The sequence below is a fragment of the Pseudarthrobacter sp. NPDC058119 genome (genome assembly GCF_042884655.1).
Taxonomy (GTDB): Bacteria; Actinomycetota; Actinomycetes; order Actinomycetales; family Micrococcaceae; genus Arthrobacter.
In genome coordinates this window covers 993430-1051100 of record NZ_JBHVTN010000001.1, presented here as the reverse complement: position 1 = coordinate 1051100, position 57671 = coordinate 993430, and the positions used below count along the sequence as shown (strand labels likewise).

The 57671-nt window shown below is 66.2% G+C and carries 50 protein-coding genes and 1 tRNA gene (2 of these 51 only partly in view); 27 read left to right on the top strand and 24 right to left on the bottom strand.

All coding sequences use genetic code 11. The features are described 5' to 3' along the window. Positions 1–496, top strand: the 3' portion of a protein-coding gene (locus ACFVTD_RS04970) for a phosphoribosylaminoimidazolesuccinocarboxamide synthase (protein WP_387558861.1). It extends 443 nt beyond the left edge of the window; 496 of the gene's 939 nt are visible here — the last part of the coding sequence; the start codon falls outside the window, past its left edge; its stop codon occupies positions 494–496. A 54-nt stretch (positions 497–550) separates the two neighbouring features. On the opposite strand, the gene ACFVTD_RS04965 is transcribed toward ACFVTD_RS04970, so the two are convergent. Then, positions 551–1816, bottom strand: coding sequence for a helix-turn-helix domain-containing protein (locus ACFVTD_RS04965; RefSeq protein WP_387558858.1), 1266 nt, complete (start codon positions 1814–1816; stop codon positions 551–553). A 129-nt stretch (positions 1817–1945) separates the two neighbouring features. Here ACFVTD_RS04965 and ACFVTD_RS04960 point away from each other — a divergent pair, with 129 nt between their 5' ends. Beyond that, on the top strand, positions 1946–2161 hold the full coding sequence (locus ACFVTD_RS04960) for a hypothetical protein (RefSeq protein ID WP_387558856.1): 216 nt from the start codon (positions 1946–1948) through the stop codon (positions 2159–2161). Positions 2162–2299: 138 nt separating this feature from the next. Here ACFVTD_RS04960 and ACFVTD_RS04955 read toward each other — a convergent pair. From ACFVTD_RS04955 to ACFVTD_RS04935, 5 genes are all read right to left on the bottom strand, one after another. Beyond that, positions 2300–2376 (bottom strand) — tRNA-Pro (locus tag ACFVTD_RS04955). 84 nt (positions 2377–2460) lie between these two features. Then, the gene (locus ACFVTD_RS04950) at positions 2461–4287 is read right to left on the bottom strand and encodes an ABC transporter ATP-binding protein (RefSeq protein ID WP_387558853.1); all 1827 of its coding nucleotides are present in this window, start codon (positions 4285–4287) and stop codon (positions 2461–2463) included. Then, complete coding sequence (locus ACFVTD_RS04945; protein WP_387558851.1) at positions 4284–6092, bottom strand: ABC transporter ATP-binding protein; 1809 nt, start codon at positions 6090–6092, stop codon at positions 4284–4286. Before ACFVTD_RS04945 ends, ACFVTD_RS04950 begins: the two co-directional genes overlap by 4 nt. Positions 6093–6285: 193 nt before the next feature. Then, positions 6286–7230 carry a metallophosphoesterase gene (locus ACFVTD_RS04940; protein WP_387558848.1) on the bottom strand — a complete coding sequence of 315 codons (945 nt, stop codon included), beginning with the start codon at positions 7228–7230 and terminating at the stop codon, positions 6286–6288. A gap of 9 nt (positions 7231–7239) precedes the next feature. Next, positions 7240–9552 (bottom strand): transglycosylase domain-containing protein, encoded by a 2313-nt coding sequence (locus tag ACFVTD_RS04935; protein WP_387558845.1) that lies wholly within the window; start codon positions 9550–9552, stop codon positions 7240–7242. A 37-nt stretch (positions 9553–9589) separates the two neighbouring features. Here ACFVTD_RS04935 and ACFVTD_RS04930 point away from each other — a divergent pair, with 37 nt between their 5' ends. The 8 genes from ACFVTD_RS04930 to ACFVTD_RS04895 all read left to right on the top strand — a co-directional run bounded on the left by ACFVTD_RS04930 (position 9590) and on the right by ACFVTD_RS04895 (position 17325). After that, positions 9590–9745 (top strand): DUF4177 domain-containing protein, encoded by a 156-nt coding sequence (locus ACFVTD_RS04930; RefSeq protein ID WP_009359196.1) that lies wholly within the window; start codon positions 9590–9592, stop codon positions 9743–9745. A 1-nt stretch (position 9746) separates the two neighbouring features. After that, entirely contained in the window at positions 9747–10280 is a 534-nt protein-coding gene (locus tag ACFVTD_RS04925) for a RidA family protein (RefSeq protein ID WP_387558842.1), read from the top strand. Positions 10281–10295: 15 nt separating this feature from the next. Next, a complete protein-coding gene (locus tag ACFVTD_RS04920; protein WP_387558839.1) occupies positions 10296–11207 on the top strand; it encodes an NUDIX hydrolase in 912 nt (303 codons plus the stop codon). A gap of 63 nt (positions 11208–11270) precedes the next feature. Next, complete coding sequence (locus tag ACFVTD_RS04915) at positions 11271–12272, top strand: LacI family DNA-binding transcriptional regulator (protein WP_387558836.1); 1002 nt, start codon at positions 11271–11273, stop codon at positions 12270–12272. Positions 12273–12487: 215 nt separating this feature from the next. Beyond that, complete coding sequence (locus tag ACFVTD_RS04910; RefSeq protein WP_387558833.1) at positions 12488–13822, top strand: extracellular solute-binding protein; 1335 nt, start codon at positions 12488–12490, stop codon at positions 13820–13822. A gap of 25 nt (positions 13823–13847) precedes the next feature. Then, a complete protein-coding gene (locus ACFVTD_RS04905; protein WP_387558830.1) occupies positions 13848–14831 on the top strand; it encodes a carbohydrate ABC transporter permease in 984 nt (327 codons plus the stop codon). Positions 14832–14833: 2 nt separating this feature from the next. Then, positions 14834–15730: a carbohydrate ABC transporter permease gene (locus ACFVTD_RS04900; protein WP_387558827.1), complete on the top strand. Its 897-nt coding sequence runs from the start codon at positions 14834–14836 to the stop codon at positions 15728–15730. Positions 15731–15786: 56 nt separating this feature from the next. Further along, positions 15787–17325, top strand: coding sequence for an alpha-N-arabinofuranosidase (locus ACFVTD_RS04895; RefSeq protein ID WP_387558824.1), 1539 nt, complete (start codon positions 15787–15789; stop codon positions 17323–17325). Positions 17326–17383: 58 nt separating this feature from the next. Here the strand turns inward: ACFVTD_RS04895 and ACFVTD_RS04890 are convergent, their stop codons facing one another. Continuing rightward, positions 17384–18061, bottom strand: coding sequence for a Crp/Fnr family transcriptional regulator (locus ACFVTD_RS04890; RefSeq protein ID WP_011775987.1), 678 nt, complete (start codon positions 18059–18061; stop codon positions 17384–17386). 196 nt (positions 18062–18257) lie between these two features. On the opposite strand from ACFVTD_RS04890, the gene ACFVTD_RS04885 reads away from it, so the two are divergent. Then, positions 18258–19442, top strand: a complete 1185-nt coding sequence (locus tag ACFVTD_RS04885) for a MarP family serine protease (RefSeq protein ID WP_387558821.1) — start codon at positions 18258–18260, stop codon at positions 19440–19442. 10 nt (positions 19443–19452) lie between these two features. Here the strand turns inward: ACFVTD_RS04885 and aroQ are convergent, their stop codons facing one another. From aroQ to ACFVTD_RS04860, 5 genes are all read right to left on the bottom strand, one after another. After that, positions 19453–19917, bottom strand: a complete 465-nt coding sequence (gene aroQ, locus ACFVTD_RS04880; RefSeq protein WP_387558818.1) for a type II 3-dehydroquinate dehydratase — start codon at positions 19915–19917, stop codon at positions 19453–19455. Between the two features lie 67 nt (positions 19918–19984). Next, entirely contained in the window at positions 19985–22192 is a 2208-nt protein-coding gene (locus tag ACFVTD_RS04875) for an alpha-galactosidase (protein ID WP_387558993.1), read from the bottom strand. Positions 22193–22330: 138 nt separating this feature from the next. Further along, positions 22331–23674, bottom strand: a complete 1344-nt coding sequence (locus tag ACFVTD_RS04870; RefSeq protein ID WP_387558815.1) for an ABC transporter substrate-binding protein — start codon at positions 23672–23674, stop codon at positions 22331–22333. Between the two features lie 71 nt (positions 23675–23745). Continuing rightward, the gene (locus tag ACFVTD_RS04865) at positions 23746–24669 is read right to left on the bottom strand and encodes a carbohydrate ABC transporter permease (RefSeq protein WP_387558812.1); all 924 of its coding nucleotides are present in this window, start codon (positions 24667–24669) and stop codon (positions 23746–23748) included. Between the two features lie 9 nt (positions 24670–24678). Continuing rightward, positions 24679–25611: a carbohydrate ABC transporter permease gene (locus ACFVTD_RS04860; RefSeq protein WP_387558809.1), complete on the bottom strand. Its 933-nt coding sequence runs from the start codon at positions 25609–25611 to the stop codon at positions 24679–24681. 182 nt (positions 25612–25793) lie between these two features. On the opposite strand from ACFVTD_RS04860, the gene ACFVTD_RS04855 reads away from it, so the two are divergent. Beyond that, positions 25794–26999, top strand: a complete 1206-nt coding sequence (locus ACFVTD_RS04855; protein ID WP_387558806.1) for a Gfo/Idh/MocA family protein — start codon at positions 25794–25796, stop codon at positions 26997–26999. A gap of 10 nt (positions 27000–27009) precedes the next feature. After that, complete coding sequence (locus ACFVTD_RS04850) at positions 27010–28032, top strand: LacI family DNA-binding transcriptional regulator (RefSeq protein ID WP_387558803.1); 1023 nt, start codon at positions 27010–27012, stop codon at positions 28030–28032. Between the two features lie 84 nt (positions 28033–28116). On the opposite strand, the gene ACFVTD_RS04845 is transcribed toward ACFVTD_RS04850, so the two are convergent. The 4 genes from ACFVTD_RS04845 to ACFVTD_RS04830 form a co-directional block, all read right to left on the bottom strand. Next, the gene (locus ACFVTD_RS04845; protein ID WP_387558800.1) at positions 28117–29445 is read right to left on the bottom strand and encodes an ABC transporter substrate-binding protein; all 1329 of its coding nucleotides are present in this window, start codon (positions 29443–29445) and stop codon (positions 28117–28119) included. A 75-nt stretch (positions 29446–29520) separates the two neighbouring features. Then, positions 29521–30354 carry a carbohydrate ABC transporter permease gene (locus ACFVTD_RS04840; RefSeq protein ID WP_387558991.1) on the bottom strand — a complete coding sequence of 278 codons (834 nt, stop codon included), beginning with the start codon at positions 30352–30354 and terminating at the stop codon, positions 29521–29523. 77 nt (positions 30355–30431) lie between these two features. Then, the gene (locus ACFVTD_RS04835) at positions 30432–31367 is read right to left on the bottom strand and encodes a carbohydrate ABC transporter permease (protein ID WP_387558797.1); all 936 of its coding nucleotides are present in this window, start codon (positions 31365–31367) and stop codon (positions 30432–30434) included. Beyond that, positions 31354–33417, bottom strand: coding sequence for a beta-galactosidase (locus ACFVTD_RS04830; protein ID WP_387558794.1), 2064 nt, complete (start codon positions 33415–33417; stop codon positions 31354–31356). Before ACFVTD_RS04830 ends, ACFVTD_RS04835 begins: the two co-directional genes overlap by 14 nt. Before the next feature lie 212 nt (positions 33418–33629). Here ACFVTD_RS04830 and ACFVTD_RS04825 point away from each other — a divergent pair, with 212 nt between their 5' ends. Further along, positions 33630–34646: a LacI family DNA-binding transcriptional regulator gene (locus ACFVTD_RS04825; RefSeq protein WP_387558791.1), complete on the top strand. Its 1017-nt coding sequence runs from the start codon at positions 33630–33632 to the stop codon at positions 34644–34646. A gap of 5 nt (positions 34647–34651) precedes the next feature. Here ACFVTD_RS04825 and ACFVTD_RS04820 read toward each other — a convergent pair whose 3' ends face one another. Both ACFVTD_RS04820 and acs read right to left on the bottom strand, forming a co-directional pair. Next, on the bottom strand, positions 34652–35413 hold the full coding sequence (locus tag ACFVTD_RS04820) for a DeoR/GlpR family DNA-binding transcription regulator (protein WP_387558788.1): 762 nt from the start codon (positions 35411–35413) through the stop codon (positions 34652–34654). A gap of 95 nt (positions 35414–35508) precedes the next feature. Continuing rightward, entirely contained in the window at positions 35509–37527 is a 2019-nt protein-coding gene (gene acs, locus ACFVTD_RS04815; protein ID WP_387558785.1) for an acetate--CoA ligase, read from the bottom strand. A gap of 407 nt (positions 37528–37934) precedes the next feature. Between acs and ACFVTD_RS04810 the strand changes: the two genes are divergently transcribed. Genes ACFVTD_RS04810 through ACFVTD_RS04800 form a run of 3 tightly spaced genes read left to right on the top strand, consistent with a single transcriptional unit; the run spans position 37935 to position 40878 of the window. Further along, positions 37935–39365, top strand: coding sequence for a hypothetical protein (locus ACFVTD_RS04810; RefSeq protein ID WP_387558782.1), 1431 nt, complete (start codon positions 37935–37937; stop codon positions 39363–39365). A 44-nt stretch (positions 39366–39409) separates the two neighbouring features. Beyond that, positions 39410–40204: an endonuclease III gene (gene nth / locus ACFVTD_RS04805; protein ID WP_387558988.1), complete on the top strand. Its 795-nt coding sequence runs from the start codon at positions 39410–39412 to the stop codon at positions 40202–40204. Beyond that, complete coding sequence (locus ACFVTD_RS04800; protein WP_387558779.1) at positions 40201–40878, top strand: NUDIX hydrolase; 678 nt, start codon at positions 40201–40203, stop codon at positions 40876–40878. The genes nth and ACFVTD_RS04800 overlap by 4 nt, the downstream gene beginning before the upstream one ends. 8 nt (positions 40879–40886) lie before the next feature. Here ACFVTD_RS04800 and ACFVTD_RS04795 read toward each other — a convergent pair whose 3' ends face one another. Continuing rightward, positions 40887–41069 (bottom strand): YegP family protein, encoded by a 183-nt coding sequence (locus tag ACFVTD_RS04795; RefSeq protein ID WP_387558776.1) that lies wholly within the window; start codon positions 41067–41069, stop codon positions 40887–40889. A 160-nt stretch (positions 41070–41229) separates the two neighbouring features. Then, on the bottom strand, positions 41230–42966 hold the full coding sequence (locus ACFVTD_RS04790; protein WP_387558773.1) for a bifunctional 3'-5' exonuclease/DNA polymerase: 1737 nt from the start codon (positions 42964–42966) through the stop codon (positions 41230–41232). Positions 42967–43253: 287 nt separating this feature from the next. Between ACFVTD_RS04790 and ssd the strand changes: the two genes are divergently transcribed. The 7 genes from ssd (at position 43254) to ACFVTD_RS04755 (ending at position 48671) form a co-directional block, all read left to right on the top strand. Then, a complete protein-coding gene (gene ssd / locus ACFVTD_RS04785) occupies positions 43254–44288 on the top strand; it encodes a septum site-determining protein Ssd (protein ID WP_387558985.1) in 1035 nt (344 codons plus the stop codon). Continuing rightward, positions 44285–45586, top strand: coding sequence for a TadA family conjugal transfer-associated ATPase (locus ACFVTD_RS04780; protein ID WP_387558770.1), 1302 nt, complete (start codon positions 44285–44287; stop codon positions 45584–45586). Before ssd ends, ACFVTD_RS04780 begins: the two co-directional genes overlap by 4 nt. Next, positions 45583–46440, top strand: coding sequence for a type II secretion system F family protein (locus ACFVTD_RS04775; RefSeq protein WP_387558767.1), 858 nt, complete (start codon positions 45583–45585; stop codon positions 46438–46440). Before ACFVTD_RS04780 ends, ACFVTD_RS04775 begins: the two co-directional genes overlap by 4 nt. Continuing rightward, a complete protein-coding gene (locus ACFVTD_RS04770) occupies positions 46437–47045 on the top strand; it encodes a type II secretion system F family protein (RefSeq protein ID WP_387558764.1) in 609 nt (202 codons plus the stop codon). The genes ACFVTD_RS04775 and ACFVTD_RS04770 overlap by 4 nt, the downstream gene beginning before the upstream one ends. A gap of 293 nt (positions 47046–47338) precedes the next feature. Next, complete coding sequence (locus tag ACFVTD_RS04765) at positions 47339–47824, top strand: DUF4244 domain-containing protein (protein ID WP_387558761.1); 486 nt, start codon at positions 47339–47341, stop codon at positions 47822–47824. A gap of 98 nt (positions 47825–47922) precedes the next feature. Then, complete coding sequence (locus ACFVTD_RS04760) at positions 47923–48315, top strand: TadE family type IV pilus minor pilin (RefSeq protein WP_387558982.1); 393 nt, start codon at positions 47923–47925, stop codon at positions 48313–48315. Beyond that, complete coding sequence (locus tag ACFVTD_RS04755; RefSeq protein WP_387558758.1) at positions 48312–48671, top strand: Rv3654c family TadE-like protein; 360 nt, start codon at positions 48312–48314, stop codon at positions 48669–48671. Before ACFVTD_RS04760 ends, ACFVTD_RS04755 begins: the two co-directional genes overlap by 4 nt. A 24-nt stretch (positions 48672–48695) precedes the next feature. Here the strand turns inward: ACFVTD_RS04755 and ACFVTD_RS04750 are convergent, their stop codons facing one another. Next, a complete protein-coding gene (locus ACFVTD_RS04750) occupies positions 48696–51071 on the bottom strand; it encodes a DEAD/DEAH box helicase (protein ID WP_387558755.1) in 2376 nt (791 codons plus the stop codon). An 82-nt stretch (positions 51072–51153) separates the two neighbouring features. Next, the gene (locus ACFVTD_RS04745; protein ID WP_387558752.1) at positions 51154–51846 is read right to left on the bottom strand and encodes a GNAT family N-acetyltransferase; all 693 of its coding nucleotides are present in this window, start codon (positions 51844–51846) and stop codon (positions 51154–51156) included. A gap of 134 nt (positions 51847–51980) precedes the next feature. Between ACFVTD_RS04745 and ACFVTD_RS04740 the strand changes: the two genes are divergently transcribed. Further along, complete coding sequence (locus tag ACFVTD_RS04740) at positions 51981–52877, top strand: rhodanese-related sulfurtransferase (RefSeq protein WP_387558749.1); 897 nt, start codon at positions 51981–51983, stop codon at positions 52875–52877. A 45-nt stretch (positions 52878–52922) separates the two neighbouring features. Here ACFVTD_RS04740 and ACFVTD_RS04735 read toward each other — a convergent pair whose 3' ends face one another. Continuing rightward, a complete protein-coding gene (locus ACFVTD_RS04735; RefSeq protein ID WP_387558746.1) occupies positions 52923–53483 on the bottom strand; it encodes a hypothetical protein in 561 nt (186 codons plus the stop codon). A 49-nt stretch (positions 53484–53532) separates the two neighbouring features. Then, complete coding sequence (locus ACFVTD_RS04730) at positions 53533–54003, bottom strand: hypothetical protein (protein WP_387558743.1); 471 nt, start codon at positions 54001–54003, stop codon at positions 53533–53535. A gap of 43 nt (positions 54004–54046) precedes the next feature. Between ACFVTD_RS04730 and ACFVTD_RS04725 the strand changes: the two genes are divergently transcribed. Then, positions 54047–55696 carry a methyltransferase gene (locus ACFVTD_RS04725; protein WP_387558740.1) on the top strand — a complete coding sequence of 550 codons (1650 nt, stop codon included), beginning with the start codon at positions 54047–54049 and terminating at the stop codon, positions 55694–55696. Positions 55697–55819: 123 nt separating this feature from the next. Next, positions 55820–57671: the 5' portion of a type I DNA topoisomerase gene (gene topA / locus ACFVTD_RS04720; protein WP_387558737.1), read on the top strand. Its footprint extends 875 nt past the window's final position; the window shows 1852 of its 2727 coding nt (coding positions 1–1852); it begins with the start codon at positions 55820–55822; the stop codon falls past the right edge of the window.

Sequence of the window (57671 nt, the reverse complement as noted above, 5' to 3'; positions counted from 1 at the left end):
AGGGCTGGTGGACGGGTCGCGGCTGGAACACGCCATCTTCACGCCGTCGGCCAAGGCCTTGATCGGCGAGCACGACGAGAACATCACCTATGACGCCGTAGTGGCGCTGGTGGGGGATGACATCGCGGCCCGCCTCAGCGAGCTGACGCTGAAGATCTACACGACGGCGGAAAAGATCGCCCGGGAGCGCGGCATCATCCTGGCCGACACCAAAGTGGAGTTCGGGTACGACGCCGTCTCCGGGTCCATCACGCTGGGCGATGAGGTGCTGACCCCGGATTCCTCGCGCTTCTGGGACGCCGCCACCTACAAGCCGGGCCAGGCCCAGCCGTCCTACGACAAGCAGTACGTCCGTGACTGGCTGACCTCCGCAGAGTCCGGGTGGGACAAGTCCTCCGACACCCCGCCGCCGGCTCTGCCCGCAGACGTTGTGGACCGGACCCGCAGCCGGTACGTCGAAGCGTACGAAAAGATCACGGGAAAGACCTTTTCCTAGGACTCAACGAAAAGCCAGGCAGTCCCAGGTGAATGGGCTTGCCTGGCTTTTTGGTCAGCTGGCCTTGGACGCCGAAGCCGCCCGTTTCTGTGCCAGTTTAATTTCCAGGATCGCATCCAATGCCTGTTGGACAAGGTCCTGGGCTCCGGCCGAACTGAATGCCTTTTGGGCTTCCTGCAGGTAGATGAGGGCTTCGTCGGGCTCACCGGCAGCCTTGAGTGATTTCCCGAGCAGGAGTGAAACCTCGCCCGCCGTGTGTTTGGCCAGTGCCTCGCGCTGGGCGTGGATGTCGCGAAGCTTGGCGATGGCGGCCACGACATCACCGGTGAGGTACAACCATCTGGCCCGGATAAATGCGACTTCGAGTTCGTCGCTCTTCATGCCGTGCACAATGGAGAACGCCAACTCTGCCCGCTCAATCGACGCGAGTGTTTCGGGCTCCACAATTCCAGACTGGAGACGCACGGCCGCCGAAGCTTTGTTGAAGCGGGCCCACATCTCGATGTCGTTCGCGGGGGACAGGAGCCTGGCTGCACGTTCGTGCTCCCGGACGCCTTCTTCATAGTCGTGGCGCATGAACGCCACGTTTCCTACCACCCACGCCACTTCTCCGGCGAGTTGTGGCATGGTGCTCTCGTTCACCTGGGCGCGGAGTTGCTGGCAGTACCTCCAGGCTTCTTCGAGCCGGCCGCTCTCCGCGAGGACTCCGATGAGGACCCGCAGCGCGCCCGTGATGATAGTCGAGTTCTTTGGAAGCTGCTCAACAAGTTTCATGGCCTCCAGGGCTTCGTCGACCGCGGCGGAGAGCTGGCCCTCCCGCTGGAGGACGGCTGCCATCATCTGGCGGGCACGGACGCCCAGGCCAACCGATTCACGCGCCATCGGGTGCTCGATTAGCCGCGCGATGATCTGCTTGCAGTCCTGGAGGTCGCCGTGCCGCATCAGGCACTCGGCCTGCATATAGGTCATGTTCCACCAGGCACTGGTGTTCTTTCCCTCCAGCGCATACTGGGCCGCAGTTGCCGCATGGCCCGCTGCCAAGGCATAGTCGCGCAGATCCCAGGCCTGCCGGGCGTACAGACCAGCGAGGACGTACTCAGCATCGCTCAGGGAAACCGGCTGGCTCCAGGCCTCGAGTGCCTTGGGCGCCAGTTCCAGCCTGCGGGCCAGCTCCTCAATCACCTCAGCAGTAGGTTCTCTGCGGCCCGTTTCAAGCAGGGAGATGTAGCTCGGTGAATACAGGTCCTTGCCGAGTTCGGCCTGCGTCAACCCGCGCTCGAGGCGCTCCGCCCGAAGCTTTTCTCCAAATCCGTTGCCCACGGGGCACACTCCTCTCTGGACGGTCTTCGCACCAAACGCTTGACAGCCCCTGTGGAAAACATTTTACAATGAGTGTCAACAAGGGCAGTGCTGAAGTGTAACGAATCCGACTCGTATTGAGGAACAAATATGTTGAAAAAAATCGCAGCCGCTGCTGTATTAGCTGGTGCCCTGGCATTCTCCGCAGCCGCTCCCGCAGTGCTGTCGGCCGGCTCCCTGACTGACAACTCAGGCACTTCGGTAGCAAGCGGTAACTGGCCGAACCCGATGTCCACCAAGACCAAGACCAAGAGCACGGACACCACCTACGTCACCTACAGCGGCAACTGGCCCAACCCAATGTAGTAGCTTCCTCACAACAGGAGGCGAGGGTGGCCCCGGAGCAACAGCTCCGGGGCTGTTCCTTTTAAGCCTTTGTGTAACTGCCGTAACCACATTGATATGCAAAAAGAGGGCCTCCGCCAGGAGACCCTCTTTCCGTTATGGTCGGGATGACAGGATTTGAACCTGCGACCTCTTCGTCCCGAACGAAGCGCGCTACCAAGCTGCGCTACATCCCGATCCGCTGCAAAAGCAACTTTACAAGGATAGCCGATTCCGGGTCCCGATGCGAAATCCGGAGGTCGGGCACCCTGCCGGGACCGTCAGACCAGCGAATTCTTCCATGCTCCGTGCAGGTCAGCGAACCGTCCGCCGCCGCCAATGAGTTCCTCGGGCGTGCCGTCTTCGACGATCCGTCCGTCGTGGACCACCAGCACCCGGTCCGCCGTCTCCACTGTGGACAGGCGATGGGCGATGATCAGCGCCGTCCTCCGGGCTGCCTCCGTCCCCGCAAGCAGCCGGGCAAGCCCTGCCTGCACCAGGCGTTCGGACGGGATATCCAGCGAGGAGGTGGCCTCATCCAGGATCAGCACCGCAGGGCGGGCCAGGAAGGCCCTGGCAAAGCTGATCAGCTGGCGCTGGCCGGAGGAGACCCTGCCGCCGCGCTTGTTGACGTCCGTGTCGTAGCCCTCGGGGAGCGCCGAAATGAACTCGTGCGCCCCCACGGCCTTGGCGGCCTCTTCGATTTCGGCCCTGGATGCTTCCGGACGGCCCAGGGCGATGTTGTCAGCAACGGAGCCACTGAACAGGAAGGCTTCCTGGGTGACCATGACGATGTTGCGGCGGAGGTCGGTGGTGGCCAGGTCACGGAGATCCACACCGTCCAGGGTGAGCGTCCCGGAGGTGACGTCGTAGAAGCGGGCGATAAGTTTGGCGAGGGTTGATTTGCCTGCGCCCGTCTGGCCCACCAGCGCCACGGTCTGTCCGGCCGGGATGTGCAGGTCCAGGCGCGGGACCACTACCGGGCCGTCCCCATAGCGGAACTCGACGCCGTTGAAGTCGATCCGTCCCGTGGCGGTGGGGAGGGCAACCGGGTTCTTGGGCGGCCGGACCGTAGGTACCTCTTCGAGGAGTCCCGAGACCTTCTCCAGGGCGGCCTGCGCGCTCTGGAACGAGTTGTAGAACATGGCCATCTGGTCCACCGGCTGGAAGAACCGCTTGGTGGACAGAATAAGGGCAAGGAGCACCCCCACTGCAAGGTCTCCGCCCAGCACTCGGAAGCCGCCGAAGAGCAGGACCACTGCCACGCAGACGTTGCCGATCAGCACCAGGCCAGGTTGGAAGATTCCGTTGAGGTTGATCGAGCGGACGGTCACCTGCCGGTAGTCCTCAGCCAGTTTCCCGTAGCGCCCTGAGTTCTCCTTCTCCTTTCGGAAGGCTTTCACGGCGCGGATGCCGGTCATGGTTTCCACGAAATGCACGATCAGCCGTGCCGAGACCACGCGCGATTCGCGAAAGGCGATCTGCGAGTGCTTCTGGTACCAGCGGGCCAGGAAGAACATGGGGACGCCGGCGGCCAGAACCAGCAGCCCGCTCCGCCAGTCCAGCGCGAAGATGGTGGCGGCGGTGAAGGCCATGAACAGCATGCCCGAGGCCAGGGAGCTGACGCCCGAGTCGAGGAGCTCGCGCAGTGCCTCCAGATCAGAGGTCTGCCGCGCGATGATGCGGCCGGACGTGTACTTCTCGTGGAACTCCAAACTAAGCCGCTGCGTGTGCCGGAACACCCGGACGCGCAGATCCAGCAGCATAGCCTGGCTGAGCCGCGCCGTGGAGGTGACGTACAGGGCGGTGAGTCCCGCCGTCGCAATTGCTGCCAGCAGGTAAGCGGCGCCGGTGAACACCAGCGGGAGGTTGTCGCCGGCCCGGAGGGCGGGGAGGGCATGGTCGATGCCGAAGGCGATCAGGGCCGGGCCCGCCACGCGCGCAGCCTGGGAGAGCACCACCATGGCAATAGTGAGCCAGAACCGTACCCGCACCGGACGGATCAGCGACCCCAGCAGGGACAGGGACCGGCGACGTACCGCCCGGCTCTCCGCTTTGCTGAGGTGGGCGTTGTCCTCGTTGGCCGTGCCAAACGCTGCGGCGCTCATCGGGTCACTTCCTCGGCCTGGTCTTCAAGCGCCGACAGTTCGGAGTCCAGGTCACGCGGCTCCCGGTCCAGGCTGGCGATGACGTAGCGGTAGTGCTGGTTGCGGGCCAGCAGTTCGGTGTGGGTTCCGACGGCCGCGATGCGCCCGTTTTCCAGCAGCGCCACCCGGTCGGCGAGGGCCACGGTGGAGGGCCGGTGGGCGACGATAAGGGTGGTGGTGTCCTTCAGGACTTCCCGGAGGCGTGCCTCCACCAGTTCCTCAGTGTGGACGTCCAGGGCGGACAGGGGATCGTCCAGGACCAGGACGCGCGGCCGGGCAGCGATGGCGCGCGCCAGGGCAATGCGCTGCCGCTGCCCGCCGGACAGGCTCAGGCCTTCCTCGCCGATCAGCGTGTCCACACCCTGGGGCAGGGAGTAGGCGAAATGGGCCTGGGCAACGTCGAGTGCTTCATCGAGCCCTTCATCGGAGCGTACCGGGGCACCGAGCAGCACGTTGTCCCGCACCGAATTCGAAAAGAGCGTAGTGTCCTCGAAAGCCACGCCCACCACGCGGCGCAGTTCCTCCACGTCGAAGTCCCTGATGTCGATGCCGTCAATGCTGATGGCGCCGCTGGTGACGTCATACAGGCGGGGAACCAGCTGGATCAGCGCACTCTTGCCGCTGCCGGTGATGCCCACCAGGGCCATCGTCTCCCCGGGCCGGACATCCAGGCTGATGTCCTTGAGGACCGGCTTGTCCGGGGCGTCGTCGAAGGCGAAGGTTGCGTTGGTAAAGCGGAGAGCACCGGCGGGCTGCATTGGGCGCCGTGGTTCTGCCGGGCTGGTGATGGTGTTCCGGGTGTCCATCACCTCGTAATGGCGGTCGACGGCGGTTTTGGCCGTGAGTGCCATGGCCAGCAGCATGCCGGAGAACTCCACGGGGGAGGCGATAACAGCGGCCGTGGCGAAGAAGGCAACCAGCGAGCCGATGCTGAGTTGGCCGCTGGCGCACAACATCACGCCGACCACGAGGCCGGCGCCAAGGGCAAGTTCGGGGAGGAGGGTGACCACCAGGGTGAAGATTGCCTGGTGGCGGGCTTTCGCAATCTCCGTCTGGCGAAGCTCCTCCGCCTGCTCGTTGAAGTTCTCCAGGGCTTCGCGGCTGCGTCCAAAGGCCTTGAGCACGCGGATACCGTGCACGGATTCCTCAACGGTGGTGGCGAGGTCGCCGGCCTGGTCCTGGCTGCGCCTGGCGACCTTGCTGAACCGGGTGCGGAACCGGAAGCTGTTGATGGTGATGGGAACGGCGGCGGCAACGAAGATCAGGGCCAGTTGCCAGCTCATGGCGAACATGGCAACGATGCCGATCAGCACGGTAAGGGTTGTGACCACCAGCATGATGGCGCCGAAGGCCATCCACCGCCGCAGGAAGTTCAGGTCCGTCATGGCCCGGGACAGCAGCTGTCCGGAGCCCCAGCGGTCATGGAAGGAAACTGCCAGTTCCTGCAGGTGGTCGTAGAGCGAAACCCGCATCCGGGTTTCCACCGTGGTGGCGGGGTTGATGACGAACTGCCTGCGGAGGGCCACCAGCCCCGCTTCGGCGATGCCCAGCACCAGGATGACGCCTGCAGAGGCCCAGACTGCCTCCGCGGTGCCCCCCGGCTGGAGGGCGGTATTCACCAGGACGCGCAGTACCTGGGGGATGGTCAACGCAACAATGCTGGCAAGCAGGGCGCAGAGAAGCCCCAGCACAAGCCGGGGCAGGATGGGCCGCACGTGCGGATAAAGACGGCTGATGGATTGGAAAAAGGGAGTCTGCTTGGCCATGCCCGCTTCTCAAGCTCTAAAACGAATGTAGTTTCCTCTGGCAACAACCCTATGCCATTGAGTGAGACGATTCACAGGGACGTCGGCACCTTGGGAGTGCTTGCGCTGTTATTGCACTCCGTAATGCGGGATGCTCTATCAGTTATGGTCCCCAAAACCGCACTTTAGGGACCATACCTGATAGAGCAACGGGTCAGCTGGGGGAGGTGAGGGTGAGCAGGACGGCCTCCGGTTTGCAGGCGATCCTTACCGGGGCGAAGCGCGAGGTGCCGATGCCGCCGGAGACGTTGACCGGCGTCGTCCTTCCGTTGCTTGACCAGTCGTTGAGGCCCTTGGCCCGCCACGTGGGTATGTCGCAGTTGGCGATAATGGCCCCGTAACCGGGGATGCAGAGCTGGCCGCCATGGGTGTGGCCAGCAAGCAGGAGGTCTGCGCCGCTTTCCGTGAAGTGGTCCAGCACGCGCTGGTACGGCGCGTGGATGACGGCGATCCGGAGGTGGTCATTGGAATCCTGGTTGACGGTTCCCCGGGGCCACCCGGCGTACCGTTCCCGGTTCAGGTGCGGATCATCGACGCCGGAAAAATCGAAGCGCATGCCGTGGAGGACCACTGACTGGCTGCGGTTGGTCAGGTCCACCCAGCCGCTCATGCCGAACCCGGAGCGGAGGCGCGGCCAGTCCAGGGCGACCGGCTTGGGCTTCACCTTGGACGGACCCAGCAGGTAGGACGCAGGATTCTTGGGGCTCGGGGCGAAGTAGTCATTGGAACCCGGGACAAAGACGCCGGGGAACTGCAACAACGGCTTCAAGGCATCCAGCAGCGGGTCCACCGCCTTGACGTGGCTGAGGTTGTCGCCCGTGTTCACCACCAGGTCCGGCCGGAGGTCCGCCAGCGACCCAAGCCACTCGGCCTTTTTCCTCTGCCCGGGGACGAAGTGGATATCGCTCAAGTGCAGGATCCGGAAAGGGTCCCTGCCGGGCGGGAGGATGGCCAGGGTTTCCTCGCGGAGCACGAACTGGTTCTTTTCCCACAGCCCATATCCAAAGGCGGCCATCCCGGCTACCGTTCCGGCTCCTGCAGTGACGGCAAAGCCGCGCCCGATGGAACGGGCGCGGCTTGCCAGGCTAGCGATGTCCATGCGCAGCACTCAACCCTTGCCGTTGTTGCCGTTGCCGTTCCCGTTATTTGTGGGGGCGGGGGCCGGTGCCTGGGTAGCGGGAACCTGGGTTGCCTGCGGGGCAGGGGCAGGCGCCTGGGTGGCCTGCGGCGCGGGGGCGGTGTTCCGGGTGGCGCCGCTGACCATGTTGCTCGGAGGCGCGGGGAACGGGTTGGTCCCGTACGCCGGGGCGATCTTCGTCATGAAGTTGGAGAACATAGGCCCGGCAATCATGTAGCCGTCAATGCCGGGGTAGAACTTCCCGTTGACCGTGATGTTCTGTCCCGCGCGGGTCTGGCCGCCCAGGGGGTCGCCGAACCAGGCAGCGGTGGCGAGGCCGGTGGTGTGGCCAACAACCCAGGTGGAACCGTTGTTGTTGGACGTACCGGTCTTGGCGCCGATCGGGAAGCTGGTCTTGGTGGAAAGGCGCGGACGGATGAGGGAGCCGGAGCCCTGGTTCATGACTTCCTGCAGCGCGTAGTTCACGCCGCGGGCCACCTCCGGTTTGATGGCATCGCGGCAGCTGCTGGACTGGGCCGGGAGCTGCTTTCCGGTGGCGTCCACAACCGAGGTGATGGCGATGGGTTCGCAGTACTTGCCGTCGTTGGCGAACGTGGCGAAGGCGCTTGCCATGGTCAACGGCGCCGTCTGGGTGGAACCAAGCAGGTTACCCAGCGTCATCATGTCCACCTTGGGGTTCGGCTCGCTGCCGTCCGCCGACGGGAGGCCGCTGTGCAGGCCGACGGCGTCAACGATTTTTTGGATTCCACAGAAATCCAGCTGGGCCGCGGAGGCGAAGGTCACCGTGTTGATGGAGTTGTAGAGGCCCTCAAGAACCGTGAGCGGCCTGTACCACTGCGGCTCGGCGTTCTGGAGGTCGTCAGCCGCGCCCAGGGACTTCTGCGCCGTGTTGTAGGCGCCGTTGACCTTGCCGCAGGTGTTCTTCCACGGGTAGTTCAGCGGGTAGACGCGCTGGGCGGCGTTGACCACGGTGTTCATGGTCTTGCCCTCGTTTAGCCACTCAGCAAACGTGAACGGTTTCATGGTGGAGCCCGGCTGGAAGCCGCCTATGCCGTTGAGGTCGTTGCCGTCCTTGTCCAGCTTGTCCACATTGAAGTTCAACTGGGAATCGAAGCCCTGGCCCGGCAGGAACGTGGTGTTCTGGGCCATGGAGATGATTTTGCCAGTACCCGGCTGCACCGACACCATCGAGGAGCCCCACTTGTCGGGATTGGCCCCGGTGGCGGCGTTGACCTGCTCCTGGGCTGTGGCCTGGGCGTTCGGGTCAAGGGTGGTGGTGATCGTCAGGCCGCCGCCGTAGATCAGCCGCTGCCGGTCCTTGACGTCTGCACCGTAGGCCGGGTTGTTTTCCAGCAGGTGCAGGATGTAGTCGCAGAAGTACGGGGCGGAAGCGGCGTAGGCGCAGCCCTGCTTGGGCTGGGTCACCTTGGGCTCCACGGGGGTGGCGACTGCGGCCTCATACTCTTCAGCCGTGATCTTCTTCTGGTCCTTCATCAGGCCCAGCACCAGGTCGCGGCGCTGCTTGGACTTCTCCGGGTTGGTGATGGGGTCGAAGGCGGAGGGGCTGTTCACCAGGCCGGCCAGGAGCGCTGCCTGCGGCAGGGTCAGATCCTTGGCGCTGGTGCTGAAGAAGTAGTGGGACGCTGCCTCGATGCCGTAGGCGTCGCGGTTGAAGAACACAATGTTCAGGTAGCCCTCAAGGATCTGGTCCTTGGTGAACTCCTTCTCCAGCGCGATGGAGAGCTTCATTTCGCGGAGCTTGTCGCCGACACCCTTGTTGACGCCGTTGAGCTTGATCTGGTCCTCTTCGCCTGCGGCTGCGAGGTTGGCGTTCAGCACGTTGTTGACGTACTGCTGCGTGATGGTGGACGCGCCCTGCTTGTTGCCGCGCGCCGTGGCGACCAGCGCGCGCAGGATGCCGGTGGTGTCCACGCCGCCGTGCTCGTAGAACCTGCTGTCCTCCACCGCGATGATGGCGTTCTTCATGTTCGGTGAAATCTGGTCCAGCGGAACCTTGGTGCGGTTCTCCGTGTAGACGCTGGCGATCTCGCTGCCGTCCGCGGCCAGGATCCTGGTGGTCTGGCTCGGGGGGTCAACCTTGAGTTCCGCGGGAAGGGAATCGAAGAAATCGATGGAACCGCTTGCCGCGCTGCCCGAGACGGCCGCGGCAGGGACCAGCAGGCCCGCCACGAGGACACCGCAAATCGCGCTCACACCAAGGAAAAGAAGGATCTTACCCAGTGTGGTGGCAGTGTCGAATAAGGGGTTGTTGCGAGTCGCCATGTTTTCCACTTTACCGGCAAGGGCTACGCTTTCTCTCATGACCAAATGGGAGTACGCGACGATTCCGCTCATCATCCACGCCACAAAGCAGATCCTCGACCAATGGGGAGAGGACGGCTGGGAGCTCGTCCAGGTAGTCCCCGGACCCGACGGTAACGGCCTTGTCGCCTACCTCAAGAGGGAGAAGCAGTAGCATGAGCACCCCCGCAGAAGCCCAGTCCAGCGCCGCAACGGCGCCGGTTTCCGCCGTCGAGCAGCGGCTCGCGGAACTTGGCCTGGCCCTCCCCGAAGTTGCCGCCCCGGTGGCCTCCTACGTTCCCGCCATCGTCTCCGGCAGCCACGTCTACACCTCGGGCCAGCTGCCGTTTATTAACGGCAAACTCGAAGCTACGGGCAAAGTTTCGGCCGGGACGGAAGGGTTCGCCGATGAGCCCACCGTTTCCCCGGAGGACGCCCAGCGTTACGCTGCAGTGTGCGCCGTCAACGCCCTCGCAGCCGTCAAGAGCGTCATCGGCGATCTTGACCGCATCACGCGCATCGTCAAAGTTGTGGGATTCGTCGCCTCGGATCCCTCCTTCACGGGCCAGCCCGCCGTCGTCAACGGCGCCTCGGAACTGCTGGGCCGCGTCCTTGGCGACGCCGGGCAGCACGCACGTTCCGCCGTCGGCGTTGCCGTTCTTCCGCTCGACTCTCCCGTAGAGGTCGAGCTGATCGCCGAATTCAGCTAAGACCGGACACTTCCCTTGCCGCACCTCGCACGACGCCTTTTTGCACTGCCCCAGGATCTTGAAGGGGCAGCACAAAGCTGGCTCGAACACGGCGAGCGGACCCCCCGGGCCGCCCGCTTTGCATCATCCGTAGTCCTCCTGCGCGATTCCCCCACCGGATTGGAGACGTGGCTGGGTTACCGGCCCGGCTCTTCGCCGCTGGGGGTCCTCGCCTTTCCCGGCGGGTCCCTCGACCCCACCGACGACGAGCCCATGGGTTGGCTGGGCCCGTCGCCGCAGCATTGGGCTGAGCAAATGGGAACGGACGACGTCGGGCTGGCGCGGCGCCACGTGGTGGGAGCCATCCGGGAGCTCTTCGAGGAAACCGGCATCCTGCTGGCCGGTCCGGACATGTCCAATACGGTCGAAGCCACGTCGACGTCCGAATGGATGCGTGCCCGTGTGGCGGTCGCGGACCAGGAAAAAACGCTCGCCCAGGTCCTGGGCAAGCGGGGGCTGTCCCTGCGCACGGACCTGCTGAAGTCCCTGGTCAACTGGCGCAGTCCCGACTTTGCCCACCGCCGGTTCGATACCCGGTACTTTGCGGCCACCCAGCCGCTTGGCCAGGAGCCGACGCTGCTTGAGGGCAAAGGCGTGTGGGGACGGTGGGTCAACGCCGCGCAGGTGGTCCAGGAACGGAACACGAGCAACCTCGGTGACGAGGCAGGCCAGGAGAACACCGTGGGCCGCCCCTTGGGCGAACTGCTCGTCCCGGGCTCGGAGATCATGCTGGAAAAGATGGCGACGGCCAACGGCTGCATCGCCTACCTGAGCTACAAGCGGAAGCACCATGTGTACCAGCCGGCCCTGGTCGAAGAGGACGGCAGGCTCATGCTTGAGGTCGAGGCTGCCAAAACCGTGGCAGGGGACCACCAGCGCGAACGCTGACGCTGCACCGGGCCGGCGTATAAACTCGTCAGCAAAACCATACCGGGAGCAAGGGGGGCGCGTTTGCGCGCAACGGTTAAGGACGTCGCCCGCCTCGCAGGGGTTTCGCCAAAGACGGTTTCGAACGTCATGAACGGAATTGTTCCGGTCAGCGGCCCCACCAGGTTCAAGGTGGAGCAGGCCATGGCGGAACTGGACTACGTTCCCAACCTCTCTGCCCGGGGATTGCGCAACGGCAGGTCCGGCGTCATTGCCCTGGCATTACCGGACCTGGGCACGCCGTATTCTGCCGAAATTGCGCACAGCGTGGTGGAAGTAGCCCATGAACAGGGCTGGAGCGTGCAGATCGAGGAGACGGGGTCCGATCCAACCCGCGAGTACGAATTGATGTCCCGCGCGCGGTCCAACCTGATAGATGGGTTGATCCTCAACCCGGTGGTGCTGGACGAGAGTGCCGTCAAAGTGGGCGTCGCCCTGCCTCCCGTGGTCCTGCTTGGGGAAGTGTCCCAGAAGCTGGCCGACCGCGTGTGGGTGGACAGCGTCGCCGCCGCCCGTGACATGACCCTCGCGCTCGGCAGGCCCGGCAGGCGGCGTATCGCGGTACTGGGCGCCGCCGAGGGCAGGGGCTCCGCGGCAGCCGTCCTCCGCACCCGTGGGTACCAGGCCGCGCTTGGTGAACTCGGCATCCCCTGGGATGACTCGTTGATCATTCCGTGCGAAAAGTGGAGCCCGGATACGGCAGCCCACGCCCTTTCCGCATACCTTGATGCGCACCCGGTACCCGAGGCGCTGTTCTGTTTCACCGATTCCATGGCGATCGGTGCCCTGAGCGTGCTGTGGAAGCGTGGCCTTCGGGTTCCCGACGATGTTGCCGTCGCCGGTTTCGACGACATCGCGGATGCGAAGTACACGGTGCCGTCACTGACAACCGTTTCCTTCGACAAGCGCAGGGTGGCCAGTGAGGCCCTGCGGCTCCTCACCGAACGCATGCAGGACCGTGAGGGTCCGCAGCGGGTGGTGGCCGTCGACTATGAAGTCGTGGAGCGGAAAAGCACCTCCACCTAGGGCCTGCACGTAGCGCCGCCCCGCGCCGTGGCCTCGAAACGAGACTGCGGAATCACTTTGCGCACGCTAACAATTTTCATTGCGGCAGCTATTACATCGATGTAATGTGAGGCGTGCGTCACACCGGAGCGTGCGGAACCGCGAAGAGGAAACTCCGGCAGCAACGGTTGTGGCAACGGAATGACTTTCAGCGGACCCATCCAAAGGAGTGACGGGTGAAGCAGTTTGATTTTTTCGGCGACAGGCAACTGTCGAGGCGGGGGGTGTTGTCCGGAGCCGCGGCGTTGGGGAGCGTGTTTGCGGCGGCGGCCTTGTCCGGGTGCGGTGGAAATGCCTCGGCCGCGGCCCCAAGGGATATCCAGTTCTGGCATCTCCTGTCCGGTGGTGACGGCATCAAGATGCAGAACATGATCAGCAAGGTGAACGACGCCAATCCCGCGTTCACGGTGCACCCTACCGTCCTTGCCTGGGGGCCGCCGTACTACACCAAGCTGGCCATGGCATCGGCCGGCGGCCGCCCGCCGCAGCTGGCCATCATGCATGCCAGCCGCGTTCCCGGCTATGCGCCCGGGGGCCTGATCGACCCGTGGGACCTGGACCTGCTGTCCGAGTTCGGTGTCACCAGCCGTAGCTTCGCACCCAGGATCTGGGACAAGAGCCAGAACAACGGCATAGTCTTCTCCATCGCCCTGGATTCGCACCCCTTCGTCATGTTCTACAACCGGGACGTGGCGGGAAAGGCGGGACTGCTTGGAAACAACGGGCAGCTGCAGGACGCGAAGTCCCCGCAGGAATTCCTCAGCATCGCCCGGGAAATGCAGAAAGTAACCCAGGCCCATGGTTTGTCCTTCGGATACCTGGGCAGCGGTTCCCAGATGTGGCGCCTGTTCTACACCCTTTACCGGCAGCATGGGGCGGACATGGAGCTCACCCCCGGCAAGCCAATGGTGGCGGACAACGAGGCGGCGGTGGAGTCTTTGGAATTCATGGCATCGCTCTTCGATGACACCGTTGCGGCGCAGAGTGGAGACATCAACACCGGGATCGCGGAGTTTGCCAGTGGAGGCTCGGGCATGCTTTTCAGCGGCGTCTGGGAGCTTCCTACCTTCAAGAAGGCAAACCTGCCCGTTGACGCTGCCACCATTCCCACGCTTTTCGGGACTCCGGCCGCATATGCCGACTCGCATTCCTTCGTTCTTCCCCGGCAATTGAACGCTGACGATGCCAAGCGGCGCGACGTCTACAAATTCGTCAGTGACATCCTCAAGGGCTCGCTCTCCTGGGCCGAGGCAGGACACATCCCCGCGTATCAGCCGGTGGTGCAGTCGCAGTCTTACCGGGAGCTCACGCCCCAGATCCATTACGCCAACGCCGCGGACATCATCGCCTACGACCCCGAGGCATGGTTCAGCGGATCAGGCTCTGACTGGCAAACCTACTTCGCGGAGACCGTGCAGAACGTGCTCCTCGGTCGAGACAAGGCAATCGACGGCTGGAACGCCTTCGTGCGGCGCACCAACACCATGCTTTCCCGTCCCAACCCGGTTTGAACCGCCAAGCGACACAGGAGTCCAAATGAGTTCCGTAGCAACATCACACAGCAATGACGGGCAGGCGGGATCGCTGCCCGGGCCGTCCCGGAAACAGCACATCAACAACCAGGCGGCGGGCGGCCGCGCACGGTCCCGTGCGCAGGGAAGCAGGGACAACCTCAACGGGTGGGCGTTCGCCGCCCCGTTCCTGGCATTCTTCCTGGTCTTCCTTGTGTGGCCGCTCCTTTACGGGCTGTACATGAGCCTGACCGGCAAATCGCTCACCGGTGCCAACGACAGCATGATCGGCTTTGCCAACTATGCAGAGGCCCTCGCGGACGCCGACATGTGGCATTCGCTGGGCAACACTCTTTACTTCACCGTCATCAGCACCGTCCCGTTGGTGATCGTGGCCCTGGTCATGGCGGCACTGGTCAATGTGGGGCTGCCCGCACAGTGGCTGTGGCGGCTTTCGTACTTTGCCCCCTACCTGCTGGCCTCCACCGTCGTCTCCTTGTTCTTCACGTGGATGTACAACCCACAGCTGGGCCTGATCAACGATTCTCTGGCCAAGATCGGCCTGCCGAAAGTGGGATGGCTGAACGATCCGGGGGTGGCGATGTGGGCGATCGTCATCGCCACCTTGTGGTGGACGGTGGGCTTCAACTTCCTCCTCTATCTGGCGGCGATGCAGAACATCCCCGCCCAGCATTACGAGGCGGCCTCGCTGGACGGCGCCGGTGCGTGGCGGCAGTTCTTCTCCATTACGCTGCCGCAACTGGCGCCCACCACCGTGATGATCGTGCTCCTCCAGGTCCTGGCGTCGCTGAAGATCTTCGACCAGGTCTACCAAATGACGGCCGGCGGTCCCGGCGGCGCCACCCGACCCGTGGTGCAGTACATCTTCGAAACCGGCTTCACCGGATACCGCCTGGGCTACTCGGCGGCCATCTCGTACATCTTCTTCGGACTGATCGTGGCGGTTTCGGTCATCCAGTTCCTCATCACCCGCCGCAGGAGTGCATAGCCATGGCAACTGAAACCCTCGCCCGCCCTGTTCCCGCCACGGCCACGCCGTCCGCCCGCGGCAGGACTGGCCGCAGGATGGGCGCCGGCCGCGTTGCGGTCCTGGCAGTTGCCGCCCTGCTGGCCGTCCTCTGGATGGTGCCCTTCGCCTGGGCAACCGTCACCGCTTTCAAGAGCGAAACGGATGCCGCCGCTCCGAAGATCAGCTGGATCCCGCCGTCGGGCTTTACCGCCGATGCGTTCGTCAAGGTGTTCCAGGACGGCAACATCCCGCTGTGGACCTGGAATTCCCTGTACACCTCGGCGGCCATCACAGCGATCACGCTGGTCATTTCAGCGCTGGCGGCCTATGCGCTGTCCCGCATCGACTTCCGGGGCAAGACGGTCCTGATGATTGTGATCATCGCGTCCATCATCGTTCCCCCGCCGGTCCTGATCATTCCGCTGTTCTACCAAATGGTGGCACTGCACATGATCGATACCTCCTGGGCCATTATCCTGCCGCAGGTCATCCACCCCGCGATGGTGTTCGTGCTCAAGAAGTTCTTCGACCAGATCCCGCGTGAACTTGAGGAAGCCGCGGTCATGGACGGCGCCAGCCGGATGCGGATCTTCCTTCAGGTCATCCTTCCGCTGTCCCGCCCCATCCTCGCGGCCGTGGCAATTTTCGTATTCATCGGCGCCTGGAACAACTTCCTCTGGCCGTTCATCGCTACCAACGACGGCTCCGTCCTGACCCTCCCCGTGGGGCTGCAGACCATCAAGAGCGCCTATGGCATCCAGTACGCCCAGAATATGGCGTCCGCATTGCTCGCGGCCCTGCCGTTGATCCTTCTTTTCCTGTTCTTCCAGCGCCAGATCATCAAGGGCGTTGCGACGACGGGACTCGCCGGCACCTGACGCCCCACCTTCACCTTTTACCACCTGCCTGAAGTACAACCAAGGAGATCATTCTTATGTCCCGCGCCAGAATCACCCTCGACCGCGACTTCACCATCGGCGAAGTGCCCCGGCGCCTTTTTGGCTCCTTCGTGGAGCACATGGGCCGCTGCGTCTATACCGGCATCTATGAACCGGGCCACCCGGAGGCTGACGAAAACGGCTTCCGCCAGGACGTCCTCAAGCTCGTCAGGGAGCTCGGCGCCACTGTGGTCCGCTATCCCGGTGGCAACTTCGTCTCCGGCTACGACTGGGAAGACGGAATAGGCCCCCGCCAGGACCGGCCGCGCAGGCTTGACGGGGCCTGGCACACCCTGGAAACCAACGCCTTCGGCCTTCACGAGTTCGTGGATTGGTCCCGCCAGGCCGGTACCGAAATCATGGAAGCGATCAACCTGGGCACCCGTGGAGTGGACGCCGCCCGCGCCATCGTCGAGTATGCCAACCACCCGGGCGGCACCCGCCTTTCGGACCTGCGCGCCCGGAACGGCCATAAGGACCCCTTCAACATCAAGCTTTGGTGCCTGGGCAATGAAATGGACGGACCCTGGCAGATTGGCCACAAGACGGCGGAAGAGTACGGCCGGCTGGCCCAGGAGGCGGCTAAGGCCATGCGGTTCGTCGACCCGGACATCGAACTGGTGGCCTGCGGAAGCTCCAACTCGGGGATGCCCACGTTCGGAGCCTGGGAGCAGACCGTCCTGGCCCACGCCTACGACGAAGTCGACTACGTTTCACTGCACGCCTACTACCAGGAGCATGACGGGGACGTCGGCAGCTTCCTGGCCAGCGCCGTCGATACCGATTACTTCATCGAATCGGTCATTGCCACCGCCGATGCGGTCCGCGCCAAGGGCAAGCACAAGAAGCACATCAACCTGTCCTTTGACGAATGGAACGTTTGGTACCAGCGGGGCCTGGACACGGAGGACCAGCCGCACAACGTGTCCAAGGCCGGCTGGCGTGAGCACCCGCGGGTTATTGAGGACAAGTACAACGTGACGGACGCTGTCGTCGTCGGGACTTTGCTTAACTCGCTGCTTCGGCACGGCGACCGGGTCAAGATCGCCAACCAGGCGCAGTTGGTCAACGTCATCGCCCCCATCTTCAGCGAGGAGAACGGTCCGGCCTGGCGGCAGACGATTTTCCACCCGTTCTCCCGGATGGCGGAACTGGCGAAGGGCCAGATCCTGCGGTTGTCGGTCGACTCCGACAAGTACGCCAACACCAGGTTTGGCGATACGGACCTGGTCGATGTCAGCGCCACCTGGAACGAGGAGACGGGCCGGGTGGCCTTGTTCCTTGCCAACCGAGGGCTCGAGGAGGCGGCGGACGTGGAGGTCAGCCTGCGGGGCTTCGACGCGCAGCGGGTGGTCAGGGCGGAAGTGCTGGAAATCCCTGATGGTGGAGACCGCTTCACCATCAACAGCCAGGATAACCAGGACCGCGTTGGCCTTAAGCCGCTGGAGGGTGCCAAGGCAACCGGCGCTGAGCTGCGGCTCAGCCTTCCTGCGTTGTCGTGGGCCGTCGTCGAACTGGACGTGGTGAAGAACTGATTCCCGTACCCACGCAATAAAAAAGGCCGCCCCGTGGGGCGGCCTTTTTTATTCGGTCCTAGCGGGAGCGCTGGCGGAGGCGCTGCATGTCCAGGATGACCACGGCGCGGGCTTCCAGCCGGAGCCAGCCGCGCTGGACGAACTCGGCCAGGGCCTTGTTGACGGTTTCGCGGGAAGCGCCCACCAGCTGGGCCAGTTCCTCCTGGGTGAGTTCGTGCGCTACCAGGACGCCGTCCGTGGCCGGGCGGCCGAACCGGTCCGCAAGGTCCAGCAGGGCCTTGGCCACGCGGCCCGGGACGTCGGAGAAGACGAGGTCCGAGAGGGAGTCGTTGGTGCGGCGCAGGCGGCGGGCCAGGGCCTGCAGCAGCTGGGCCGAGACCTCGGGGCGGGTGCGCAGCAGGGCGTTCAGGCTCTCGTTCTTGAGCCCGGCCAGCCGGGTTTCGGACACCGCGGTGGCGGTGGCCGTGCGGGGGCTGGGGTCGAACAGGGCCATCTCGCCGAAGAGCTCGCCCGGGCCGAGGATCGCCAGGAGCGACTCGCGGCCGTCCGGGGAAGTGCGGCCGAGCTTCACCTTGCCGGAGACGATGAAGTACAGCTGGTCACCCTGGTCGCCTTCGCGGAACACTGATGCGCCGCGGGAAAGGTCCACCTCGGTGAGCTCGTCCGTCAGCAGCCGGAATGCGTCGTCGTCGAGCGTGGCGAAAAGGGGTGCTCGGCGCAGTACCTCGATGTCCATGAAATCTCCTGAGTAAAAGTATCGGCTGTGGGCGCTTTTGCCATTGTTTCAGAATTTTCAAGGTTCTGTGACGAACTTGGCACGGGAAACACGGGCAGGCTGCCCGCAGCCGGTCTTCCGGAGGCCGGGGCAGCCCACAGAAGATTGTCAGCGTGCGCCACTAGAATGGGGGTTCAACTGTAAATAAGGAGCCTTTGTGGTCGGCCTGACTGTCCTGGACATTGTCCTGATCCTGGCGCTGCTGTCATACCTGATCTATGGCTTCCGCAATGGGTTCCTGGTCACTGTCGGCGGCCTGGTGGGCTTTGCCGCCGGTGCCATCGCCGCGTTCTTTGCCGTCCCCCTGGTCAGCACGTTCGTTGAGGACTCCGGGTGGAGGCTCACCGCCATCATCGCTGCCGCCGTCGTCCTGATGGCGCTGGGGCACGGCCTGGGAACCATGGTGGGGCGCCAGCTCCGCGGCGTGGTGCGGATCCGGCCCCTGCGTGCGGTGGACCGGCTGGTGGGCGGGGCGCTGAACCTCGTGGTCTCCGCCCTGGTGATGTCGATGCTGGCGTTCAGCGTCAGTTCTTTGGGCGTACCCGTTGTGTCCCAGCAGTTGGCCGAATCCAAAGTCATCCGTTTCATTGACGGGCTGACGCCCACGCCGGTCAAGGCCACCATGGCGGAGCTGCGGTCCACGGTGATCGGCAATGGCATCCCCACCTTGCTGGAAGGGCTGGGCCAAGGCCCGGCAGTCCAGGTTCCGAACACCAGCACGAACACGCCAGCGCTTAACAAGGCTGCCCAGTCCGTGCTGAGGATCGCCGGCACTGCGTATGAGTGCGGGCAGAACCAGACCGGCAGCGGGTTCGTCGTCTCAGAGGACCGCGTGGTCACCAACGCGCACGTGGTTGCCGGCGTGTCGCAGCCAGTGGTGGAAATGCCCGACGGCGGCGCGATGCCCGGGCGGGTGGTCTACTTCGACACGCGCCGCGACCTTGCAGTCCTGGCCGTGGACAACCTGCCCTCGCAGCCGTTGCAGTTGAGCCGCGACCTGCCCGGCGGAAGCCAGGCCGCATTCGCCGGGTACCCGCACGGTGGCCCGTTCCAGTCCAAGCCGGCCACCGTCCAGGACATTGCCACCGTCCTGGTTCCCGACATCTACGGCAACAATCCCTCCCCGGAGGACATCTACCGCCTCGCCGGTGACGTCCAGCCGGGAAATTCGGGTGGCCCGCTGCTCACCGCGGACGGCCAGGTGGCAGGAGTGGTCTTCGCCAAGGCGACCTCGGACGCCGAGGTGGGGTTCGCGATCACCATGAGTGACCTGGACCCGGTAGCCGAGCAGGCGCCGTCGCTGTCATCACCGGTTTCCTCGGGACAGTGCATCAAGAAGTAGCCTCTCCCGGCTACAGGACCTCTGCCAGGTAGTCGATGGCCAGCCTGTAGCCAAACACGCCAGCGCCCACAATGACTGCTGCGCAGACAGGCGACAAGTAGGAGTGGTGCCGGAATTCCTCCCGCTGGTGCACGTTGGTGATGTGGACCTCGACGGCGGGAAGCTGCACGGCCGCCAGGGCGTCACGAAGTGCCACGGAGGTGTGCGTGAAGGCGCCGGCGTTCAAGACGATTCCGACGGCGGTGCCCCTGGCTGCATGGATGGCGTCCAACAGGACGCCTTCATGGTTGGACTGGACGCACTCCACGGCGAATCCGTGGTTCTTCCCGGCGGCCGCTGCCAGCTGTTCCACGTCGGCAAGGGTGGAGGTGCCGTACTTTTCCGGCTCCCGGGTACCCAGCATGTTCAGGTTGGGGCCATTGATGACGAGGATGGTACCGCGGCCGGCTTCGACGGGGGAGGAGGGTTCAGTCATGCCTGCAAATCTATCGGTTGGCCCTCCCCGCCGCGCATTCTTACGAAGAATGCGCGGCAGTGACTGGCTAGATGGCCGTGACCTTCACCAGCAGTGCGTGCTCGGGGTTCAGGATGGGCATGGGCAGTCCCACCTCCGCGAGGAACCTGCCGCTGGCTTCGGCGCCGCCGGCGAGCCAGGCGGGCGGCTGGACCTGCGTGAACGCGTGGCCGTAGTCAGCGTCGTCCTCCGTGGGCAGGAGCACCTCGACGCGGTAGCTGCGGCCGGCGTCGAGCCCCGGGATGCCGATCCGGCCCGGTGCCTCCGCTGCCGAGGTGCGCGTGCTGACCAGGGCGAACAGTGCCGCCGTCGTTCCTTGCCCCAGGTCGGAACCGTCCGCGGCAGGGCCGGCCACCACGCCGTGCAGGAGCAGTGAGTCGTCAGCGAGGTCCGCATGGACCCGGCGTCCGCTGTGGATCAGGTCCCGGTGTTCCTTGTACAGCCCCACGACGCGCCGCAACTCCTCTCTGTCTTTGCCCTGGACGCCGCGGATGTCCCATTCCATGCCGAAATGGCCGAACAGTGCCGTGATGGCCCGGAAGGACAGATCGTGGGTGCGGGCCGTGGTGTGCGAGGTGGTGGGGCCGATGTGGCTCCCCACCAGTTCGGGGGGAACAACGGCGCCAGTCCAGCGCTGGATCGTCTGCCGCTCCAGGGCGTCGTTGCAGTCCGAGGCCCAGACACGGTCGGTCCGCTCCAGGATGCCCAGGTCAACCCGTCCGCCGCCGGAGGAGCAGCTCTCGATTTCGACGCCGGGGTGGGCCTTGCGGAGTTCGTCGAACAGCCGGTAGGCGGCAAGGGTCTGCGCGTGGACGGAGGGGCGGCCGGCGTGGCCATGTTCGGCGAGGTCGCGGTTCTGGTCCCACTTCAGGTAGCTGATGTTGTTCCCGGCCAGGAGCGCGGAAATCCGGTCAAAGACGTATTGCCAGGCCTCCGGGTTCACCAGGTCGATGACGTGCTGGTTCCGCCACTCCAGGGGCAGCCGGCCGCCGTCCTTGTGCGCGGCGGCGGAGGGGCCCACGATCCACTCCGGATGCGCCCGGGCCACGTCCGAGTCCAGGTTCACCATTTCCGGCTCGACCCACAGCCCGAACTCCATGCCACGCGAGGTGACCGCGTTGATCAGGGGGGCCAGTCCGTCCGGCCACACGGTCTCATCGACGTACCAGTCGCCCAGGCCGGCGTGGTCGTCACGCCGGCCGCGGAACCAGCCGTCGTCGAGCACGAAGCGTTCCACGCCGAGGTCCGCTGCGGACTCCGCCAGCTCGATCAGGGTGTCCAGGTTGTGGTCGAAGTACACCGCCTCCCACGTGTTGAGCACCACGGGGCGCGGTTTGCCTGCGGGCACGCCGGTGGACGCGGCCGGCAGCACGTGGTGGAGGCGGGAGCGGAACCAGCTGTAGAAGGCCTCGGTGATGCCGTCCAGGCCGCGGTCCGAGTAGGCGGCGAACAGTGCGGGGGTGGTGTAGCTGCCACCCGGTTCCAGCGTGACTTCCGCCGGGCCCAGCAGCTCCGATCCGCCGATCATGGTCCGGCCGTCGCCGATGGTGTCCGCGAACTGTTCGTGGTTGCCGCTCCACGCCAGGTGCGTCGCCCAGACTTTGCCGTGCCGGTTGCCGAAGCCTTGGGTGCCGGCGGCGAACAGCAGGGAGGAATCGTGGCCGGTGCGGCCGTGCCGTCCGGCCCGGACCCAAGTGCCTTGCTGGATCCGGTGCCGCTGCGGGTGGCGTTCCCGGCACCATCGTCCGGTCAGGTCCAGGAGTTCGACGGCGTCGGGCGCCACCGGGAGGACGGTGGCCAGTTCGTTCACCTGGAACGGGGTATTGCCATCATTGGTGACGGTGTGGCGCAGTTCCAGCAGGCCGCCGGGGTGAAGCGCCAGGCGCGACGAGACGCTGACGCCGGCGTCGCCGTCGGCCTGCACGATCGTGGCGGCGCCACCCTCTGTGTTAACGGACGTCACGCGGAGGCGGGGCGAGAAGTCGAAGCCGGCGCCGCCGGCGGTGATGCGGTGGCCGCGCAGGGCCGGCCGCCCCCGCCACGCGGAAGCGGCTGAGGGGAGGAGGCCGGCGGGAACGTGGGCGTCAATGGAGGAGTGCCCCACGGGAGCGCCCAGGATGCCGAGGTCCGGCACGTCGGCTCCCAGGTCGGCACCCCAGTGGATGACCTCGGCCTCCCCGCTGTCGAAGCTGACCAGCAGGCTGGTGCCGGCGGAACGGAGGTACAGGGGGTCCATAGGAGATTCTCTCTTCGTGATGGTGCTGTGCGCTGAAAGTTTAAGGATGGAGACAGGGTAGCCGGGTGCCGCCGCCGCGAGGGGGACGGCGGCACCCGGGGGAGCGGCTGCGACCACATACGCAGCCACGTTGAGGGGTTACTTGAACAGGGCGTTGACCTGGTCATTGGCCGCGGTGAGGGAGCTGGCCGGGGCCTTGCCCGAGACCACGGCGTCCATGGCCGGCTTCATGATGCCGTCAACCTTGGCTGCCTTGTCCGCGATGGGGAAGAGGAAGGTGGTGCCGTCCTTGACCTGCTGGCTGAACGGGGTAACGTCCACGCCCTTTGCCTTGAACGCGTCGACGGCTTTGTCTGCGGAGGACTTGATGGCGGGGAAGACGACGGCCTTGGAAGCCACCACATCCTGGCAGGCAGCCGAACCCAGGTACTCGACCCACTTGGCTGCTGCTTCCGGCTTCTTGGTGCCGGCGTAGATGGAGTCAGCAAGCCCGTTGTACATGCTGGAGCGCTTGCCGTCCACGCCCGTGGGGGTGGGGGCGATGCCGACCTTGATGTCCTTGTAGCCGGTGTACTGGCCGATCATCCAGGAGCCGTTGGCGTTGATCACGGACTTGCCGGCTGCGAAGGTGTCCGCCATGCTGGCGCCCACTGTGGTTTCGAGCTTGGGCATGTAGCCCTTCTGCACCAGGCCCGCGAACCAGTCGATGCTCTGCTGGAATTTGGGGTCGTCATAGTTGAAGTGCTTGCCCCAGGGGTTCTTGTCCGTGTGCGTCCAGCCGGTGGTGCCGGTCAGGTAGCTCCATTCGGTCTGGCCCTGGCCGGAACCGGAGCCATTGAGGCCAAGCCCGTAGACCGCCACGTTGTCCTTGTCGAAGCCGGGCTCGTCGCCGCGCTTGCCGTTCTTGTCCACGGTCAGGTGGGCGATGGTCTTCTCGTACGTGCCGCCGTCCTGGGGGTTCCAGGTCAGGGTGGCCATCTGCTCCGGGGTGACGCCCGCGTCCGCTGCCAGCTTGGTGTTGTAGAACAGACCGATGGTGTCCCAGTCCTTGGGCAGTCCGTAGCGCTTGCCGTCCTCTCCCACCCAGAGGTCCGCCAGCCCGGAGTTGTAGATCCCGGTGTCGATGTTGTCCTTCTTGACGGCGTCATCCAGGGCAAGGATCTGCTTGTTCTTGACGAACTCGGGGTACTTGGCCAGGTGGTCGGTGAAGACGTCCGGCGCGGTGCCCGCGACGAAGCCGTTGGTGAGGGTGCCCCAGTAGTCGTCCCAGCCGCGCTGGGTGACCTTGACGGTGATGTCCGGGTTGGTCTTGTGGAAGTCGTCGGCGCACTGTTTGTAGGCCGGGAGCTGGTTGGCGTCCCAGAGCCAGTAGTTGATTTCGCCCTTGCCGGCTTCGGCGGAGCCGCCGCTTCCGCAGGCAGAGAGTGCCAGGACGGCCGCCGCGGCTGCAGCGAGGGAACCGAGTGCTTTCTTCTTGTTCATGGGGGTCCTTTCAGGGTGTGCTTCCGGGCGCGCCGCCATGGCGCGGCCGGGGTGAGGGAGTTGGAGGGGTGTTACTTGATGCCGGAGAAGCCGATGGAGTTGACGATCTTCTTGCCGAAGGCAGCGAACAGGATCAGGACCGGAAGGGCCGAGACCAGGGTGGCGGCCATGAGGCCGGACCAGTCCGGTGCACCCTGGGGCGACTGGGACTTGAAGACGCCCAGGCCCACTGTGAGGACGCGGACGGATTCGTCCTGGCCCACCAGCAGGGGCCAGAAGTATTCATTCCACTGGCCGATGAAGGTGAGCAGGGCAAGTGTGGCGAGCGGGGCTGCGGCGTTGGGCAGGATGATCTGAAAGAAGATCCTGAGGTGCTTGGCGCCGTCGAGCATCGCCGCTTCTTCGACTTCGCGGGACATGTTCAGGAAGAACTGGCGGAGGAAGAAGATGGCGAACGGGGTCATGAAGATATAGGGCAGCACCAGGCCCACCATGGTGTTCAGCAGGCCCAGGTTCTTGATGAGCAGGAAGTTGGGCAGGGCCGTGAAGATCGGCGGCACCATCATGGTGGCCAGGAAGAGGCTGAACACGGCGTTCCGTCCCCGCCAGCGGAGCCGGGCGAAAGCGTACGCCGCCATGGCGCTGAAGAACACTGCCCCGATGGTGGTGATGGAGGCGAACAGCACGGAGTTTCGGAGGTAGGACCAGAAGTCGATCTGGGCGCCGGAACCGCCGTCGGCCACGGCTTCTTCCGGGGACTGCAGGCCGAAGACGCGCTGGAACGCACCCAGGTTGAACTCGGCGGGGAGCAGGTTGGTGGCGTTGGACGCCAGGGCCCCGTTGGTGGACAGCGCGGTCCGCAGGACCCAGTAGAACGGGAGGACGGAGACGGCGACGGCGATGCCGACGAGGACCCAGGCGCCGGCGCGGCGCCAGTTGAAGGGACGACGCCGGGTGGCCGGCCGGGCGGGGGCGGAGACTCTTGCGGTGGTCATGGGGCGTCCTTAGTCCAGGTCCGATTCATTGCCCTTGAGGAACTTCATCTGGATGAAGGCCACCAGGGCGAGGATGGCGAAGAGGATGACGGCCAGGGCGGAGCCGTAACCGAAGTCCGATTCCGTGAAGGCCTTTTGGTAGATGTAGAACTGCAGCACGCGGCTGGCGTTGACCGGGCCGCCCTGGGTGGTGACGGCGACGGTGTCGAAGACCTGGAAGGAACCGATGATGGTGACGATCAGGACCAGGGCCAGGACCGGGCGCAGCAGGGGCAGGGTGATCTTCCGGAACGTCTGCCACGGGGAGGCGCCGTCAAGGTTGGCAACCTCGTAAACATGGTGCGGGATGGCCTGCAGGCCGGCGAAGATCAGCAGGGCGGTGTAACCCATGTGCCGCCAGGTGTTGATCAGGGCCTGCGTGGGGATGGCCCATTCTTCGCTGCCGAAGAAGGCCACCTTGGGCATGCCCAGGGCATCAATGAAGTAGTTCACGATGCCGATCTGGTAGTCCAGCAGCCAGAACCACAGCAGCGCGGCGATCACGTTGGCCATCAAATAGGGAAGCAGCAGGGTTCCCCGGATGAGCGTTGACTTGGCCACGCGGTGCATCAGGAGCGCAAGGCCCAGGGCCAGCGCTGTCTGCAGGACGATGTTGATCAGGACGTACTGCGTGGTGACCGCGAGAGCGTTCCAGAAGAGCGGGTCCTTGCCGATGGCCTCATAGTTGGCGGTCCCGATCCAGGTTGGATCCCCGAGGATGCTGTATTCGGTGAAGCTGAGGTAGATGCCGCGAAGCGTCGGCACCAGGTAAAAGACGATAAATCCGATCATTGCGGGAGCGATGAAGAACAGCGCGGTCTTCAGGTCGCTTTGTCCCCGACGCTTCAGTGGCCGGTGCACCGCGTGGGCTGCCGGGGTGGCGTTCCTGGTAAGGGTGGTCATCGTCGACCCTTTCGGCGAGTGTGATGGACGTAACAGGCTGCGAAGCAATCTACACGAGTAGATTTGGCAAGGCAATACCCTCATGGAAATGTTTCATTGCTTGGGTTTTCGCCATTCAGTGGATATTGACTCGAGTAGATCCGAGTGAAACACTCGGACAAACCCCTATCGGAAGGCAGACAATGACGTTCTCCATCGGCATCGTGGGCGCAGGCCAGTTCGGCGGCCAGTTCGCGCACCTGTTCAACCTCCATCCCGGCATCAGCGCAGTCCACATGGTGGACCAGCTGCCCGAACGTGCGGAATCAGTGTGCGAACGCCTGGAACTCGCCGGTGTATTGCCGGACTTTGACGCGCTGCTGGCCTCTGACATCGACGCGGTGGCAATCTTTACGCAGCGATGGACCCATGGTCCCCTAGTGGAACGAGCGCTCCGCGCCGGCAAGCACGTCTACTCCGCCGTCCCCATGGCAATCTCGGAGGACGAAATCGCCCGCATCATCGAGGCCGTCCGGGACACCGGGCTGGTCTACATGATGGGAGAGACCAGCTACTACAACCCCGCCACCGTCTATGCGCGGGAACAGCAGGCGGAAGGCAGGTTCGGCAGGATCTTCTACTCAGAAGGCGATTACGTCCACGACATGGACCTCGGCTTCTATGACGCCTACCAGTACAGCGGCGGCGACCGGTGGAAAGAGACGGCCAGCTATCCGCCCATGCTCTACCCCACCCACGCCATCGGGGGAGTGCTGGGCGCCGTTCCGGCGCACGCCGTCAGCGTCAGCTGCGTGGGCGTCAGCGACCAGCGGAACGACGGGGTGTTCGACAAGGACGTCAGCATGTTCGGCAACGACTTCTCCAACGCCACGGCACTCTTTGAACTGAACGACGGCGGCGTGATGCGCACCAACGAAATGCGGCGCGTCGGTTATCCGTCGCACATCCGCGAATCCCGGTTCCGGTTCTTCGGCACCGAGGCCAGCTTTGAGCAGCTCGCCAAGGTCACGGTATGGCAGGACAAACAGAACGTCCACGACATCTCGGAGCAGATGGAAACCCGTCCCAGCATGTCCCTGGACGATCCGTCCCTGGCCCACGTGGCGCCGGAACTTCGGGACGCGTTCGTATCGGGGCTCTCACCGGTCCACGACGCGGGACGGCTGCCCGTGGAGTTCCAGGGAGCGCCCAACGGCCATGAGGGCAGCCACCATTTCCTGGTGGACGACTTCGTCACCGCGGTGAACAACGGGACACTGCCCCCGGTCAACGCCTGGGTGGCCGCCCGCTTCACCCTCCCCGGGATCGTCGCCCACGAATCGGCCCGGCAGAACGGCGCCCGGCTGCCCATCCGCGACTTCGGCGATGCCCCGCCGACTCGTAGCTAGCATGGAGACCATGACATCACCGGCAGTGAAGGCTCCCCGTGGCGGCCCTGTGACGCGCAAGGACGTGGCGCGCTATGCCGGCGTCAGCACCGCCGTCGTCAGCTACGTGGTCAATGGTGGCCCCAAGAAGGTGGCCCCCGCCACCGAAGCGAAGGTCCAGGATGCCATCCGCGTGCTCGGCTACCGGCCCAATGCGGCGGCCCGGGCCCTCAAGCTGGGTTCGAGCGAAACCCTGGGGCTCATCATCCCGGACAATACAAACCCCTTCTTCTCCCTGCTCGCCCACGCTGTGGAGGATGCCGCGGCAGAGCTTGGGTACGCCCTGGTCCTCAGCAACTCGGACGGGAACCTGGCCAAGGAGCGGCGCAACATCCGCAACCTTGCCGCCCGCCAGGTGGACGGTGTGCTGCTGGCCAGTGTCCTTTTCGAACCGGACCTCGAAGCGCTTGAAACGGCGGACATTCCCGCGGTGCTGCTGAACCAGGAGCGTGATGCTCCTGGTTTCAACAGCATCGGCGTTGACCTGGCCGCCGGAGCCCGGATCGCTGTCGAGCACCTCATCAGCCACGGGCACACCAACATTGGACTGGCCATGGGCACCAACGTCTCGGGCAGCATGGACGGCCGTGAGGTGGGCTGGCGCCAGGCCCTGCAGGAGGCCGGGCTGCAGGAAGGACCTGTCGTCTACAGCGGCTTCACCTGGCCCGGCGGCTACTCCGCAGGCCAGCGGCTGGTCGCCTCGGTCAACCGGCCAACAGCCATCTTTTCCACCTCGGACACCCAGGCAGTCGGTCTGCTGCGGGCTATCCATGAGGCAGGGCTGGCAGTTCCGGGGGATATCGCCGTGGTGTCCTTCGACGGATCGATTGAAGCCGAATACTCCTGGCCGCCCCTGACCACGGTGGAGCAGCCCGTGGCTGCGATGGCCGAAGCCGCGGTGAATGCCCTGGTGGGAGCCCGGCGCGGGGGACAACCGAAACACGCCATCTTCCCCACCAAGCTCCACGTCCGGCAGTCCTGCGGCTGCCCTTGAACCAAAAGGACACCATCCCCGCCGGCCGCGGGAATGGTGTCCTTTTGTGGTGGGGAAAAGCTTTCCCCACGGGGGTTCCTGCCGTTACTCCTTGACGGGGATGGACTGCGACTTCAGGGCTTCGATCGTTTTCGCCTGGCCGTTTTTGAGGGCGTCCAGGAGGGTACCGCTGCCGCCCGTTGCCTTGCCGAAACCGTCTGAAACGTCAGTGTACGTCTTGGTCATGGTAGGGCCCCAGGTGAAATTGGGGTTCACGTTGGAGGACGCATCGGCGAAGACGTCGTAGATCTTCTGGCCGCCGAAATAGTCCACGCCGCCGGCGAAGGCGCCCAGGTCCTTGGCCGACTTCGCGGCGGGGTAGAGGCCCCCAAGCTTATTGGCCAGCGCCAGCGCATCGGGATCGGTGTTCAACCACAGGGCAAACTTGGCGGCCTCGTACGGGTGCTTGGAGCCCTTCAGGACGGCCGTGGAGGAACCTCCCCAGTTGCCTGCGGCCTTTCCGCCGGCCTCCCACTGCGGCATGGGCGCCACCGCCCACTTTCCGGAGGTGTCCGGCGCCCCACTCTGCAGGGTCGAGGCGCCCCACACTGCAGAGACCCAGGTCCACTGCTGGCCCTTGTTGAAGGAGGCGTTCCACTCATCGGAGAAGGACGGCAGGGTGGACACTTCGCCCTTGTCCAGCAGCTTCTGCCAGTAGTTGGCCACCTTCTCGGACTCCTTGCCGGTCAGGTTGACTTCCCACTGGTCATTGGCGTTGGAGAACCACTGCCCGCCCGCCTGCCACACGTTGCCGGCAAACCAGTTGACGTCGCTGCGCGGGAAGTTGGTGATGTAGGAGCCGCGGGCCTTGATCTGCTCGGCTGCTGCAGCGTATTCGTCCCAGGTGGTGGGGACCTTGATGCCCGCCTCCTTGAAGAGGTCGGCCCGGTAGAACATCGCCATAGGACCGCTGTCCTGCGGAACCGCATAGACGGCCTTGTCCTCCCCGAACGTGACCTGCCCCCAGGTCCAGTCGACGAACATTTCCTTCGCGCCGGCGACCCCATCGCACGCGGCGATGTTCTCCAGCCCGTCCTGGACCCGGAAGTTCGGCAGCGCATCGTATTCGATCTGGCCCAGGTCAGGGGCGTTGCCGGCCTGAAGCTGGTTGAAGAAGTTCTGGTATGTGCCCGAGTTGCCGTTGGGGCCCGTCTGGACCTTCACCTTGATGTCCGGGTGGTCCTTGTTCCAGAGGTCCACCACCTTGTCCATGCCGGGTACCCAGGTGGTGAATGACAATTCGACCGGTCCCGATGAGGGCTTGCAGGTGGTGTCCTGGGACGCGGAGGTGCTGCCGCCGCTGGAGCAGCCCGCAAGGGACAGCGCCGAGACTATGGCAAAGGCGGCAGTGGCTTTTCCGTAACGCACGCGCATTTCTATTCCTTATTAGTGGGGTGGGGTGTACCGGGGCGGGGCGCCGCGGGACGCGTAATGGGAAATCTGAAGGGGTTATTTGACGCTTCCGGCGCCCAGGCCGCTGCTCCAGAAGCGCTGCAGCGCCAGGAACGTCGCGATGAGCGGCAGGATCGATACGAGGGCGCCGACAATTACCAGGACGCGCAGCTCGGGAATCTGGCTGATTTGGCTGTTCCATGCGTAGAGGCCCAGCGTGACCGGGAACAGGGCCTGGTCCCGCAGCATGATCAGGGGCAGGAAGAAGTTGTTCCAGATGGCGACGAACTGGAACAGGAAGATGGTTACCAGGGCCGGTGCCATCAGGCGGGTGGAAACGGTAAAGAACGTCCTGGCTTCCGAGGAACCATCGAGGCGCGCTGCCTCCAGCAGTTCCGTGGGAACACTCGCAGCGGCGTAGATCCGCGCGAGGTAGACGCCGAACGGGCTGACGAGGCTGGGCAGGAATACGGCCCAGAGGGTGTTGGTCAGTTTCACCTGGCTGAAGATCAGGAACAGGGGGAGGGCCAGGGCTGTGGCGGGGACCAGCACGCCGCTTAGGACGACATTGAAGATGGCCTCCCGGCCGCGGAACTCGTACTTGGCCAGTGCATAGCCGCACATGGCGGCGATGACGGTGCCCAGCAGGGCGCCGAGGCCGGCGTAGAGTGCGCTGTTCAGCAGCCACCGGCCGAAGACCCCGTCGCTGTAGGTGAAGAGGTTGCCCAGGTTGGCGAAGAACGTGGGGATGGAGTCCGCGGTGAACCAGAGCGGCGCCGTGCCGGTGATGTCCGCTCCCGTTTTGGAGGAGGAGACCAGCAGCCACCAGATGGGGGTCAGGAAATAGAGCGTGAAGACGCCCATGATGAGCATCGCGGCACCGCGGGACATGATGCTGTGCCGTGGGCCCCGGGGGCTGCCTGCCGAGGGGGCCGTCTTCTTGGATGTGGTCACGGCTGTAGCTGCGCTCACTGGGAAACCTTCCGCTGGGTCGCCTTGAGGAAGACGAAGGAAAGAACGAATGTGGCCAGCGCCAGCACCACGGAGAACGCTGCGGCCAGGCTGTAGTTGGGCACCGACGCCGTTGTGTAGACGGCCAGGTTCGGAGTGAACGTGCTGCTGATGGCGGAACTGAAGCTGCGAAGGGTCTGCGGCTCGGCAAGGAGCTGGAGGGTCCCGATGATGGAGAACACTCCGGTCAGGATGATGGCGGGAACCACGAGCGGTATCTTGATCCGCCAGGCGATCTGCAGGTTGCTGGCGCCGTCCAGTTTTGCTGCCTCGTAGATCTCCGTGGGGATGGCCAGCAGCGACGAGTAGATGATCAGCATGTTGTAGCCGACGTAGACCCAGGTAACGATGTTTGCGATTGCCCAGAGGACCAGGTCCGCCGAGAGGAAGTTCACCTGTGACGTCACGGCGTCGAACGGGGAAAGCGAGGGGGAGTAGAGGAAGCCCCACATGATCGCGGCGATAACGCCCGGCACTGCGTAGGGCGCGAAAAACGCCAGCCGGAAGAACTTCTTGCCCTTCAGCAGGGGTGAATCGAGCAGCAAGGCAAACAGGAGGGCAAGGCCTAGCATGATGGGTACCTGGACCACTCCGAAGAGCAGGACGCGGCCCACGGATTCCCAGAATTCGGTGTTCTGGAATACCTGCTGGTACTGGACGAATCCGCCGAAGACCTGTTGGGGAGGTCCGAAGGTGCCCTTGCGTTCCACCGTAAGGAGCGATTGCACCACGGCGAAGATGACCGGCACCGCATAGAAGGCCAGGAAGAGCAGCCCGAATGGGGCAACGAACAGGAGGACGGCCCGGCGCTGGGCGGCCGACGTCCTGGGTTTCCGGGCTGGCGGTGCCCCCGCGGCCATTGCCGGAGCAGTTTGGTGTCTAGTCACTTTCATCATCCTTAAGGCCGGTGATGCGGCCAGTGGTTGGGGGTACTGAGCTGTTGCTGCGGACGACCCGAACGGAGCCGGCAGGAATGACGACGGCGGTGGAGACTTCTTCCCCCGCGGTCACTTCATAGCCGTGCGCAGGGTATTTGTGCTCATCGTCCGAGTGGTTGATCAGGAAGGTGTACGTGTGCTCCGCATCTGACCTGGAAACGACTTCCAGGCCCTCGGCGTTTGCCTGGACGGCGATTCCGGCTTCGGCGGCGGCTGCGGACACGACGTCGCGGAGGGCCTGGGAATCGAGCACTGTGCCGATGTACCAGGCGTTCCCGGCGCCATGCCGGTTGCGGGTCACAGCCGGGGTGCCGGCGAGGTGGCCTTGAATGAACGATGCCTTTGCCTCCGCGCCCTCCAGGCGCAGGGCTTCTGCCCACAGGGCGGCCGTGGCTCCGCTGTCCAGCGGCATGGTCTTTCCGGGCGGCATGGGCAGGAATTCCTCGGACCGGACACCGAGGAGGTCCCGGAACGCGCCCGGGTAACCGCCGGTCAGCACTTTGTCGTTTTCGTCGACAATGCCGCTGAAGTAGGTAACCACGGCGTGGCCTCCGCGGCTGACGTAGTCTGCCAGCGCCGCGGATTCCTGTTCACGGACGAGGTAAAGTCCGGGGACCAGCGCCAGCTTGTAGCCGGACAGGTCGGACCCCGGGGCCACGATGTCCACCGTGATGCCGTTTTCCCAGAGCGCTTTGTACAGCGAGTGCACCTGGTCCAGGTACTTCACGTCCGAAGAAGGGTGCGACTCCTGGTCGTAGGCCCACCACGCTTCCCAGCTGAAAACGAGTGCCGCTTCGGCTGTGACCGTGGTGCCGGCAACGCCGGCGAGCTTTTCAAGGATGTGACCGAGCTCTTTGACTTCCCGCCACACCCGCGAGTCAGTTCCGGCGTGGGGGAGCATGGCCGAGTGGAATTTCTCGCTGCCCTGGACGGAGGCCCGCCACTGGAAGAAGCAGAGCCCGTCCGCTCCGCGTGCCAGGTGGGTGAGCGAGTTGCGGAGCATCTGGCCCGGGGCCTTGGCGATGTTGCGGGGTTGCCAGTTCACGGCCGAGGTGGAATGTTCCATCAACAGCCAGGGTTGGCCCTGGGCCAGCCCGCGGGAGGCGTCTGCGGCGAAGGCAAGCTCCACCGTGGGGTCTTCAAGCCGGTGGTCGAGGTAGTGGTCGTTGGCGATGACGTCCATGTGGGGTGCCCACGCCCAGTAATCCTGGTTGCGGATGTGGGCGGCCACCATGAAGTTGGTGGTGACCGGGATGCCGCTGTGCTTCCCCAGCACGTCCGCCTCCGCCTGGTAGTAGCCGAGCAGCTCGTCGGAGCTGAAGCGGTGGAAGTCGAGCACTTGGGTGGGGTTGTTGGTGGAAACCGTGGTGCGCGGGGGCAGGATTTGCTCCCAGGCCGAGTAGCGCTGGGACCAGAACGTGGTGCCCCAGGCACTGTTGAGGGCATCAATGGTGCCGTAACGGGCGGCAAGCCAGGTGCGGAACGCTGCCGCGGAGACATCGCAGTAGCAGAGGGCGTTGTGGCATCCCAGCTCGTTGGAAACATGCCACAGCCGCACCGCGGGGTGCGTGCCGTACCGGCGTGCCACTTCTTCCACCAGCCGGAGGGCATGTTCCCGGAAGCGCGGGGAACTGGGGCACCAGGCCTGCCGGCCGCCCGGCCATGCCCGGACCCCTGCCGCGGACTCCGGGAGGATTTCCGGGTACATGGTTGTCAGCCACGCAGGGGTGGACGAGGTCCCGGTGCCGAGGTTGGCCCCGATGCCATTGGCGTGCAGCAACTCCAATACCTGGTCAAGGCGTTCAAAGGAGTAGGCGCCGGGTGCGGACTCCAGTTCGGCCCAACCAAAGATGTTGACTGCAACGAGGTTGACCCCCGCCTCCCGCATGAGGCGGACGTCTTCCTGCCACACGGCGGGATCCCATTGCTCCGGGTTGTAGTCGCAGCCGTAAACGAGCTTTCCGTTCCCGGAAAGCCCGGCGACTGACGTGTTGGTGGGGCTCAACCCTGCTCCTTCGACTTGCGGCAAACGTGCAAGGCGGGGAACCCCTACTCTTGGACGCTGTTGTCTCAACGATCTCTGTGAACGTTCCCAGACGCGCAGCACAAGGTGTGATGCGCATCATCTGGGAACGCTCCCAGATTACGGTGCGCCTTGGTGCCGTGTCAACGCCTGCTGGCGGACGTCACGCGTCCGGACTCGGCTACAGTACAAATATGTCGCTGACACGCACCCGTGCCCGCCGCGCTACCATCAACGATGTCGCGGACGCCGCCGGGCTATCCCGGGGAACCGTCTCACGTGTCATGAACGGGGAAAAATACGTCTCCGACGAGGCCAAGCAGGCCGTGGAAGAAGCCATCGCCAAGGTCGGCTACGTCCGCAATAACGCTGCACGCAACCTGGTCACCCAGGAATCCCGGGCCATCGGGCTGATCATCCACGAACCGCACTCCCTCTTGTTCGAGGATCCCAACATCGGCTCCATCCTCCTGGGCGCCAATGAAGTGCTGTCAAAGGCCGACTACCAGTTAGTGTCGCTGATCATCGATTCCGACCGCGACAGCCGCAGGGTGGCGGATTACCTGCGGGGCGGACTGGTTGACGGTGCCGTCATCATCTCGGCGCGCGCCTCCGATCCCATTGCGGCAGCCGTAGCGGAAATCGGGCTGCCCGCGGCGTTCGTCGGCCACCCGGAAGGAACCCCTGCGCTGCCGTACGCCGCCATTGACAACGTCGAGGCCGCCCGGAGCATCACCAACCGGCTGCTGGAAACGGGCCGGAAGCAGGTTGGCATGATTGCCAGCGCCTTGGACCGGGACTCCGGAAAGGACCGCCTGGCTGGATTCCAAAAGGCAATGGGCGGCCGCTTCGACCCGAACCTGTTGGTGGAGTATCCCCTGTATACCTACTCTGCAGGGTTGGAGGGAATGCAGGAGCTGCTGCGGCGGGCACCCCGGATCGACGGAATCTTTGCGGCCTCGGATGCCGTGGCCGCCGGAGCCATGACGGCGCTGCAGGAGGCCGGGCGCCGCGTTCCGGAGGACGTGGGGATTGTCGGGTTCGACGACAGCAGCTGGGCACTCCGCTGCAGGCCCCAGCTCTCCACCGTCCGCCAGCCGGCCGACCTTTTGGGAAGCACCGCCGCTGAACTCGTCCTGGCCCAGCTCCAGGGACTACCGGGTACGCCGCGTGTCCTTGAGACCACCATCATGTGGCGCGGATCAGCGTAGCCGGGCTAAACGGGGACCACGCGCAGCTTTGAACGTTCGCCCAGGACGCGCCGGGCTTCGGCGCTGAGGCCGTCGTCGCTGATGACCTCGTCCACATCATCGAACGCGGCGATGGAGCTGATCCCCAACATGCCCCACTTGGTGTGGTCGGCCAGGACCACCGTCCGGCGGGCGGCTGCCACGAAAGCGCGGTCGGTTTCGGCTTCGAGCAGGTTTGGCGTGGTGAACCCGGCGTGGGCATCCATACCGTGGACGCCCAGGAAAAGGACATCCAGGTGCAGCTGCTTGAGGGCTGCGGTGGCGATGGGCCCCACCAGGGCGTCCGACGGCGTGCGCTCACCGCCGATCAGGATCACGGTGGACCCGCCGGGGTGGAAGAGATCTGCAATCCGTATTGAGTTGGTCACCACGGTAATGCGGGGACCCTCGGCCAGCTCCCGGGCCAGCGCCCACGTGGTGGTGCCGGCCCCGAGCCCTACCGCCATGCCCTCGTGGACCAGGGCCGCCGCCTCCACGGCAATGGCCCGTTTCTCCGCGGTCAACTGCGTGGACTTCAGCTCAAAACCCGGTTCATGCGTGCTGGCATCCCCGGGCAGTTTCGCGCCGCCGTGGATGCGCTCCAGCTTCCCGCCCTCTTCGAGCTGCTCGATGTCCCGCCGCACGGTCATCAAGGACACGCCCAGCTGCGCGGCAAGGTCCGAAATCCGGACCACCCGCTCCCGCTGGACAGCATCCACGATGGCCTGGTGTCGGGCGGCTGCAAGCATGTGAACGGGTTCCTTCATCGGGGATACAGGTTTGCTCCCAGCATACGGCGACGGCGCCGCCCGGGGAGGGCGGCGCCGTCGCCATGTTGATGCCGCTACTTCCGGAGTGACGCGGCGATCTGCTGCATGATGGTCGGGTCCGACAGGGTGGTGGCGTCGCCCGGGTCGCGGCCTTCGGCGACGTCCTTGAGCAGGCGGCGCATGATCTTCCCGGAGCGGGTCTTGGGCAGTTCCGGCACCACCAGGATGTTCTTCGGCTTGGCGATGGGGCCGATTTCCTTGCCGACGTGGTTGCGGAGTTCCTGGACGGTGGCGTCGCCGTTGTTCGCGGCGTCGCCCCGGAGGATGACAAACGCGACGACGGCCTGGCCGGTGGTTTCGTCCGTGGCACCCACGACGGCGGCTTCCGCCACTGCGGGGTGGCTCACCAGTGCGGACTCGATTTCCGTGGTGGAGAGCCGGTGCCCGGAAACGTTCATGACGTCATCCACCCGGCCCAGCAGCCAGATGTCGCCATCTTCGTCCCGCTTGGCGCCGTCGCCGGCGAAGTACATGTTCTCGAACCGGGACCAGTAGGTGTCTTTGAACCGTTCCGGGTCGCCCCAGATCCCGCGCAGCATGGAGGGCCACGGCTCGCGGATCACCAGGAAACCGCCGTGTCCGTTGGGGACTGACTCGCCCATTTCGTCGACGACGTCCACGGCGATGCCGGGCAGCGGCACCTGGGCCGAGCCGGGCTTGGTGGCGGTGACGCCGGGCAGCGGGGCGATCATCTGGGCCCCGGTTTCGGTCTGCCACCAGGTGTCCACGATGGGTGCCTTGTCGCCGCCGATGACCTTGCGGTACCACATCCAGGCTTCGGGGTTGATCGGTTCGCCCACCGAGCCCAGCACGCGGAGCGAGGAGAGATCGTACTTCGCCGGGATCTCCGAGCCCCACTTCATGAACGTACGGATGGCCGTGGGGGCGGTGTAGAGGATGGAGACCTTGTACTTTTCCACGATCTCCCACCAGCGGCCTTGGTGCGGTGAGTCCGGGGTGCCTTCGTACATGACCTGGGTGGCGCCGTTGATGAGCGGCGCGTAGGCGACGTAGGAGTGCCCGGTGACCCAGCCGACGTCGGCCGTGCACCAGTACACGTCCGTTTCCGGGTGCAGGTCGAAGACGGCCTTGTGGGTGTAGGCCGCCTGGGTGAGGTAGCCGCCGGTGGTGTGCAGGATGCCCTTGGGCTTCCCGGTGGTCCCGGAGGTGTAGAGGATGTAGAGCGGGTGCTCAGAGTCGTGGCCAACGGCAGTGTGCTCGGCGGAGGCGGTGTCCACGGTGTCTGCCCACCAGTGGTCCCGGCCCTCGGTCCAGTCCACGTCCTGGCCGTTGCGCTTGACCACCACTACGTTCTGCACCGTGTGGCCGTCGTGGGCCAGGGCGTCGTCGACGGCGGCCTTGAGCGGGCTGGGCTTGCCGCGGCGGTAGGTGCCGTCCGCGGTGACCACGAGCTTGGCCTCGGCGTCGTCGATCCGGGACCGCAATGCTTCAGCGGAGAAACCGCCGAACACCACGGAGTGGACCGCCCCGATCCGGGCACAGGCCAGCATGGTGATCACGGCCTCCGGGATCATGGGCAGGTAAACCGCCACGCGGTCGCCCTTGGCAACACCCAGGGACTCGAAGGCGTTGGCAGCCTTCTTCACTTCTTCGGTGAGCTGCGCGTAGGTGTAGGTCCGGGTGTCACCGGGTTCGCCCTCGAAGTAGATGGCCACCCGGTCACCGTTGCCGGCCTCGACGTGGCGGTCCAGCGCGTTGTAGGCGGCGTTGAGTTCACCGCCCACAAACCACTTGGCGAAGGGCGGATCGGACCAGTCCAGCGCCTGCGTGAAGTCCTTGTTCCAGGTCAGCAGTTCCCGCGCCTTCTTGGCCCAAAAAGCCGGCCGGTCAGCGTCCGCTTCCCCGTACTCGGAGGCGGTAACGACCGCATTGGCCGCGAACTCGGGGGAGGGCGGGAAGGCCCGGGTTTCGTGCAGCAGGTTCGCGAAGGCATCGCCCTGGTGGCCTTGGTCCGCAGGCTGCGCGGAAGCTGAAGGAACGGTGGCCGTGGAGCTGGGGGTGTCCTGGGACATGTGAACCTCATCATTCATCGATCGTCGCCGCGCGGAATGCCGCCTGCGCAGGGCCCTCCGTTCGCACGGCACTGGGCGCCAGCCGGGCGGGCATACCGCAAAGAGCTGTTCCGCCACCTAGCCTAATGCTTGCCGCGCACCCCCTGTGCTCCCCGTCACAAACACGACCACGAGCGGCATTTTTTAAGCGGTGAATGGCGTCTTCGTTACTTGCAGTGGTCCCCTGCGGGCCCGCTCCAGCTAGTGATCAGCCAGGCTGTTGACTAGGCTGAGATGGAATTGTGACTTCACTTCGGGCCGCCCCGGCCAGGCATAAACAGTGCCCGGAAGGGGCAGCACCGCATGTCAAGACGGCACAGTTTTCGGGTCCGGACCGGTCCCGGTGCCGCCACGCTAAGGAGAGCAGAATGAACCAGCAGAGCTTCGGCCAGCGAACGGCCCCGGACACCGGGTCAGGTCCGGGAGGCTCCGGATCCGCCGCCGGGGGACCAGGGCACCCGGCCCGCAACGCGGCAACGGGACAGGCTGCAGGACCCAAGGCTGCCTCCGGAAAGATCGACCCCAACGCCCACCAGGCGGTTCTGGGCCCGTTCACCGTGCGGGACCTGGCTGTCTTCGCCGGCACGCTGATTCTGTTCGTCGCGTCCCTGCTGCCCCTCTTCGGTACCCGCTACAACCTGTGGAACCTGAACAACCTGTTCTTCCTGGGGCTGGGCATCATCCTGCCGTTGATCGCCAGTGCATTGTTCGCTGCGCGCAGGCTCGCCCCGGCCACGAAAATCCGGGTGGGTTCGCTCTCCATTGACCAGTTCGCCTCCGTGGTGGCCTCTTTCGCCGTGGCTTTCTTCTTCCTGTCCGTTGCGGGCGGCTACGTGACGAGCCTGCTGGTCGGCCTGATCGGTTCACTGGTGCTGTTCGCTGCAACAGTCCTGGGGCGTTTCCTGCCGTATCTGTCCGGCGACTTCAAGGACCGGCCAGAGACCCCGGCCCATGTGGTTGCCCGGGAGGCAGCCGTTCCGACGCGGAAGCCGCGGGCACCCAAGGCGCCCAAGCCGGCGCCGGGACCCGGCGAGTCAAAGAGCGGCATCAAGGGCGCAGGGGTCTTCGGAGGCGCCGGTGCCGGTTCCTCGGCGGTCCAGCCCGGATCTGCCAGCCCGAGCCCTGAACCTGTCCGTTCGGCACCTGCGCCGGTCACCGCTGCCGTCCCGGTAGCTGCAGCTGGGACATCAAACGCGGGAACCGCCGGAGCCGCAGCTGCCGCTGCAGGAGCCGGTGCCGCGGCTGCCGCTTCCGCTGCCCACGGGCCTGCCGGGTCCGCGTCCGCGCCGGCCGCGCCCGCCCCCGAGTCCTCCGAGCGGACCCCTGAGGTGGACGCCGGCCCGCCTACCCAGGCAGCCGACGTCGTCCGTCCTGCCCCTGAGGTGGACGCTGGCCCGCCTACCCAGGCAGCCGACGTCGTCCATCCTGCCCCTGAGGTGGACGCCGGGGAGACCCGGCACGGGGACATCCCGGCGGCCAATGCTCCGCAGGCTGCGTGGGAGCCGCCCGCTGCCACCGCGGTACACCAGCAGGTTCATGCCGAACAGCCCATCGGTGCGACGGTGGACCCGGCCAGCCGCCACGATGAAACCGACGGGCAGCCGATCCACGAGGCCTTTTGGTTTGCCGTGGCCCAGCACCGCACCGCCTTCGACCCCCGCACCGGTGCGCCCGCGTTCGTGATCGAGCCCGGCGGCTGGGTGCTGGCGCTCGAGGACCGCGGCCACGAGTTCCTGGTGCAGCACACCGACGGACGGCTGGGCGTCCTGCGCGACCTCAGCAACATCGAGCGCGGCTGACGCCGGTGGCCGGGGCCCGCACCAAGACCGGCCAGGCCGCGGGGATGCCCGTGGTCTCGTCCGAATCAGTCCTTGCGCTGAAGCGGAGGGCGCGGCGCATCCACAGGGCCCTGGCCGAGAAATACCCGTACGCCCACGCGGAGCTGGACTTCCGGAACCCGTTCGAACTGCTCGTGGCCACCGTCCTGTCCGCCCAGACCACCGACGTCACGGTCAACCAGGTCACCAAGGTGCTGTTCGCACGCTGGCCTGATGCGCGTGCCCTGGCGGAGGCTGACCCCACGGAGCTTGAGGCCATCCTCAAGCCCACCGGGTTCTTCCGTGCCAAGGCGAAGAACGTCCAGGCGCTGTGCACGCGGCTGGTGGACGATTTTGACGGCGAGGTCCCGGGCCGGATGAAGGAACTGGTCACGCTGCCCGGTGTCGGGCGCAAGACGGCCAACGTGGTGCTCGCCAACGCTTTCGGCGTCCCGGGCATCTCGGTGGACACCCACTTTGCCCGGCTGGCCAAGCGGTTTGGCTGGACGCAGTCAGAGGATCCCGTGCAGATCGAACAGGACGTCGCGGAGCTGTTCGAGCGCCGGGACTGGACCATGCTGTCCCACCGGGTGATTTTCCATGGCCGCCGCGTCTGCCACGCCCGGAAACCGGCCTGCGGCGCCTGCCCGGTGGCCACCTGGTGCCCCAGTTACGGGCTGGGCGAAACCGACCCCGCCAAGGCAGCCAAGCTCCTCAAATACGAGCTTGCCCCCGGCAGCGAGGACCTGCTGGAGCAGTACCTGGCAGAGCAGCACCGCGCCGCGGAAATCCGGATGGCTTCCCAAAAGAGGACCCCGTGAGCGCACGCGAAGACCTCGCCGGACTGGTGCGGCGGGCTGAAACCGGGACGGCCGGGCCGCCTGATCCGCGCTGGGCGGCGTTGACGGTTGACGCGGCGCGGGCCCGCAGGGCCGCTGTCCTGATGCTTTTCGGCGTCCTTGACGACGTCCCCGCGGCGTCCGGCAAGCCGCTTGCTCCGGCGGACCTCGACGTCCTGCTCCTGGAACGCGCCCACACCCTGGGCTCCCACCCGGGCCAGGTGGCGTTTCCCGGCGGCGGCATCGACACCGGCGAAACTCCGGTGGCGGCTGCGCTCCGGGAAGCCGAAGAGGAAACAGGGCTTGATGCCGGCGGCGTTGAAGTTCTCGGAACGCTCCAGGAACTGGGCCTGGCGCACAGCAACTTCCTGGTGACGCCCGTCTTGGGATGGTGGCAGGCGCCCTCGCCGGTCCGGGTGGTGGATTACGGGGAATCCGCGCAGGTGTTCCGCGTGCCGGTCCGGGACCTGCTGGACCCGGACAACCGCGTGATGGCCACCGTCCACCGTGCGGGCCGCACCTTTGAGAGTCCCGCGTTCACCGTAAACGGCGTGGTGGTGTGGGGTTTCACCGGCATCGTGTTGAGCGGCCTCTTCGACCAGTTGGGCTGGTCGGTCCCGTGGGACCGGAACCGGCTCCATCCGATGGGGGTCTAGGCCTCGACCTACTGGCGCAGATCCACCACGATTCCAGTGGCTGCGTTCTCGCGCATGGCCTTGATGCCGTCCCGGAGCATGGTCAGTGACCTGAAGGTTGGCGACACGGCAACAGTGTTGCCCTCGGCATCGGTGAGCCGCAGCCGGTACGAGTCGTCGCCTGTGCGGTGTATTTCAAATCTTCCCGCCATGGACGGGGACCTCCCTGTTATGCGTCGTTGCATCAGCGTGTAGACCGGTCTGTTTCAGTCACCGCTCTTGACTGTAACCTCCGCCACCCTGCCCGTCGAGCTACTGCCGGGTAGGTTACCTTGCGTCTCGACGGCGGGTATTTGCCGACGTTCCCGGCCGCTACTTGGCGAGGTCGTATGAGTCGACGACGGCGAGGCTTACCGGGAACTCCACCGGGACCGGCCCGAACAGCAGTTCCTTCGCCGCAGCGGCGGATTCCTCGATGGCCGCGATGCAGGCGTCAACCCCGTCCGCGGGTGCATGCACCATCACCTCATCGTGCAGGAAGAAGACCAACTCGGCCCGGGCAGGGCTGCCGCCCCCGGCGGTTCCTGGCAGTTGCAGGGTGCGCAGCCGGCGTCGTAGTTCCGCAAGCCAGCATGCCGCCCAATCCGCTGCAGAGCCCTGGACCACGAAATTCCGGGTGAAGCGTCCGCGGGACCGGGCGATGGACTCAGCCCGCCGTTGTTCCTCCACCGAGGTGGAGCGCTGGCTCAAGAACCACCGCTCCGATGGCGGCGGGCTGCTGCGGCCCAGCCGGGTGGTCACCGTCCCGCCGGATTCACCCGCCCGCGCTGCCCGCTCCACAAAGCCAACGGCGCGGGGATAAGTGCGCGCCAGCTGCGGCATCAGCCGGCCCGCCTCGCCGGAGGTTGCCCCGTACATCGCGCCCAGCAGGGCCATTTTCGCCTTCGCCCGGTCCCCGCCGAAGCCTTTGGCGGCGATGCCGGCATACAAGTCCTGGTCCCGGGCGGCTTCAGCCATGGAGGAATCCTGCGCCAGGGCCACCAGGACGCGCGGTTCCAGCTGCGAGGCATCGGCAACGATCAGCTTGTAACCCGGGTCTGCGTGCACAGCCCCACGGACCTGCCGGGGAATCTGCAGCGCTCCGCCCCCACGGGATGCCCAGCGCCCGGAAACCACTCCGCCCACCACATACTCGGGGCGGAACCTGCCACCATCTACCCAGGCGTCGAGCCAGGACCAGCCGTTGGCGGTGTGGAGCCTGGAGAGCTTCTTGTATTCCAGCAGCGGCTCGATGACGGGGTGGCTGGATTCCCTGAGCTCCCATTTACGGGTGCTCTTGACCTCCACGCCGTTGCGGTGCAGCGCCCGCATCAGCTCCTGCGGCGAATCCGGGTTCAGCGCCGGTGAGTTGAGCAGGGTGCGCAGCTCCGCAGCCAGCGCCTCCAGCCGTTGCGGACGCTGGCCGGCGGGCGGGCGGGGGCCCAGGTGGTCCACCAGGATCTGTTCGTGCAGGTCCTCCCGCCACGGGACGCCGGCGTGCTGCATTTCGGCGGCTACCATGGCGGCTGCGGACTCCGCCGCGAGCAGTAATTGCAGGCGGTTCCGGCGGTTCTCCTCCGTTCCCACGGCCGCCAGGGCGGCCTGCTGGGCAGCGTACTCGGTACGGAGTTCATCGAGGCTCCACCCCGGGGCCGGTCCGGCGGCAGGTTCGTCGAACAGTGCGCCCTGGTCGGCGGGGGGACGCGGGGGGAGCAGGGCTTTCGGTGGCAGCAGGGGATCCTCCGCCGGAACCCTGTCGGTGTTTTTGGCGTAGTCGGTCTGGGCGCTGAACTGCGAGAAGGCCAGGATGTTGCCGCACAGCGTGAGGTCGTAGCAGCGCTCCACTTCCACGCCTGCGGTGAGCAGCGCGGGGTACCAGTCCTGCGTCCGGTGCCAGATCCAGCGGGGCGGCTGGCCGCCCGGGCGCCGCGCTTCCAATTCACGGACGACGCCGGCAAGGCCGCCGGGTGCCACCAGCTGCGGTTCGGGGTCGTCGGGTAAGGGGTGGCCGGCCTGCGTCAGTTCCTGCAGTGCCGCACCGCGGGGGTGGGCGGCAAGCAGCAGGTACATGTTCCCATTGTGCCCTGCCGGGAGCGGCGGCTTGGTTGTCCACATAGGGGAGGTGCCCCCTTAACTGCCTTTTGCTGCGGCGGCAGAGTGGCTGCATGAGCAGGCACCAGCTGAATGCACCGCACCCCGGGCCGGAGCAGGCCACGGATTCTTTCAGGCGCCCATCAGGCCGGGGGTCACCGCCCCGTGCTACGTCGCAGGAGTATCCCGCGTCCGGCGCCGCCTGGCTTCCGGACAGTTCGCTCCCGGCCGGTCCGGCACCCGATGGTGCCGGGGAGGTGCTGTTGGTGACCTCCTCCGCCGTCCTCCGCGCCGAGGTGGAGCGCATCGTGGCGGCCGCGGGCTCCCAATTGCGCGCTGTTCCGGACGCGGTGGAGGCCGGACGCTACTGGGACGCTGCCGCGGCCGTCCTGGTGGGCAGCGACGTGCGGGAACTGCCACCACGGCGGCGCACGCCCGCAGTCTTGGTGGGCCTGGACGGCGAGGGGGACAGTCTCTGGCACCTCGCCGCCGCACTGGGTGCCGAACGGGTTGCCGTGCTGCCCGATGCCGCTGCCTGGCTGGCGGACCACCTCAGCCGGTCACGCTCACCGGGCCCTGGCGGCCTGGTCCTTGGCATCACGGGTGGTTGCGGTGGGGCCGGCGCCACCACTGCCGCTATTTGGACAGCCCAGGCCGCGACCGGGCTGGGGGCGCGCGTGCTGCTGGTTGACGGGGACCCCTGGGGCGGGGGCATTGAGCTGGCACTCGCCGCCGAGGAAACCCCCGGACTGCGCTGGCCGGACCTGGCTGAGGCAAGGGGCAGCATCGACCCCGTCCAACTAGCCGACTCCCTGCCCGTGGCCGGAGGCTTCTCCTTCCTGTCCTGGCCCGCAACCCGGGAGCAGCCGTCCCCCGTCGCTGCGGCGGCCGCGGCAGGGGTGCTTGACGCTGCCCGCCGAGGCTATGAGCTGGTGGTCGTTGATGTGGGACGGGGTGCGGAGCCGCTCCGGACTGTGGCCTGGGACTGCGACCGGATCATGGTGGTGGTGCCTGCGCAACTGAGGGCAGCGGTGGCGGCGGTGCGGCTGCTCCAGGAACTCCCGCCGGTGGAAGCAGCCTTGCTGGTGCGCGGCCGGACAGGTGCGGCGCTGGACAGTTCCCTGATCGCTGATGCGGTCGGGCTGCCGGTACAGGGCCGGATGCCGGAGCTCCGGGCTGTTCCCGGAGCCATGGAGTCGGGCCGGCTGCTCGAGTTTGGGAAGCGGCGGGCAGTCCGGCATTTCGGCGCCACGGTGCTTGACTGGCTTGGCGAGGACCTGCAGGCGGGGGATGCAGCATGAGGCGCGCGACCGGTGGCTTTTCGAGTCCCGCCCCAGGGACCGTCAGCCCCGCTGGTTCCTCAGGCCTGGGCGAACGGCGCAGCGCGCGGATCCTCGAGTCAAGCCAGCCCGTCCGCCCGGAACGCGGAAGGGACGGTGCCGGACGTGGCCGCGTCGATTCAGGGCTGCTGGAGTCTGTCCGCGAATCGATGATGGCTGAGGCAGGGGCTGTGACACCGTCCCGCGTCGCCGCGGCCGTCCAGGCCACCGGCAAGCTGTTGGGCACCGCCGGAGCGCTCGCTGCGGTGGAACGGATCAGCGCTGAGCTCAACGGGCTGGGCCCATTGCAGGAACTCACCCGGGACCCCGCCGTCACGGACATCTTCGTGAACGCCCCCGATTCCGTATGGGTGGACCGCGGCGCCGGCATTGAACGCGTCCAGGTCGTGTTCGATGGCGAGTCCCAGCTGCGCTCGCTGGCCTGCCGGCTGGTGGCCGCCGGCGGCCGCCGGCTGGATGATGGTTCACCGTGTGTCGATGTCAGGCTTGCCGGCGGCTACCGTGTCCATGCCGTGTTGCCGCCGGTTTCCACGTCCGGGACGCTGCTGAGCGTCCGGATCCGCAGGGAGAGGGTCTTCTCCATGGGGGAGCTGCGGATGGGCGGCATGTTCACCCAGCGGGTGCAGGACGTGCTGGAAGGGATTCTGGCAGGACGGTTGAGCTTCCTGGTCAGTGGCGCCACAGGCTCCGGGAAAACCACGCTGCTGTCCACCCTGCTGGGCCTGTGTCCACCGGATGAGCGGCTGGTCCTGATCGAGGATGCGGCGGAACTCAACCCGGTCCACCCCCACGTGGTGGCCCTCGAATCGCGCCACGGAAACCTTGAAGGCGGCGGCGCCGTTGACCTGGGGGAGCTGGTCCGCCAGGCCCTGCGCATGCGCCCGGACAGGCTGGTGGTGGGGGAGTGCCGCGGCGCCGAAGTCCGCGAGCTCCTGACCGCGATGAACACCGGGCACAGCGGTGGCGGCGGAACCATCCACGCGAACACGGCCGCCGCCGTCCCCGCCCGGCTCAACGCGCTGGGGGCACTCGCCGGCCTGGGTCCGGAGGCCGTCCGCCTCCAGGCCGCCAGCGCCCTTGACGTCGTCATCCACGTCGGCAGGACGCCGAGGGGCAGGGAAATCCAGTGCATCGGACTCATTGCCGATGGGCCGCAGGGACTGGCCGTGCTGCCGGCCGTCGGGGAGTCGGGTGTCCCGGGTCCGGCCTGGCCGGTGCTCGCTGCCCGGCTGGGAATGGATGCCGGGGGTTACCAGTGACGCTTCTCCTCACCGTGCTCCTGTCCTGCGCCGTGCTGTTACTTCTCAGGCCTTCCCTGGATGCTGCTTCCAGGCTGCGCACTGCAACGGGCAACAGGACCAGGGCGTCCAACTCCGGGACGGGCCGGGCGTTGCCGTGGGGCAAGGCTGCACGCGGCCGCACGGCGGCAGGGGGCCCGGGCCTGACCCTCATAGTGCAGCAGCTGGCGGCGCTCCTGCGGGGCGGCCGGACGCCTGCACGGCTGTGGGACGAGCTGTGGATGGTTTACGGCACGGGTCGTGACGCAAACCGGCGCCCCGGGGCCGCACCCCTGCCCAGTGCGGTGCAATCCAGCCCGGGGCCCTCCGGTGCAGTTCGCTCTGGCTCGGTGCCCTCCGGACCGGTCCTGACGGAGGGTTCCGCTGCCGTCCTGGCTTCCGCGCGGTCCGCTGCCGCAACTGGGGCATTCGTTTCGGAAACCATCCGCCGGGCGGTATCCACGGCACTCCCGGCCCGGGGAAGCGAAGCAAGAACCTGGCTGCAGCTTGCCGCTTGCTTTGACATCGCCGAGGCCAGCGGTTGTCCGCTCGCCGACGTGCTGACCCGGTTCGCGGCCCAGCTGGAAGCGGAGGATGATGCAGACGCGGCCCGCCAAACGGCGCTCGCCGGTCCCAAGGCAACCGTCCGGCTCCTGACCTGGCTTCCCTTGATGGGCCTTGGACTCGGCGCCGCCCTGGGCGTGGATCCGCTGGCTACCCTGCTGGGGACACCCCTCGGACTGGCCGCGCTGATCGGCGGGGTGGTCCTCACTGCCGCGGGAAGGGCCTGGTCCGCCAAGCTGGTTTCTGCCGCTGCCGGGCCAGGGATGCCGTGACTACGGGTTGGGCGCCGGGCCTGGCCTTGTTCCTGATGCTCGCGGCCGGGGCGTGGCTCGCTTGTTCCAACCAAACCATGCCACGCCAGCGGCTCCACCGGCTGTTTCCTGCCGGTGCCAGGGCCCAGCAGGAAACAGGTGCAAAGAAGGCATCAGCCCGTGACTGTATCGGACTGAAGGACACAGCCATGATGCTCGAACTCGTGGCCGCGATGCTGGATGCCGGCGCCGGAATTGGCCGGTCCCTCGACTTGGTGGCCGCATCGGCGGCTCCCCAGTACCGGGACGCGCTGCGGCCGGTGGTCTCAGCGCTCGCTATCGGCGCCGACTGGCACACGGCCTGGCGCAGTTCCGCAGTCCGGCTCCCCGAAATCCTGGAGCTGCGGGACGCCCTCGGCTTCGCTGCACTGACAGGTGCGCCGTCATCGGCAATCCTGTATGCCCAAGCCGCAAGGCTTCGCCGGGAACGCTTCCGGGAGGCCGAAAAGCGGGCAGCTTCACTGGGCGTGAAGCTGGTGATACCCCTTGGCCTTTGCTCACTGCCCGCCTTCATCTGCCTTGGCGTCGTTCCGGTACTGCTGGCACTGGTGCCGTCCGGGTCCTAGGCATCGCTTTGCGACCGCGCGTCCCCGGACCACCCGTCCCCCGCCCCGCACGTTCCGTGCCCCGCACGTTCCGTGCCCCGCACGTTCCTCCGCGGCGCGTCACCCGTGCCACACGTCCTCCGTGCCACACGTTCCTCCCGCGGCGCGTCCTCCGAGCCACACGTCCCTTCCTCCACAGCGGCGGAGAGGCACGGCTTATCCACTTAGCCTACCCCCTCACTTACCGGCAACTGCTGCGCCGGGAAGAGTCAGGAGCGCCGGGACACTGCCGGCATCATCGGAAAGGAAACCAGATGTCCATCAATAACTACCGCCGCAACTACTCCGCCCGTACTTCCGCTGTGGCTGCTCCCGGCCAGACGCCAAAGGGACGGACCGGCAACCGTGGCCGCACCTCCGGGACACCGTACTCGCAAGCTACCGCGGTCGTGGCGGCCGCATCCGTTCCAGGCACATTCGCTCTCCAGGTACCGGCAACGGGGTTGCCCTCCGCAGCAGCCACGTTGGCACGGCCGGGAAACGTGGTGGAGCTCTATCCCGAAGCGGGCACCAGTACCGGAACCAGAACCCGGCCCGGAGCGGGAGCCGGAGTGGTTGCCGCCAGGGCCCGGCGCAGGGTACGGCAGATGGGCTCCGAAGCCGGCATGGCCACAGCAGAATACGCCATAGCGACCCTGGCCGCCGTGGGATTCGCCGGGCTGTTGGTGTTCATCCTCCGCAGCGACGAGGTGCGTGGTTTCCTCCTCAACCTCATCCGCACGGCCTTGGCCCTGCCGTGACCCGTTCGGCAGTCGCACTGGCGCCACGGAAGCCGCCGGCAGCGGTGGACTCCACAGCGGCCAGCGTCAACGGTGACCCGGAACCGGCGGGCAGGACCGTGAACGCCCGGGGCGCCGTCACGGCCGAGTTCGCCGTGGTGCTGCCCGCCGTGCTCGGACTGCTGGCCATGCTGCTGGCAGGGGCGGCCGCGGGCATGACGCAGCTTCGGATCGAAGAGGGGGCCCGGGCCGGCGCCAGGGCCCTGGCCCGCGGCGAGGACCCCGCAGCGGTCGAACAGACCGTCAGGACGCTAGCCGGCGGTTCGGCATCCGTCTCAGTCTCGGCCGATGCCGGATGGTTCAACGTCACAGTCACTGACCGGGTCCCGGGCCCACTCGGTTCTTCGATTCCGTGGACCCTCACCGCCCGCGCTTCCACCCGCAGCGAGACCCCCGGGGCCGGCGCTGCCGGCGCGGGCCAAAGCTCGACCGTTGCCGGAGTCTTCAGGTGAGGCAAACCTTTCCGGATGGCCGTGAACGAGGCTCAGGGACAGTCCTTGCGGCTGGACTGGCACTGGTGGTCATTACGGCCATGGCTGCCATGCTGCTGCTTGCCCAGGCCGCGGTGCTCGCCGGCAGGGCCGCGACGGCAGCGGACCTCGCAGCCCTCGCAGGGGCGGATGCCCTCCGCGGCATCACCACGGGGGATCCGTGCACGGTCGCCGCCGAAGTGGCAGCCCGCCACGCTGCGGCGGTACTGAGCTGCTCCGAGGGCTCGGGACAGACTGTTCAAGTGCTGACTGAGCTCGCCGAACGGCCGCTCCTGGGGGCCGCGACCGGACGGGCCCGGGCAGGTCCTCCGCCATAGGGAGACACGGATCCCGGGCCGATATCAGCTCCGGGCTTCCAGGTCCACCGGAGTGGCCTCCGTGGCGTCCGTGAGCAGCACGTCCAGCAGGGTGACGGCCGCCCCCTTGTCCAGCGGGTTGTTCTTGTTGCCGCACTTAGGGGACTGGACACAGGACGGGCAACCAGCTTCGCATTCGCAGGCCTTGATGGCATCGCGGGTTGCCGCCAGCCAGACCATGGCTTTGTCGAACCCCCGTTCGGCAAAGCCGGCTCCACCGGGGTGCCCGTCATAGACGAATATGGTGGGCACCCCGGTGTCGGCATGCAGGGCAGTGGACACCCCGCCGATGTCCCACCGGTCGCTGGACGCCACCAGCGGCAGGAGTCCTATGGCGGCGTGCTCCGCGGCGTGCAGCGCCCCCGGGAACTGCGCCTCGATGAGGCCGGCACCCGTCAGCGAACGGTTGTCCACGACGAACCACACTGCCTTCGTAAAGAGGTCCCGGGCGCCCAACTCCAGCGGCTCCTCGCCCAGGACCTCATTGGAAATCAAAGCCTTGCGCTGGAAGGAGACAACCTGGGTGGTCACCTTCACGTCGCCGAAGTGGACGGTCACGTCCCCCCACTGCATGGTCCTCAGGGTCTCCAAGACCTCGATCTGGGTCACGTCCCGGGCCGTGGTGTAGTAGTCCGGGTTGGCCCGGCGGACCATGACGCAGTGGTCGCCCTCGTTCAGGTCCTCCACCACGTACGTGTCGCCTTGGTGGACATACACCGCACCGGTGTGGGCCTGGTAGTGGGTCTGCGGCGAGTCCATGGTGCCAAGGAGGGATCCGGTCTCGGCGTCGACGATGCTCACTGGGCCACCCCCGTCCGCGCGGAGGTTGACCATCCCCGCTGCACTTTGCGGGTGCGTCCAGAACCAGCCCGCGGGCCGCCGCCGAAGATAGCCCTGGGACACCAGCCGGTCCAGGAGCCTTTCAGCGGCAGGCCCAAAGAGCTCCAGCCCGGCCGGGCCCAGCGGCAGTTCAGCTGCCGCCGCGCACAGGTGCGGTCCCAGCACGTAAGGGTTGGAGGGGTCGAAGACCGTTGCTTCCACCGACACGTCGAAGATGGCCTCGGGGTGGTTTACCAGAAAAGTGTCCAGGGGGTCGTCGCTGGCTACAAAGGCGGCAATGGCGTCCTGGCCTGCCCGGCCGGCCCTGCCGATCTGCTGGAACAGCGATGCCCGCGTGCCCGGCCAGCCGGCCACCAGGACGGCGTCCAGGCCCGAGATGTCGATCCCGAGCTCCAACGCGGACGTGCTGGAAACGCCTAGCAGCTGGCCCGACCGGAGGGCTTTCTCCACGGCCCGGCGTTCCTCCGGCAGGTACCCGGAACGGTACGCGGCGACCCGTTGCGGCAGGCTAGGGTCCACCTCGTCAAGGAGGCGCTTGGTGATGGCCGAGATGGTCTCCGCCCCCCGGCGGGACTTGATAAAGGCGATGGTGCGGATCCGGGCGGACACCAGGTTGGCCAGCAAGTCCGAGGTTTCGGCCACGGCCGTGCGCCGCTCCTTGGCACCGTTCTCACCCCTGACCTCGGTCAGTGCCGGCTCCCACAATGCCACGGTGGTGGCCCCGTGGGGGGAGCAGTCGCGGGACACTGCTTTGACGGGCGCACCGATGAGGCGGGAGAAAGAGACATCGGGCTCGGAAGCGGTGGCGGAGGCGGCAATGAACACCGGCTCGGGAAATGCGGTTCCGGCCCCGTAGTACGCGCAGATCCGGCGGAGGCGCCGCATCAGGTTGGCCACGTGCGAACCGAATACGCCCCGGTAACTGTGTGCTTCGTCCACGATGACGTAGCGGAGCCGCCGGAAGAAACCGGCCCACCACGCGTGGTTGGGGAGGATGCCAAAGTGCAGCATGTCCGGGTTGGCGAGGATGAAGTTGGCGTGGTCACGGATCCACCGGCGCGCGGAGGGATCTGTGTCGCCGTCGTAGGTTTCCGCCCGGACGGTTGGCAGCTTCAGGGCGCGAATGGCGTTCAGCTGGTCCGCCGCCAGCGCCTTGGTGGGGGAGAGGTAAAGGGTGACGGCGCCGTCGTCGTGGATCCTGCCCGGGTCCGCAAGCACGCGCAGCTCGGACCGGTGGATCGCATCCAGCGCCGGCAGCTGGTACGCCAGGGACTTGCCGGACGCCGTGCCGGTAGCCACCACAACATGCTGGCCCGAATGCGCGGCCTCGGCCGCGTCCACCTGGTGCCGGTACGGTTCGCGGATACCCAACGACCCGTAGGCCGCCGCAATATCCGGATGGACCCAATCAGGCCAGGGCGCGTGGATTGCCTCCCGCGCCGGTATGGTGCGGACATGACGCAGCTGCTCCGGTTCCGGGCCGCGGCCCAGCAAGGGAATCAGGGAGTCATGGGGGTTCACCCCACCATTCTTCCATTCGGCACCGGACCCCTGCTCCCGGTTCGCCGACGGGAAAACCGCAGGGCGCCCCCGGGGGAGCGGTTCAGCTCAGCGAGAGGTCCGCTCCGTCATGGGACGCCGACAGCATCAGGACCCTGGCCACCGTGGTCCAGCCAAGATGCGAGTAGAGCTTCTGCCCGTCCAGCGACGCCAGCAGCAGGCCGGTACGGACATCGTGCCCGAAGGCCTGCGCCGCCAACGCGCGCATGATGAAACTGCCCAGGCCCCTGCGCTGGAACGCCGGCTCCGTGATGATCTTGTCGAACACGGCGGTGTCACCCACCACGAACACCCGGCCACTGGCCGCGATCGCGTCACCGGAGCGGACCTCCGCGTAATGGACGCCCTCCTGTTCGAACGTGGACAGGCTCAGGTCGTCGTCGGAAAGCCACGGGTCTTCGGCGTCCTGCGTCTCCATGTCCACAATCATCATGGTCTGCGAATCTGACGTGACGTTGAGTCCTTGCCGGGCCGCCAGCGCCGCGTACCGGGAGGGATCGTTGGTGAGGATGGTCAGAATCCGGGCGGGGGATTCGGCCGTCCTGGCCGCGAGGGTGGCGAACTCGTCATCGGTGGGTTCAGACGCAAAAATCTCCCACTCCCCGCTGGTGTCAGCGCGGAGCGCGGCGGGGAAGCGGCCCTCCTTGGAGGTCCGGTAGCCGCGACATCCGGCCCAGCCGGCGACCCACACTTCGAGCAGGCCAGTGATGTCTTCAACCAGGGTTTCCGGGCTCATGCCAAGAACACTATTCCAGCCCGATCGGAAGCAACAGAGGAGGCGGCAGTGCTTATGCAATTGTGATCAGCGCCGGGCCCGGCCTGTCGGTGCCACGCCGGGGAGGCGCAAACGCAGCCGGTACCCTTAAATACGTGGCTTTGAACAAGATTGTGCTCTTTTACGGTTTTACCCCCATTGCAGACCCGGAAGCCGTCCGCCTGTGGCAGCGTGCCCTGTGCGAAAAGCTGGGACTGACCGGCCGCATCATCATTTCCAAGGACGGGATCAACGCCACCGTGGGCGGGGAAATCGGTGCAGTTAAGCAGTACGTGAAGACCACGCGGGAGTACGCAGGGTTCCGGGACATCGACGTCAAATGGTCCGATGGCGGCGCGGCGGACTTCCCGCGGCTCAGCGTGAAAGTGCGGGACGAAATCGTCTCCTTCGGCGCGCCGGGAGAACTCAGGGTCGACGCCGGGGGCGTAGTGGGCGGCGGGAAGCACCTGAAGCCGGAGCAGCTGCACGAACTCGTTGACGCCAGGAAGAAGGACGGCGAGGACGTGGTCTTCTTCGACGGCCGGAACGCCTTCGAGGCCCAGATCGGCCGGTTCAAGGACGCAGTGGTACCGGACGTCGCCACCACGCACGACTTCATCAAGGAGCTGGAATCCGGCAAGTACGACTCCCTGAAGGACAAGCCGGTGGTGACCTACTGCACCGGGGGCATCCGCTGCGAGGTGCTGTCCAGCCTCATGGTGAACCGCGGCTTCAAAGAGGTGTACCAGCTGGACGGCGGCATTGTCCGCTACGGAGAGGCGTTCAAGGACCAGGGCCTCTGGGAAGGGTCGCTCTACGTCTTTGACAAGCGCATGCACCTGGAGTTCAGCGAAGACGCTAAGACCATTGGCCGGTGCGCCCGGTGTTCGGCGCCAACCAGCAAATTCGAGAACTGTTCCAACCCGAGTTGCCGCACCTTGACGCTTTACTGCGCCGATTGCGCCGCGAGCCCGGAGACGCTCCGCTGCCCGGACGGCTGCGCCGCGGCCTGACCTCCTACCCTGACCCCCGCCCTGGGCGGCCACAGGCCTCCGGCATTAGAGCCGCTGCACCCGGAACGCATAGTTCGCCGCGGTCCGGGCCTCCACCCGGACCGTGAGCACGCTGTCCGTCGATAAATAAATGACGTTTTGGCGGTTGACACCGCACCTCAGGCCCAAGTCCACCAGGGTAAGGGTCTCCGTGCTGACCGTGAAGGTCACCCGCCGCTGGCTGCGGCACGCGATGGCCAGCATGTAGGTCCCGGTTTCCAGCACCGGCGACCGGACCGTCCGGACCTCGGCGGCCGCGAGGAGTCCTGCGTCATCCTCGACCACGGGGCCCGTGGTGCCCGGAAGCGCCCGCGATTCCCAGTCCCCCAGATCGGCCTCGCCGACCGGATCCTGCTGCAGCGGGTCACGGGTGAAAGCCGGCGCCGGGGCGGCGGCGGTGCCCTGCGCGCTGGAGGTCCGGCCGTCGTCGTACGTATATTCACAGCCGGTCAGGGCACCTGCCGCAAGCACCAGTCCAAGGGCGACGGCGGCCGCGGGCTTCGGTGCCAGCGGCGCCCGTGCTGTCCCTTCCGGAAGGGGCGCGGAGGTTCCCCGCACGCTGGGCATAGTCCGACTTTAAGCCCCCGCCGGGCGGCAGGCCAGAGCCGGAAAAGCGCTACTGGGCCGGTGCCAGCTGGTAGGCGTAAAGCAGCGGAGCATCCACGCTGGAGCTGCTGATTTCGACCCGGCCCGCCGCAGGCAACCTGATCCGGGTGGTCTCTTGCCGGCCGTTGCAGGCGGCACCGGCTTCGGCTAGGGCCTTGCCGTCCAAGGACACGGCGAAGAAGGCCTTGCCGGTGCCGTCGCACACCGCCGTGAGCGTGTAGTTGCCCGCGGGAACCCTGGCGGCCTCCTGCACAATGCGGTCCCGGTTGAGGATCTTGCCGGAATCCTGGAGCACAACACCCGCCGGGGACGATGGCATCGCGGTGGCCCGCCACTTCGACACATCCGCGTTCTCCACCGGATTCGACGGCGAACACCCTGCCACGGCAAGGCAGAGGCCGGCAACGACCGCCGCCGGAAGCGAACGGCGTACAGCGGCGGCCGTGCGGGCGCACGGAAGGAAGGCGGGACGGGAAGGCATGGGACCACCGTACCCCGCACCCACCCCGGACTAAACTTGAGCGGTGCCTGCATCCCCTTATGAGTTCACCGCCGGAAACACTCCCGACGCTCCCCGCAGCGACCTCCCCGCGTTGCTGTCCGCGCTCGCTGCCGACCTGCGCGGCCTGGATTACACGCTCGACGGCGTGGCGCAGCTGCTGGGGCCCGAGGCCGCGGCGGCGCTGAACAGGGACCAGATCATCCCCGCAGTCCTGGCTGTTGAGCAGGCAGTGCGGGCCGATCCCGGCACCGCGCTGCTCGCCGGCGTCGTCCGCCTGTGGCTGCTCGCCGAGCCGCAGGAAAGGGAAACGCTCGACGCCGCACTGCCGGGCACCGGCGCCGGCGGTCTCCTTGAACTGGGGCTGGTGCAGCCCGTCCCCGGCTCCGGGCTGCTTACGGCGAAAGCCGACCTGCGGCCGTACGGCTGGGACAAGAACCAGGACGGCAGCGGCGGCGCCGAACTGTGGGTGGCCAGCGACCTCGCCGCGCACCAGCAGGCCGGCGTGCTCCGGCACGACCACGTCCTGGGCATCGGCCAGGCATCCACCACGCTGGTGCAGACCACCATCCGCCGCCACACCGAGCGTGCCCTGGACCTCGGGACGGGCTGCGGTATCCAAGCCTTCCACCTGCTGCACCACTGCCAGCACGTCACCGCCACCGACATCTCCGAGCGCGCCCTCGCCTACGCGCGGTTCAATATCCTGCTCAATGCGGGCGAGCTTTCCGTTGACCCGGAACGCCTGGAGGACAGGGTCAGCCTGCGCCTGGGTTCCCTCCTGGAGCCGGTGGCCGGGGAAGAGTTCGACCTGGTGGTCTCCAACCCGCCCTTCGTCATCACCCCCCGCAGTGCCGGGGAGGACGCGGCGGACCGGTTCACCTACCGCGACGGCGGGCTGCCGGGCGATGGGATCGTGGCCTCCCTGGTGGCGGACCTGCCCGGTGTTTTGGCGCCCGGTGGGTTTGCCCAGATGCTCGGCAACTGGGAAGTCGCCGCCGGCAGCAGTTGGGAGGAGCGGCCAAAAGCCTGGATCCGGCAGGGCGCGGACGCCTGGTTCATCCAGCGCGAGCTGGTCAGCCCGGAACAATACGCCGAAACCTGGCTGCGGGACGCCTCGGAATCCCGCGACCGGCAGCACTACCGGGATGCGTACGCCGCCTATCTCGCCGATTTCGCATCCCGGGATGTGGCCGGCATCGGCTTCGGCATGGTCTGGCTGCGCCGCCCCGCAGAAGGCAACCCCGCCGCCATCAGCCGCTTCGAGGAAATCAGCTACCCCATCGAGCAGCCCATCGGCCCCCATTTGGGTGCCGCCGTCGAACGAGCCGACTGGCTCGCCGCCCATGACCTTGCCGGCACGCACCTGCTCGTGGCGGACGACGTCACCGAGGAGCGCCACCAGCGCCCGGGCGCTGAACATCCGGGCGTGATCCTGCTCCGGCAGGGTGCCGGGCTGCGGCGGACCAACCTGATGAGCACCGAGCTGGCAGGCTTTGTGTCCGCGTGCGACGGCGACCTCACCGCCGGGCAGATCGCAGGAGCTTTGGAGGCCCTCCTGGGCGGCGGGGAGGGGTTCGACGCCGGGACTTTCCAGGGTGCGCTGCTCGCCGACGTGGCCAACCTGGTCCGGGACGGCTTCCTGGTCCCGGCCGGAAATCCCGCCCTGGAGTAGGCCCCCTCAAGCCCTCAACGGAGCCCCGTCTTTTCCACATGAATGCGCACGATTGCCCAAAATATGGTGAACTAGGCGAACATGGGCTCATCTGCCCCAGCAACCTTTTTCTGTAGGAGCACCGTGCCAAGCAAGGCCAAAACCGGCAAGAAACTCGTGATTGTGGAGTCTCCGGCCAAGAGCAAGACCATCGCCAAGTACCTCGGCGAGGGCTTCATCGTAGAGGCCTCCATCGGTCACATCCGCGACCTTCCCCAGCCGTCCGAACTCCCCGCCGAGCTGAAGAAGACCTCCGTCGGCAAGTTCGCCGTCGACATCGAACACGATTTCAAGCCGTACTACGTGGTGTCCCCGGACAAGAAGAAAAAGGTCACCGAGCTCAAGGCCGCGCTCAAGGATGCCGACGAACTCTACCTCGCAACCGATGGGGACCGCGAAGGCGAAGCCATCGCGTGGCACCTGCTCGAGGTGCTCAAGCCCAAGGTCCCCGTCTACCGCATGACGTTCGGCGAAATCACCAAGGAAGCCATCCAGCGCGCCATGGGCAACCTGCGCGACGTGGACCAGGACCTGGTGGACGCACAGGAGACCCGCCGCGTCCTGGACCGGCTCTACGGCTACGAAATCTCGCCTGTCCTGTGGCGCAAGGTGGCCCGCGGCCTCTCCGCCGGACGCGTGCAGTCCGTGGTCACCCGCATGGTGGTGGACCGCGAACGCGAACGCATGGCCTTCAAGGCAGCGTCCTACTGGGACCTGACCGGCCAGTTCGGCGCGGAATCGGGCTCCTTCAAGGCCAAGCTCGCCGCCGTGGACGGCGCCAAGGTGGCCACGGGCCGCGACTTCAACGACAACGGCGAGCTCACCTCCCGGAACGTGGCCCACCTCAACGAGGAACTGGCAACGTCCCTGGCTGCCGGTCTGCAGAACGCCGACTTCCGGGTCCGCTCGGTGGACACCAAGCCGTACACGCGCCGTCCCGCTGCGCCGTTCACCACCTCCACGCTGCAGCAGGAGGCCGGCCGCAAGCTGCGCTTCTCCTCGAAGAGCACCATGCAGATCGCCCAGCGGCTGTATGAAAACGGCTACATCACCTATATGCGTACGGATTCCTCCGCGTTGAGCGATGAGGCCATCACGGCAGCCCGCCGCCAGGCCTCCGAACTGTACGGTCCCGAATACATTCCGCAGTCGCCGCGCGTCTACTCCAACAAGGCCGCCAATGCCCAGGAAGCACACGAGGCCATCCGCCCCGCCGGTGACTCCTTCCGCACGCCTGCCCAGGTGGCGAAGCAGCTCTCCGGCGACGAGTTCCGCCTGTACGAACTCATCTGGAAGCGCACGGTCGCCTCCCAGATGGGCGACGCCAAGGGTTCGACGGCCACCATCCGCCTCGGCGCGGTGTCCGCCGACGGCCGGGACGCAGACTTCTCCGCCTCCGGCACCGTGATCACGTTCCCCGGCTTCCTCGCCGCCTACGAGGAAGGCAAGGATGAGACCCGCGGCGACGACGACTCCGACGAAGCCCGGCGCCTGCCCAACGTGGCCAAGGACGACTCCCTCACGGCCTCGGACATCCAGGCCGTGGGCCACGAAACCTCCCCGCCGCCGCGCTACACGGAAGCCTCGCTGACCGCGGAGCTGGAGAAGAAGGGCATCGGACGCCCGTCCACGTACGCCTCCACCATCTCCACCATCCAGGACCGCGGCTATGTCCGGAAGCAGGGCTCGGCCCTGGTGCCCAGCTGGATCGCCTTCTCGGTGATCCGGCTCCTGGAACAGCACTTCTCCGATTACGTAGACTACGAGTTCACCGCCGACATGGAAGGCGACCTGGACAAGATCGCCAACGGACAGGAAGCCGGCGCCTCCTGGCTGCGGCACTTCTACTTCGGTGAAGATTCTGATCCGGGCCTGCTGAGCATCGTCAACAACCTGGGCGAGATCGATGCCCGGGAAATCAACTCGATCCCGATCA

Coding starts and splice junctions, on each gene's coding strand:
- ACFVTD_RS04960 (WP_387558856.1), top strand. CDS start 1,946: ATGTTGAAAAAAATCGCAGCCGCTGCTGTATTAGCTGGTGCCCTGGCA.
- ACFVTD_RS04950 (WP_387558853.1), bottom strand. CDS start 4,287: ATGAGCGCCGCAGCGTTTGGCACGGCCAACGAGGACAACGCCCACCTC.
- ACFVTD_RS04945 (WP_387558851.1), bottom strand. CDS start 6,092: ATGGCCAAGCAGACTCCCTTTTTCCAATCCATCAGCCGTCTTTATCCG.
- ACFVTD_RS04940 (WP_387558848.1), bottom strand. CDS start 7,230: ATGGACATCGCTAGCCTGGCAAGCCGCGCCCGTTCCATCGGGCGCGGC.
- ACFVTD_RS04935 (WP_387558845.1), bottom strand. CDS start 9,552: ATGGCGACTCGCAACAACCCCTTATTCGACACTGCCACCACACTGGGT.
- ACFVTD_RS04930 (WP_009359196.1), top strand. CDS start 9,590: ATGACCAAATGGGAGTACGCGACGATTCCGCTCATCATCCACGCCACA.
- ACFVTD_RS04925 (WP_387558842.1), top strand. CDS start 9,747: ATGAGCACCCCCGCAGAAGCCCAGTCCAGCGCCGCAACGGCGCCGGTT.
- ACFVTD_RS04905 (WP_387558830.1), top strand. CDS start 13,848: ATGAGTTCCGTAGCAACATCACACAGCAATGACGGGCAGGCGGGATCG.
- ACFVTD_RS04900 (WP_387558827.1), top strand. CDS start 14,834: ATGGCAACTGAAACCCTCGCCCGCCCTGTTCCCGCCACGGCCACGCCG.
- ACFVTD_RS04895 (WP_387558824.1), top strand. CDS start 15,787: ATGTCCCGCGCCAGAATCACCCTCGACCGCGACTTCACCATCGGCGAA.
- ACFVTD_RS04890 (WP_011775987.1), bottom strand. CDS start 18,061: ATGGACATCGAGGTACTGCGCCGAGCACCCCTTTTCGCCACGCTCGAC.
- aroQ (WP_387558818.1), bottom strand. CDS start 19,917: ATGACTGAACCCTCCTCCCCCGTCGAAGCCGGCCGCGGTACCATCCTC.
- ACFVTD_RS04875 (WP_387558993.1), bottom strand. CDS start 22,192: ATGGACCCCCTGTACCTCCGTTCCGCCGGCACCAGCCTGCTGGTCAGC.
- ACFVTD_RS04870 (WP_387558815.1), bottom strand. CDS start 23,674: ATGAACAAGAAGAAAGCACTCGGTTCCCTCGCTGCAGCCGCGGCGGCC.
- ACFVTD_RS04865 (WP_387558812.1), bottom strand. CDS start 24,669: ATGACCACCGCAAGAGTCTCCGCCCCCGCCCGGCCGGCCACCCGGCGT.
- ACFVTD_RS04860 (WP_387558809.1), bottom strand. CDS start 25,611: ATGACCACCCTTACCAGGAACGCCACCCCGGCAGCCCACGCGGTGCAC.
- ACFVTD_RS04855 (WP_387558806.1), top strand. CDS start 25,794: ATGACGTTCTCCATCGGCATCGTGGGCGCAGGCCAGTTCGGCGGCCAG.
- ACFVTD_RS04850 (WP_387558803.1), top strand. CDS start 27,010: ATGACATCACCGGCAGTGAAGGCTCCCCGTGGCGGCCCTGTGACGCGC.
- ACFVTD_RS04845 (WP_387558800.1), bottom strand. CDS start 29,445: ATGCGCGTGCGTTACGGAAAAGCCACTGCCGCCTTTGCCATAGTCTCG.
- ACFVTD_RS04840 (WP_387558991.1), bottom strand. CDS start 30,354: ATGTCCCGCGGTGCCGCGATGCTCATCATGGGCGTCTTCACGCTCTAT.
- ACFVTD_RS04835 (WP_387558797.1), bottom strand. CDS start 31,367: ATGAAAGTGACTAGACACCAAACTGCTCCGGCAATGGCCGCGGGGGCA.
- ACFVTD_RS04825 (WP_387558791.1), top strand. CDS start 33,630: ATGTCGCTGACACGCACCCGTGCCCGCCGCGCTACCATCAACGATGTC.
- ACFVTD_RS04820 (WP_387558788.1), bottom strand. CDS start 35,413: ATGCTTGCAGCCGCCCGACACCAGGCCATCGTGGATGCTGTCCAGCGG.
- acs (WP_387558785.1), bottom strand. CDS start 37,527: ATGTCCCAGGACACCCCCAGCTCCACGGCCACCGTTCCTTCAGCTTCC.
- ACFVTD_RS04810 (WP_387558782.1), top strand. CDS start 37,935: ATGAACCAGCAGAGCTTCGGCCAGCGAACGGCCCCGGACACCGGGTCA.
- nth (WP_387558988.1), top strand. CDS start 39,410: ATGCCCGTGGTCTCGTCCGAATCAGTCCTTGCGCTGAAGCGGAGGGCG.
- ACFVTD_RS04795 (WP_387558776.1), bottom strand. CDS start 41,069: ATGGCGGGAAGATTTGAAATACACCGCACAGGCGACGACTCGTACCGG.
- ACFVTD_RS04790 (WP_387558773.1), bottom strand. CDS start 42,966: ATGTACCTGCTGCTTGCCGCCCACCCCCGCGGTGCGGCACTGCAGGAA.
- ACFVTD_RS04780 (WP_387558770.1), top strand. CDS start 44,285: ATGAGGCGCGCGACCGGTGGCTTTTCGAGTCCCGCCCCAGGGACCGTC.
- ACFVTD_RS04765 (WP_387558761.1), top strand. CDS start 47,339: ATGTCCATCAATAACTACCGCCGCAACTACTCCGCCCGTACTTCCGCT.
- ACFVTD_RS04745 (WP_387558752.1), bottom strand. CDS start 51,846: ATGAGCCCGGAAACCCTGGTTGAAGACATCACTGGCCTGCTCGAAGTG.
- ACFVTD_RS04735 (WP_387558746.1), bottom strand. CDS start 53,483: ATGCCCAGCGTGCGGGGAACCTCCGCGCCCCTTCCGGAAGGGACAGCA.
- ACFVTD_RS04730 (WP_387558743.1), bottom strand. CDS start 54,003: ATGCCTTCCCGTCCCGCCTTCCTTCCGTGCGCCCGCACGGCCGCCGCT.